Annotated in this window: 34 protein-coding genes and 1 pseudogene; 17 read left to right on the top strand and 18 right to left on the bottom strand. The window is 67.5% G+C overall.

Going from position 1 to position 41,247, the window contains the following annotated elements; genetic code table 11:
- Positions 1-795, top strand: a pseudogene (locus tag NS6_RS35325) (hypothetical protein); the annotation flags it as partial.
- A gap of 133 nt (positions 796-928) precedes the next feature.
- Here NS6_RS35325 and NS6_RS31015 read toward each other — a convergent pair.
- Positions 929-2,128 (bottom strand): glycosyltransferase family 4 protein, encoded by a 1,200-nt coding sequence (locus NS6_RS31015; protein ID WP_068049504.1) that lies wholly within the window; start codon positions 2,126-2,128, stop codon positions 929-931.
- A 250-nt stretch (positions 2,129-2,378) separates the two neighbouring features.
- Here NS6_RS31015 and NS6_RS31010 point away from each other — a divergent pair, with 250 nt between their 5' ends.
- Positions 2,379-3,275, top strand: coding sequence for a class I SAM-dependent methyltransferase (locus NS6_RS31010; RefSeq protein WP_245669584.1), 897 nt, complete (start codon positions 2,379-2,381; stop codon positions 3,273-3,275).
- Here NS6_RS31010 and NS6_RS31005 read toward each other — a convergent pair.
- From NS6_RS31005 to NS6_RS30985, 5 genes are all read right to left on the bottom strand, one after another.
- A complete protein-coding gene (locus tag NS6_RS31005) occupies positions 3,272-3,586 on the bottom strand; it encodes a hypothetical protein (protein ID WP_068049503.1) in 315 nt (104 codons plus the stop codon). The two genes, NS6_RS31010 and NS6_RS31005, sit on opposite strands and share 4 nt — an antisense overlap.
- 320 nt (positions 3,587-3,906) lie before the next feature.
- Entirely contained in the window at positions 3,907-4,089 is a 183-nt protein-coding gene (locus NS6_RS31000) for a hypothetical protein (protein WP_068049501.1), read from the bottom strand.
- 584 nt (positions 4,090-4,673) lie between these two features.
- The gene (locus NS6_RS30995) at positions 4,674-6,506 is read right to left on the bottom strand and encodes a phosphoenolpyruvate carboxykinase (GTP) (protein ID WP_068049516.1); all 1,833 of its coding nucleotides are present in this window, start codon (positions 6,504-6,506) and stop codon (positions 4,674-4,676) included.
- 243 nt (positions 6,507-6,749) lie between these two features.
- The gene (locus NS6_RS30990) at positions 6,750-8,300 is read right to left on the bottom strand and encodes a coiled-coil domain-containing protein (RefSeq protein ID WP_068049498.1); all 1,551 of its coding nucleotides are present in this window, start codon (positions 8,298-8,300) and stop codon (positions 6,750-6,752) included.
- Positions 8,287-9,408 (bottom strand): tRNA modification GTPase, encoded by a 1,122-nt coding sequence (locus NS6_RS30985; protein WP_245669583.1) that lies wholly within the window; start codon positions 9,406-9,408, stop codon positions 8,287-8,289. The genes NS6_RS30990 and NS6_RS30985 overlap by 14 nt, the downstream gene beginning before the upstream one ends.
- Positions 9,409-9,599: 191 nt before the next feature.
- Here NS6_RS30985 and trmB point away from each other — a divergent pair, with 191 nt between their 5' ends.
- Genes trmB through NS6_RS36395 form a run of 3 tightly spaced genes read left to right on the top strand, consistent with a single transcriptional unit; the run spans position 9,600 to position 14,948 of the window.
- A complete protein-coding gene (trmB, locus tag NS6_RS30980) occupies positions 9,600-10,415 on the top strand; it encodes a tRNA (guanosine(46)-N7)-methyltransferase TrmB (RefSeq protein ID WP_068049494.1) in 816 nt (271 codons plus the stop codon).
- Positions 10,415-11,143, top strand: a complete 729-nt coding sequence (locus NS6_RS30975) for an NYN domain-containing protein (RefSeq protein WP_068049492.1) — start codon at positions 10,415-10,417, stop codon at positions 11,141-11,143. Before trmB ends, NS6_RS30975 begins: the two co-directional genes overlap by 1 nt.
- 1 nt (position 11,144) lies before the next feature.
- Positions 11,145-14,948, top strand: coding sequence for an MMPL family transporter (locus NS6_RS36395; protein WP_084471568.1), 3,804 nt, complete (start codon positions 11,145-11,147; stop codon positions 14,946-14,948).
- Between the two features lie 53 nt (positions 14,949-15,001).
- Here the strand turns inward: NS6_RS36395 and NS6_RS30965 are convergent, their stop codons facing one another.
- Together NS6_RS30965 and NS6_RS30960 are read right to left on the bottom strand one after the other, a co-directional pair.
- Entirely contained in the window at positions 15,002-15,652 is a 651-nt protein-coding gene (locus NS6_RS30965; protein ID WP_157113040.1) for a DUF1707 SHOCT-like domain-containing protein, read from the bottom strand.
- A 148-nt stretch (positions 15,653-15,800) separates the two neighbouring features.
- Positions 15,801-17,168, bottom strand: coding sequence for an AI-2E family transporter (locus NS6_RS30960; RefSeq protein ID WP_084471567.1), 1,368 nt, complete (start codon positions 17,166-17,168; stop codon positions 15,801-15,803).
- Positions 17,169-17,336: 168 nt separating this feature from the next.
- Here NS6_RS30960 and NS6_RS30955 point away from each other — a divergent pair, with 168 nt between their 5' ends.
- The 3 genes from NS6_RS30955 (at position 17,337) to NS6_RS30945 (ending at position 20,500) form a co-directional block, all read left to right on the top strand.
- A complete protein-coding gene (locus NS6_RS30955) occupies positions 17,337-18,884 on the top strand; it encodes an adenylate/guanylate cyclase domain-containing protein (RefSeq protein ID WP_068049514.1) in 1,548 nt (515 codons plus the stop codon).
- Between the two features lie 68 nt (positions 18,885-18,952).
- On the top strand, positions 18,953-20,056 hold the full coding sequence (locus tag NS6_RS30950; RefSeq protein WP_068049489.1) for a lysylphosphatidylglycerol synthase transmembrane domain-containing protein: 1,104 nt from the start codon (positions 18,953-18,955) through the stop codon (positions 20,054-20,056).
- A gap of 75 nt (positions 20,057-20,131) precedes the next feature.
- Complete coding sequence (locus NS6_RS30945) at positions 20,132-20,500, top strand: DUF3054 domain-containing protein (protein ID WP_245669582.1); 369 nt, start codon at positions 20,132-20,134, stop codon at positions 20,498-20,500.
- A gap of 13 nt (positions 20,501-20,513) precedes the next feature.
- On the opposite strand, the gene NS6_RS30940 is transcribed toward NS6_RS30945, so the two are convergent.
- Positions 20,514-22,187 carry an NTF2-like N-terminal transpeptidase domain-containing protein gene (locus tag NS6_RS30940; protein WP_068049485.1) on the bottom strand — a complete coding sequence of 558 codons (1,674 nt, stop codon included), beginning with the start codon at positions 22,185-22,187 and terminating at the stop codon, positions 20,514-20,516.
- A 310-nt stretch (positions 22,188-22,497) separates the two neighbouring features.
- Here NS6_RS30940 and aroQ point away from each other — a divergent pair, with 310 nt between their 5' ends.
- Positions 22,498-22,971 (top strand): type II 3-dehydroquinate dehydratase, encoded by a 474-nt coding sequence (gene aroQ / locus NS6_RS30935; protein ID WP_068049482.1) that lies wholly within the window; start codon positions 22,498-22,500, stop codon positions 22,969-22,971.
- On the opposite strand, the gene NS6_RS30930 is transcribed toward aroQ, so the two are convergent.
- Positions 22,972-23,427 carry a nitroreductase/quinone reductase family protein gene (locus NS6_RS30930; protein ID WP_068049479.1) on the bottom strand — a complete coding sequence of 152 codons (456 nt, stop codon included), beginning with the start codon at positions 23,425-23,427 and terminating at the stop codon, positions 22,972-22,974.
- Positions 23,428-23,809: 382 nt separating this feature from the next.
- Between NS6_RS30930 and NS6_RS30925 the strand changes: the two genes are divergently transcribed.
- Positions 23,810-24,907, top strand: coding sequence for a zinc-binding dehydrogenase (locus tag NS6_RS30925; protein ID WP_068049477.1), 1,098 nt, complete (start codon positions 23,810-23,812; stop codon positions 24,905-24,907).
- Between the two features lie 73 nt (positions 24,908-24,980).
- On the top strand, positions 24,981-25,292 hold the full coding sequence (locus tag NS6_RS30920) for a GNAT family N-acetyltransferase (protein WP_068049475.1): 312 nt from the start codon (positions 24,981-24,983) through the stop codon (positions 25,290-25,292).
- Between the two features lie 5 nt (positions 25,293-25,297).
- Here the strand turns inward: NS6_RS30920 and NS6_RS30915 are convergent, their stop codons facing one another.
- Entirely contained in the window at positions 25,298-26,059 is a 762-nt protein-coding gene (locus tag NS6_RS30915) for a lysophospholipid acyltransferase family protein (RefSeq protein ID WP_068049472.1), read from the bottom strand.
- A 240-nt stretch (positions 26,060-26,299) separates the two neighbouring features.
- On the opposite strand from NS6_RS30915, the gene NS6_RS30910 reads away from it, so the two are divergent.
- Complete coding sequence (locus NS6_RS30910) at positions 26,300-26,959, top strand: YqgE/AlgH family protein (RefSeq protein WP_084471569.1); 660 nt, start codon at positions 26,300-26,302, stop codon at positions 26,957-26,959.
- 53 nt (positions 26,960-27,012) lie between these two features.
- Here NS6_RS30910 and NS6_RS30905 read toward each other — a convergent pair whose 3' ends face one another.
- From NS6_RS30905 to NS6_RS30895, 3 genes are all read right to left on the bottom strand, one after another.
- Complete coding sequence (locus NS6_RS30905) at positions 27,013-27,801, bottom strand: ABC transporter permease (protein WP_068049470.1); 789 nt, start codon at positions 27,799-27,801, stop codon at positions 27,013-27,015.
- A complete protein-coding gene (locus tag NS6_RS30900; protein ID WP_068049468.1) occupies positions 27,798-28,760 on the bottom strand; it encodes an ATP-binding cassette domain-containing protein in 963 nt (320 codons plus the stop codon). Before NS6_RS30900 ends, NS6_RS30905 begins: the two co-directional genes overlap by 4 nt.
- A 122-nt stretch (positions 28,761-28,882) precedes the next feature.
- Positions 28,883-29,395 carry an EXLDI protein gene (locus tag NS6_RS30895; protein ID WP_068049466.1) on the bottom strand — a complete coding sequence of 171 codons (513 nt, stop codon included), beginning with the start codon at positions 29,393-29,395 and terminating at the stop codon, positions 28,883-28,885.
- A gap of 327 nt (positions 29,396-29,722) precedes the next feature.
- Here NS6_RS30895 and NS6_RS30890 point away from each other — a divergent pair, with 327 nt between their 5' ends.
- Both NS6_RS30890 and NS6_RS30885 read left to right on the top strand, forming a co-directional pair.
- Positions 29,723-30,478 carry an SDR family oxidoreductase gene (locus NS6_RS30890; RefSeq protein ID WP_068049464.1) on the top strand — a complete coding sequence of 252 codons (756 nt, stop codon included), beginning with the start codon at positions 29,723-29,725 and terminating at the stop codon, positions 30,476-30,478.
- Positions 30,479-30,594: 116 nt separating this feature from the next.
- On the top strand, positions 30,595-31,440 hold the full coding sequence (locus tag NS6_RS30885) for a glycoside hydrolase family 25 protein (RefSeq protein ID WP_084471566.1): 846 nt from the start codon (positions 30,595-30,597) through the stop codon (positions 31,438-31,440).
- A gap of 132 nt (positions 31,441-31,572) precedes the next feature.
- Here NS6_RS30885 and NS6_RS30880 read toward each other — a convergent pair whose 3' ends face one another.
- Positions 31,573-31,971 carry a winged helix-turn-helix transcriptional regulator gene (locus tag NS6_RS30880; RefSeq protein ID WP_068049463.1) on the bottom strand — a complete coding sequence of 133 codons (399 nt, stop codon included), beginning with the start codon at positions 31,969-31,971 and terminating at the stop codon, positions 31,573-31,575.
- A 63-nt stretch (positions 31,972-32,034) separates the two neighbouring features.
- Between NS6_RS30880 and NS6_RS30875 the strand changes: the two genes are divergently transcribed.
- Complete coding sequence (locus NS6_RS30875; RefSeq protein WP_068049461.1) at positions 32,035-32,874, top strand: NAD(P)H-binding protein; 840 nt, start codon at positions 32,035-32,037, stop codon at positions 32,872-32,874.
- A gap of 115 nt (positions 32,875-32,989) precedes the next feature.
- On the opposite strand, the gene NS6_RS30870 is transcribed toward NS6_RS30875, so the two are convergent.
- Both NS6_RS30870 and leuS read right to left on the bottom strand, forming a co-directional pair.
- A complete protein-coding gene (locus tag NS6_RS30870) occupies positions 32,990-35,032 on the bottom strand; it encodes a PhoX family protein (RefSeq protein ID WP_157113036.1) in 2,043 nt (680 codons plus the stop codon).
- A gap of 207 nt (positions 35,033-35,239) precedes the next feature.
- The gene (gene leuS / locus NS6_RS30865; RefSeq protein WP_068049457.1) at positions 35,240-38,131 is read right to left on the bottom strand and encodes a leucine--tRNA ligase; all 2,892 of its coding nucleotides are present in this window, start codon (positions 38,129-38,131) and stop codon (positions 35,240-35,242) included.
- A 181-nt stretch (positions 38,132-38,312) separates the two neighbouring features.
- On the opposite strand from leuS, the gene NS6_RS30860 reads away from it, so the two are divergent.
- Positions 38,313-38,735: an SdpI family protein gene (locus tag NS6_RS30860; protein ID WP_068049505.1), complete on the top strand. Its 423-nt coding sequence runs from the start codon at positions 38,313-38,315 to the stop codon at positions 38,733-38,735.
- Between the two features lie 4 nt (positions 38,736-38,739).
- Here NS6_RS30860 and ggh read toward each other — a convergent pair whose 3' ends face one another.
- On the bottom strand, positions 38,740-40,080 hold the full coding sequence (gene ggh, locus NS6_RS30855; protein WP_068049454.1) for a glucosylglycerate hydrolase: 1,341 nt from the start codon (positions 40,078-40,080) through the stop codon (positions 38,740-38,742).
- Between the two features lie 89 nt (positions 40,081-40,169).
- Between ggh and NS6_RS30850 the strand changes: the two genes are divergently transcribed.
- Positions 40,170-40,871 carry an SDR family oxidoreductase gene (locus NS6_RS30850; protein ID WP_068049451.1) on the top strand — a complete coding sequence of 234 codons (702 nt, stop codon included), beginning with the start codon at positions 40,170-40,172 and terminating at the stop codon, positions 40,869-40,871.
- Positions 40,872-41,247 lie beyond the last annotated feature (376 nt).

Below are 41,247 nucleotides of genomic sequence, written 5' to 3'. Positions count from 1 at the left end.
GGCGCCGGGCTGCTCCGCGATACACAGAAGTTCGTAGCCCTCGCCGTCCCCGGATACGCACTGTGCGCCGCGGCCGCCTGCTCGGTCCCGACCGGCGCGCCGGCGGCCGCCGCGAACGTTTCCGTACCGACCCGGGGTGCACAGTCCGCAGACCGGCCCGCGCCGATGCATGCATCGTCTGCCCTGGCCGTGCTCCTTATCGGAATACTCCTGCTGCCCCTACCCGACCTGGGCTGGGGTGTGGGCGGGCAGATACGTGCCGTCCAGTACCCGGACTCCTGGGCCGAGGTGGCCGAACGAATCGACGGCCCCGGTGATATCGCGGTTCTACCCGGCGGGATGTTCCGGCGCTTCCCCTACTCCGGTACGGCGCCGGTGCTGGATCCGGCCCCGCGAACGCTGCCGCGCGATGTCCTGCAGACCGGCGCGCTGCCGGTCCGTGGCGAGACTGTGACCGGGGAGGGGGCGCGCGCACAGACCGTGGAAAACCTGCTGCTCGCCGGCGGCGAGGCCGCCGAACTCGCGCAACTGGGTGTCGGCTGGGTCCTGGTCGAGCGTGATTCGCCGGGCCCGGTGGGCGAATCCGCCACCACCCTCGCTCAGCTGAATCGGGTGTTCGACAGCGACGAACTGCGTCTCTACCAGGTTCCGGACGTGGCGCCCCGGCCCGCGCCGCAACACCGCGCGCTGCTGATCGGCGCACATAACCTGTGGGCGCTGCTCTTGATGGCACCACTGCTCACGACGCTGCTCCCGCATATCTCGCGCAGAGCGGCGCCCCGAACGCCCGGCTGAGACCACCGCCCAGCCCCGAGCGAGTGGTTCCGAACGGTCTATCGTGCCTGGACCGCCGCCCACCCGCAGCTACCGGCGCAACACGCCGCCGAACCGCTCCGGTGCCGGGCGTGGAAACCGTTCGCCCCGCAGCTCAGGCACCCACCTCGGTGATCTGCGCCGCGCGGTCGTCTCCCGGCGAGATCAGTCCACTGATCCGCCGGCCCGTGGCGGCCGCCGCCAGTACTTCGTACACGCCCGCGGCCGTATGTTCCCAGGAGAATTCCCGGGCCCGGGAACGGGCTTTCTCGCCCATGAGGGTGCGGGCGGACGCATCGTCGAGCAGTTCGCCGACAATGGCCGCCAGCTGGCCGGCGTCGTCGGCCAGCAGTCCGGTCACCCCGTCGATGACGGAATCGGTGAGACCACGGGAGGAGCGGTAGCCGACCGTGGGCACCCCGTGCTGCGCGGCTTCGATCACCGCCAGCCCCCAGCCTTCCTTGCGGGACGGCAGTACATGCACCCACGCCCGGGACAGCAATTCGTGTTTGCGGCGTTCGCCGACATGTCCGTGGAAGGTCACCGCGTCGGCGATTCCGAGTGCCGCGGCCTGATCCTTCAGCTTGTCCGCCCACCAGCCACCGCCGATCACATCGAGATGCAGGGCGGGGATCCGGCCGCGCAGCCGCGCGACGGCAGTGAGCGCGTCCTCGATCTGTTTGTGCGGCACGAGCCGCGACAGCACCACCACCCGCGGTTCGGGCGTGCGCACCACCGCAGTTCCGGTGGCGACCCCGGCGGGGACGGGTTCGGCACCGTTGCGGACGACAGCGATCCGGGACCGGTCCACGCCCAGCGTCGCCAGCTCTTCGGCGGAGGGCAGCGAAACCGTCAGGTACTGGTCGTCGCGATGGATCCGCGGCGACAGCGACGATTCGATCCACCAGCCGATCCGCCCCACCAGCTTGCCGGCGACCGGCCACTGTTCGCGGTGCCCGTGATGCACCAGCACCACCGATGGCGCCCCCGAAACCAGCCGGGCGAAGAACGGGATGCCGTTCTGGGTATCGATCACTGCGTCCGGCCGCACACCTTTCAGCGGGCCCAGGCCGAGCCGTCCGAACAGGATCGCGGCCAGTGCCCGGGGATATACCGTGAACCGCCCCCCGCCGCGGCTGATATCGATACCGTCCAGCCGCTCACGTTTCGCCGCCCCGGGATAGCGGGCTGTCCGCAGGGTCACCCGCACCCCGAGGGCAGCCAGGTGGGCACCGACCTGTTCCAGGTACCGTTCGCTGCCGCCGCCCTGCGGATGCCCGGTATCACGCCAGCAGAGTAGGAGTACTTCGCGCACGTCGGGGCTTCTCCGGTTGGTTCGGGTCCCGCGGGACGGGACTGTTGCAGTGGTCCCGCGGACGGGACAAGGCATCGCGCTATACCCTAGCGCGCAGTTCACCCCGGCAGGTCGCCCCACCTGCATGTCTCATGCTTTTGCCAATGTCGGGCCGCCGGTCCGGGCACAGCGCAGAAGAATCGTGACCGGAGGCCCGGCCTCTCGCCGCCGGATACCCTGTGGCCTGTCACAATATGCGAGACTCGGCATCGTGCTCGACGCCGAGGAATCCTCCATGGTCCGGATACCGCCCGCGGCGGCAGACCCCGCCCCCGCAACCGCTGGTGTTCCCCGCTCCCGAACGGCGGAACCGGTCGTGGCGCGCCGGCCACGGAAACGGTTCCGGTTCGCCCGGCGCGCAACCCTGGGCCGCTCGGTAGCACTCCTGCGCAGTTTCCGATTCGAGCAGACCGACCCCGCCCGCTTCTACGGCGGTATCGCCACCGACAGCGTGCATCTGCTCGGTGATTTCCACGCCGATCTCACAGGCCGTGATCTCGCCGGAACCACGGTGCTGGACGTGGGCGGTGGTCCCGGCTACTTCGCCGACGAATTCGCCCGGGCCGGTGCCTGGTATATCCCGGTCGAGCCCGATCCCTCCGAGATGCATGCCGCGGATATCACGGTGCCGGCGGCGGTGCGCGGCTCCGGGATGGCACTACCGTTTCGTGACAATGCCGTCGATATCTGTTTCTCGTCGAATGTGGCCGAACATATCCCGGACCCGTGGCGAATGGCCGACGAAATGGTGCGGGTGACCAAACCCGGCGGGATCATCGTGCTGTCCTACACCGTGTGGCTGGGGCCGTTCGGCGGTCACGAGACCGGGCCCTGGCACTACTTCGGTGGCGAGTATGCCGCCCACCGGTACCGCCGGAAGACCGGACAGGAGCCGAAAAACCGTTTCGGAGTGTCACTGTTCGCGCTGCCCGCGCGCGCCGGCGTGCGCTGGTCGAAGCGCACCTCCGCGACCGTGCATGCGGTGTTCCCGCGCTATCACCCGCGCTGGGCCTGGTGGCTGGTACGGATTCCCGGGCTGCGGGAGCTACTCGTCAGCAATCTGGTGGTGGTCGCCGAAAAGCCCAGCGGGCCACCGCAGCACGACTAGAGCGCGAGCTGCGGGCGACCCCGGCCGATCCGGTCGCGCCAGCCGTTGCGGACCACGGGTTCGGCCCGGGTCCATGGCGATTCCTGAATGGCCAGCCCCACGGTTTCGAGTGTCGTGAGCCCGACCAGATCGGCCAACCCCCCGACCACCGCTACCGCTTCGGCCGCCTGCATAGCAGCCATTGCCTGTTCGGTGGTCAGGGTCCGTCCCGGTAGGAACGAGACGACCCAGCCGCCGCTGCCAACGCTTTTCGCTTGATGGTCGGTCTGGTCGCTGGACATCAACGCCCGGCCGATCACTTGCACCGCCATGAACGCACTCCCGATTGTGGGTCTTCGGTTCGATGAATGGAGCGAGCTGATACCTGGCTAACATCATGCGCGATCCAGCAACATATCGCAATAGTGCGTTCGATGAAATACGAACCGAGAGGGAAGAATTCGGCGAACGGCCGGCCGCCGGTCAGTGTGCAGCGCACACAAACAGGCACGGACCAGCACCGAAAGCTACACGAGTCCGGCTGCCGCGCAGCACAAACCCTGCCACATTCGAACAGCCGCTAACCCGGAATACGTGAAATAGCCCCCACGACAGAACATCCCGGAACCCCCGGAAAGCCCTGGCGAGAAAACTATTCGGAAACCGGCAGAGCGCGCAGAATCTGGCCACTGTCCGGCGCCCCGTCGGCCGCGCCGACCACTTCCACCTGCCACCCGGCCGGCAGCGCCGACTGCAACCGGCCGGCAGCTCGATGCAAGGGGGTGCTCACCGGAACATCATCACCGGACTGCGGCGACAGCTGCCCTTCGGCCATTTCCAACCACCTCTCGCGGAGTGATCGGCTGGGCCACGGATCGTGCGACGGGCGGGCCGATCGGGGAGTAGGACAGTCCGGCAATCAGCATTACGTGAGCATGAGATTCGATACACACCCAGAATAAGGCAAAAACGCCCAAACCACCCGCCGCCGCACCGGCCGAACCCACCTGCCGGCCCACAAGAAACCCCTGGCCTTGTGCCGCCCCCCGAACGCGGCCCCGAACCGGCCGACCCGCCCCTGAGCTCACAACGCCCCTCCACGCCTCGCCGACCGAGCGCACCCCGGCCCAACCGCACGCAAAACAGAGCCCCGAACCGGAACCCGAGCGCATACAAACCATCAACACCCAAAACCTGGATGGTGTCGAACCATCCGGATTCCCCCGCCCCTTTGCCAGACCCTACGGGTGGGGCCCGCCCGGTTCTGGAGCGACGGAGCGGGGGACGCAGGAGTGAAGAACCGGGTTGAAAGGGCCCCACCCTCGAGCCGCGGAGCGCCGCCGAAGTTACAGCGCCCCGCCCTCAGTGGAATCTTCTCCTTCGAAAGCGGGTCACCGCAACACCTGAGGCGCCACTATGTCACTTAATGCGCTGCTTCAGTGCCTCGAATTCGTCACGCACACCGGAGGGCAGTTTGTCACCGACGAATTCGAACCACTCTTCGATGAGCGGGATCTCCGTCCGCCACTCGTCGGCGTCCACCGCCAGCGCCGCATCGACATCGGCCGGGGCGACGTCCAGTCCGGCCAGATCCAGCTGGGCGGCCGTCGGCACGTTGCCGATCGGGGTGCTCTCGGCCGCGGCCGTGCCCTCGATCCGGCCGATAACCCATTCCAGGACGCGGGAGTTCTCGCCGAAGCCCGGCCACAGGAACCGGCCGTCGTCACCACGGCGGAACCAGTTCACGTAGAAGATCTTCGGCAGTTTGGCAGCGTCGGCGTTCTTACCGACGTTGATCCAGTGCGCCATGTAGTCGCCGACGTGGTAGCCCATGAACGGCAGCATGGCCATCGGGTCGCGGCGCACGGTGCCGACCTTGCCCTCGGCGGCCGCGGTCTGCTCGGAAGACAGGGTGGCACCCATGAACACGCCGTGCTGCCAGTCGAAGGATTCGGTGACCAGCGGGACCGTGGTCTTGCGGCGCCCGCCGAACAGGATCGCCGAAATCGGCACACCCTGCGGGTCGTCCCATTCGGCTGCCAGGGTCGGGCACTGCGACATCGGGGTGCAGTACCGCGAGTTCGGGTGCGCGGCCAACGTTTCGGTTTCCCGCAGGTACCAGTCGTTGCCCTTCCAGTCGATCAGGTGATCGGGCTCGCCCTCGAGACCTTCCCACCACACATCGTTGTCGTCGGTGTGCGCGACGTTGGTGTAGACGGTGTTACCGGCTTCCAGCGTCTCGATCGCGTTCGGGTTGGAGGAGCGGTTGGTGCCCGGGGCGACGCCGAAGAAACCGAACTCCGGGTTCACCGCGTACAGCCGGCCGTCCTTGCCGAACCGCATCCAGGCGATATCGTCGCCCAGGGTTTCGGCACGCCAGCCGGGCACAGTCGGCTGGATCATCGCGAGGTTGGTCTTACCGCAGGCGCTCGGGAACGCGGCGGCCACGTAGTACGCCTTGTCTTCGGGCGAGATCAGCTTGAGGATGAGCATATGCTCGGCCAGCCAGCCCTCGTCGTGGGCCATGGCCGAGGCGATACGCAGCGAGTAGCACTTCTTGCCGAGCAGCGCGTTACCGCCGTAGCCGGAGCCGTAGCTCCAGATCTCACGATCCTCGGGGAAGTGGGTGATGTATTTGGTGTCGTTGCACGGCCACGGGACATCGGCCTGGCCCGCGGCCAGCGGCGCGCCCACCGAATGCAGTGCTTTCACGAACGGCCGATCTGTGCCCAGCAGATCGAGCGCCGCCTGACCCATGCGGGTCATCACTCGCATGGAGACCACGACATATTCCGAATCGGTGATCTCGACACCCAGTTTGGGGTCCTCGGCACCGAGCGGGCCCATGCAGAACGGCACCACATACATGGTGCGGCCTTTCATCGAGCCCCGGTACAGCTCGGTCATGGTGGCGCGCATCTCGGTGGGGTCGACCCAGTTGTTGGTCGGGCCGGCGTCCGATTCGGATTTGGAACAGATGTAGGTGCGCGATTCGACCCGGGCCACGTCCGACGGGTCGGATAACGCGAGGAACGAGTTCGGCTTCTTCTTCTCGTCCAGCTTCTTGAAGGTGCCCGCCTCGACGAGCGCCGTGGTGAGCCGGTCCCATTCGGCGTCGGAACCGTCCGCCCACACGACTCGCTCCGGCTGAGTCAGTTCGGCGACCTCCTGAACCCAGGCGAGCAGTTCGCTGTGTTCGGTCGGCGCGGTGCCGTCGGATCCACGAAGACCGGGAATGGTCGCTGAGGTCATGAAAACTCTCCTGAAATGGGCGGCGATATCTGCTTCCGCCTGGCCCCTCGGGCCCGTGACCAGCGCGAAAACACCTAGCGCCACCATTGGCGGGTAAGACGCCCGCTACGGCCCGCTGTACCCACCACCAGGTCTCCGGGGGTGTGTATCAGGACCAAGCGGACGCCCAGGTTCCTGTCTAGAGGTTAACGCGGTATTGCGACCCCTATCGAAGCGGGTTGCCTATCAATAGGGGTGGACAAACTAATTTCCGGAATCCGGTGCCCATTGCTCGAGTATCCGCCTGTCACGCGCACAAGCGGCGAGCCGGCCGGGCTGTCCGGAGGTGGCGCGGCGCAGCGCCGTTTCGAGCTCGGCGACGCGCCGGTCCACGGCCAGCATCCGGTCCGCCGCGGACCGGACCATTTCGTCGGACAGTTCCGTTTCGGCCTCCACCAGGGCCGTCACGGCACGCTGCTCGAGCTGGGCCTTCACATTCGCAACGGCGTCCACGACCCATTGCCGCAGGTGATCGCGGTCGGCGAGCTGGCGGCGCGCGCGCACCACCCAGGCCGCCGCACCGGCCCCGAGCAGCAAGGTCACCGGGATCGTGGCCGCGTCCAGGGTGGGCACCAGCGCCAGCGGCGAGACGAGCAGGCGTCCCAGACCGACCCCGGCCGACGCACCGACAACGATCATGAGGTGATCTTCGACACCCCGGCCGCGGGGTTGCAGATCGGGGCCGAGTGTGGGCAGTGGATCGTGCCGGTAACCCGGGACCTGGTCCGGCACTCCGGGCCGCCCGGCGGCGACCGCGCGCGCCCGCAACTCGGTGAGCCGGGCAGCGATATCGCGGTCGACCGTATCGGTCAGCGCAGCCACCGCGGAGCGCAGCCGCTCCGGGAAACTGGCCCGCCCCGCACGGTCCAGGCGGTCGAGTTCGGTGCGGGCTTCAGCGTGCAGCGCGCGAACCCGGTGCCCCACCTGGGTCAGCAGATCCATCCGCGCCAAGTTGAGCTGGGCGCGCAGCGTGGATACCGCGACCGCCCGCCCGCCGTCACGTTCGGCGAGCAGCCGCGCGCGTTCGGCACGCAGCATTTCGGCTTCACTCCCGGCGGCGAGTAGCGCCTCCTCCTGCGCGATCCGGTCGAGGGTTTGGGTCACCACCTGCGCGGCCGCGGCGACGCGGCGGGTGTCCACGGTGGCGGTATCGGTGGTGAGCGCGGTCAGCCGGGCATGCAGCGCGGCGAGGCCGGACCGGTCCAGCAGCGCCGAATCCGCGGCCGTCCGCGCGGCGAGCGCCAGCCGGGCGGATACCGGCACGATCTCACAGTCCAGCCCGGCGGCGGTGAGGAGTTCGGCGCTCCGGTCGCGGACCAGCTGCCAGTCGAGATGGGCGTGGGTGCCGTTCAGTACCAGCAGTACCCGGCTGCCGGCCGTGCTCAGCCGGCGGACGAGATCGAGTTCGGTGGCACCGATCACGACACCGGCATCCAGGACCAGCACGGTGACCGAGCCCGAGGCAGCACCGGCGGAGTCGGCCGGCGGTGCGCTCAGTTCTATCCGGGGTTCGAAACGGGCGAGTTCGGCGCGCAGGAGGGTGGTATTCACGTCATCGGGGCCCAGCAGCCGGACCTCCGAGCTGTTCCCGGCGACGGTCATCGTGTCGAGCAGCGCCATTCCCTGGGGGTTCCAGCGACGCACCACGGCGGCGACCGGTTCGGGGAACGTCGCACCGTGCGAAGCGGGAGCCGCGGCGGTCGAGCCGGCTCCCGGACCGAGGTCGGTGTCCGACCCCCGGTCAGAGTCCGACACTGCTCATCCGTTCCCATACCCGTACATAGCCGTTGTGTACGCGTACCGCGGCTCGCCGGGCGGCCGGTGACAGATCGCTGGCGACGACCGCCCGCCACCGGATGGCGCGAGCCAGGGCGTCGTCGGCGTCCTCGGGTTCGAAACGGGGATAGCCGGCCGCCAGATGCGATACCGCGGGATCGACCAGCCCGCCGCACAGGCCCAGCCATCTCGCCTCGTCGGTATCCAGGTATTCGGTGATCAGCGCACGCGCCCGGCTGGTGCCCTGCGGGACAGCTCGCGCCGCCAGCCGGGTCAGTTCGTCGACCAACCCCCCGGCTCTCCGGGATATCGCCTGCTGATAGCGCAGCCCGAGCAGCCGGGCCACGGGTTCGATTCCGCTCACCGTGTTCAGGATCTGCAGCACCGTCTGCGGTGCGAGGTCCGGCTCGCGTTCGAGCGCTGCCAGTGCACAGGCGGCCCCGTACAGATCCCAGCGTTCGAGCAGGTCCGCCCGCTCATCGGTATCGGGGCCCGCGGCCGGGGAGACGAACGCCTCGGCGGATACGGCCGACAGGGAACGGTTACCGGCGTGCCGGCGCAGCAGCGCCAGGTCGGTCTCGCGCAGCGCACCCGCGACCGTTCGCGCGGCCAGGCTTCCGACGATCGGGAAGGCCGGCAGCCCGAACGCCCGGGAAAACTGTTCCGCGGCCGCCACCGCATCGGCCCAGCCGGTGCCTATCGCGTCGGATTTGTTGACGACCACGAGCGTGCGCTCCGGCGGTAGCGATCCCAGAATCTGCCGGTCTCCCGGCGATGGGGCACTGCCCAGGACATAGACGATGATGTCGGCGTCGAGCACAGGGTCCGGGAAACCGGGTTCGTCGACCGGCGCGGTCTCTGCGCCGTGCTGTAACCCCAGCGCCTCGGCCACCGTGGTGCGCCCCGACCGGGCGCGACCCGCCACCTGCGCCCGCGGTAGCGACCGCCAGCGCTGGACCGCCGCCTCGATCCCGTTCGCGACACCGGTGTCCACGCCATCGCCCATTCGCAATGTCGAGATCATCCGCTCGAGCGGATCCGCTGCCCCCGCCTCCCGCATGTACCTGTCCGATCTTTCGACTGTCACCGTTCACACCCCCTGTTCCGGTGCGCATTCTGTCAGAAGAGCGCCCACAGCGCGCTGGGCGTGGGCCGACAGCATCCCCGGGACGGCACTGCGAGTCACCGATCCGGCGTGGACAGGATCCGGGCGCGCAGGAAAGCGTCGACTACCCGCGAGTAGCGCCGCGCTCGGTCCGGTTCGGACGATCCCGGACCATGTTGGACAATAGGGACGTGAACGACGCCGTCCGCCCCGCCGACCCGACTTCGCCCGTATCGTCCAGCACGACGGACGGGACCGGGTCCCGAGCGCGACCGCGCACCGGATCGCGGCTCTACCCGCGGGTCACCAGTTTCCGGTCCCGGCGCGGCGCGCTCACCCCCAACCAGCAGCAATCCTGGGATCACACCTGGCCGTTGATCGGCCGCGAAGTGGCCGACGAACCGCTCGACGCCGACGCCTGGTTCGGGCGTCCGGCGCCGCTGGTCATCGAGATCGGCTGCGGAACCGGCACCGCGACCGCCGAGATGGCACAGGCCGAACCGCAGCTCAACCTGATCGGTATCGAGGTCTACCGGCCGGGCTTGGCGCAGCTCGTCCAGCGGATCGAACGCGACGAAATCGGTAATATCCGGCTGCTGCGCGGCGATGCGGTAGATGTGCTGGAGAACATGATTGCTCCCGGATCGCTGACCGGGGCGCGGGTGTTCTTCCCGGACCCGTGGCCGAAGGCGCGCCACCACAAACGCCGGCTGTTGCAGCCGGCGACCGTCGCCCTCATCGCCGACCGGCTGCGGCCGGGCGGAGTACTGCACGTGGCGACCGACCACGCCGATTACGCCGAGCACATTGCGGCGGTCGGCGCGGCAGAACCCCTGCTCGTCGGCTTGAACGAGGCCACCGGCGGGGTGAGCGTCCAGCATCGCGAATCGGCACCGATCGGGTTCGAACGTCCCGTCACCAAGTTCGAGAGCAAGGCACATCGGGCCGGAAGTGCGATCAACGAGTTCATATGGGGCAAGATCGAATGATGAGCGTCAGTGAGATGGCCCCGTCCGGCGGCGAGGTTGCCGAAAGTCTGCACGAACCCGCTGCCGAGGGCACCGGGCCTGATCCGGACAGACTCCGGCGCGTGCTGCTGGTCTGGGACGCACCCAACCTGGACATGGGTCTGGGCGCGATTCTCGGTGGCCGTCCCACCGCCGCCTACCGCCCGAGGTTCGACGCGCTGGGCCGCTGGCTGCTCGCCCGTACCACCGAGTTGTCCGCCGGTGAGAAACAACGGGTGGAGCCCGAAGCGACGGTGTTCACCAATATCGCCCCCGGCACCGCCGACGTGGTGCGACCCTGGGTGGAGGCGTTACGCAACGTCGGTTACGCCGTCTTCGCCAAACCCAAGATCGACGAAGATTCCGACGTCGACTCCGATATGCTCGGCCATATCGCGCAACGCACCCGCGGCGCCGGCCTGGCCGGAATCATCGTGGCCTCGGCAGACGGGCAGGCATTCCGCGAACCACTCGAACAACTCGCTGCCGACGGGATCCCGGTTCAGGTACTCGGCTTCCGCGAGCACGCGAGTTGGGCCGTAACATCCGATACTCTCGAATTCGTCGACCTCGAGGACATCCCGGGAGTGTTCCGTGAACCGCTCCCGCGGGTAAGCCTCGACTCGTTGCCCGACGAGGGTGCCTGGCTGCAGCCGTTCCGGCCGCTGTCGGCGCTGCTCACCTCTCGCCCCGCACAAGGAGTCGCTTAAAGTGTTCACCCGCTGGGGCGATCTGGTCTACCGTCTGCGTTTCGCCGTTATCGGTGTCGTTGTCGCAGGGATGCTGGGGCTGGGTGCCTACGGTCTCGGGCTGGCAGATCACCTGACCTCCAGCGGTTTGTTCGATCCGAATTCGGAGTCGGTGGAGGCCGCCGAGATCTCCGATGAAGCCTTCGGTCGCGATCACAACGCCGATGTACTGGTGCTCTACACCGCGCCCGAGGGCCGAACCGTCGATTCCGACCCCGCGTTCCGGGACAAGATCGTCGACAGTCTCAACCGGCTGCCGCGCGAACACCCCGACCAGATCGCGAAGGTCAACGGCGCCTACTGGAAGACCGAGACCGGTGAGGCCCAGCCTTCGGTCTTCGGCTCCAAGGACAAGACCAAAACCTTCGCCTCCGTCGCGATCGTCGGCAACAACGACGACGAGATGGTCCGCAACTACCGCGCCGTCCAGGATGCTTTCTTCATCGACGGGGTCGACGTGCAGGTCGCCGGCCTGCAACCGGTGGCGGGAACACTCAACGACACCATGGCGCACGATACGAAGCGGATGGAGCTTCTCGCCATCCCGGCGGTCGGCGTCCTGCTGTTCTTCATCTTCGGTGGCGTGGTTGCCGCCGCGCTCCCGCTGATCATCGGCGGTCTGACCATTATCGCCGCGAACGGCATCCTCACCGCGGTGGCGCAGGTCACCGACGTGAACACTTTCGTCGGTGCCGTGGTCTCGATGATCGGCCTGGGCCTCGCCATCGACTACGGGTTGTTCATCGTCAGTAGATTCCGGGAAGAACTGGCCGAGGGGTACGACACCCCGGCCGCTGTCCGGCGTTCGGTGATGACCGCCGGGCGGACGGTCGTGTTCTCCGCGACCATGATCATCGCCAGCCTCGGCGGACTCCTGCTGTTCCCCCAGGGGTTCCTGAAATCGATGGCCTACGGCACCATCGCCACCGTCGCCTTGGCCGCACTCGGCTCCATCACCCTGCTCCCCGCCATGCTCGGCGTGCTGGGGCGACGGGTGGACATGCTGAGCTTCAAGAAGATGCGCAAGACCAAATCCGCGGAAGAGGTCGAGGCGAGCCTCTGGGGCCGGGCCACCACCTGGGTCATGCAGCATCCCCTCAAGATCGCCATCCCGATCTGCATCGGACTGTTGCTGCTGATCATTCCGGTGAAAAACCTCGCGTTCGGCGGGATGAGCGAGAAGTATCTGCCGCCGGACAACGATGTGCGGCTCGCGCAAGAGGAGTTCGACCAGACCTTCCCGCTGCGCCAATCCGACCCGATCCAGCTGATCTTCATCAGCGATAACACCTCTTCCATCGGAAAACTGCTGAAAGAGGCCGACAAAGCGCCCGGCCTGGCCGATGCCGCCGGTTTCGCCGTACCATCGCAATCCCGGGAACAGCCGAATGTGTTCCGCACAGATGCGACACTTCTCGACTCCGACAACTACCGGCCGACCGTGGAGTATCTGCGAGCGATCGACGTTCCCGACGATGTGACGATGCTGGTCGGCGGGCAGCCGACACTCCAGGGCGACAGTATCGACACCCTGGTGGACCGGATCCCCCTGATGATCGCCGTGGTGCTGTTGGTCACGACGGTCCTGATGTTCTTGACCTTCGGCTCGTTGGTGCTGCCCATCAAGGCGGCATTGATGAGCGTGCTCGGTCTCGGCTCCACGCTGGGGATCCTGACCTGGATATTCGTCGACGGCCACGGTGCGGATCTGCTGAACTTCACCCCACAGCCGATCATGTCGCCGGTGCTGGTGCTGATCATCGCGATCATCTACGGCCTATCCACCGACTACGAGGTGTTCCTGCTGTCACGGATGGTCGAAGCCCGTGCCCAGGGCGCCTCGACCACCGAAGCCGTACGTATCGGCACCGCGCACACCGGACGCATCATCACCGCCGCCGCCCTCATCCTGCTGGTGGTGACCGGCGCGTTCGCCTTCTCCGATCTGGTGATGATGCAGTACATCGCCTACGGCATGATCGCCGCGCTGATCATCGACGCGACCGTCCTGCGCATGCTGCTGGTCCCCGCGACCATGAAACTGCTCGGCGACGACTGCTGGTGGGCACCGGCGTGGATGAAACGGATCCAGCGCAAAATCGGCCTCGGCGAGCCGATCCTGGACGACGAACGCCCAGGTTCGGGCGAGGTGGTGGACCTGGTCAAGACGACCCCGGTCACCGATCCCGTCACCATGCAGATGCCCGCGCTCGCGTCGGAGACGCAGCGTAAGACGCCGGTGCTCAAACGCAGCCGCGAGGAGATCGAGGCAGCGGCACCGACCGCGCATATGAGCGCGGTTCCCAAGGGCCCGCGCAAGGGTGCCGATAAGGAGGCACCGGCCGGTGCCACACCGACCGCGTCGAAACAATCGATGCCCACCCCGCCCGACCCCACCCGGCCACGCGCTACCCCGCCGGCCGACGGGGAGCCGGGTCGCGGCGGATCGGAAGACAATCCCACGACGACGGGCCGGCACACTCGCCCGGCAACCGAAGGGCCCCGGACGCCGGCACCGCACGGCCCCCGGCCGCCGGCGGACGCCTCCTCCGCGCCCGCCGGCGGTTCGCGAGCCGTCGGACCCGACCGCGGCGCCACCGACTCCGCGGCGCCGCGGCAGGGCGTTCCCGGGGCAGTCCCCGGCCGTGCACCGGAACCCGGTCGCTCCCCTGGCGCTCCGGGCCCCGGCAACCGCAACGATTCGCATCCAGCGCCCCCGGGGCCGGGCCGCGATCCAGGGGCCGGCCGGCCGGGTGGTTCAGGCGGCAACCAATCAGGCCCGGCACGTCCCGCCAACCAGCCCGGTTCGGCGCGCCCCGGTAACCAGTCGAGTCCACCCCGGCCCGGCAACCAACCCGGTGCAGGCCGGCCGGAGAATCCACCCCGCCCGGACCAGCCGGGACACCAGGCAGGTCAGCAGACACCGCCGGGGAGTGGTGCGCCCGGTCGCCCGAATGCCGGACCGCAGCCGGGCCGATCCGGTTTCGCGACCCCGACTCTGCGCGGGCTGTTCGCCTCCGAACCGGTCGAGGACGCCGAGACCCGCGAGGTGTCCGGCCGAACGGTCTACCCGACCGCCGCGGACGCCCCGCCGCTACCCCCGACACCGCAGCAGGCGCGGATAAACAACGATCCGGCAGCGCCCCGGCAGGACAGCTCCCTACGGCTCCCCGGTGCACCCGGCCGTCCCGCCGGATCTGCCCGGCCCCCCGCCCCGCCCCGCCCGGCCGGTGGTCCACAGCCGTCCGGCGCCCGGCCCAACCCCAACCCCGAACCCGGTCCCGGCCGGCCGCCGGCCCCACCGCGTCCGATACAGAACCAGCGCCGGCCCGGCTACCCGGACTCGGGTTCCGCACCTGACCAAGGCTCGCAACCGCGCCCGATGCCCCGCATCTCCAACCCGGGCGGCGGAGCTGCGGCCGCGCCCCAATCCGGCCTGCCGGAACTGCCTCGCCGCGTGCCCCGTGGCCTGCCACCGGAAATGCCCGCGCAGTCCCGTAATCCGGAACCGCCGGCACGGCCCTCCCCGCCGGCCCCGCCGCGGACGGACAGCCTCGCCGAACAATCCGCCGGATCGGCCGGCCCGCAACAGAATCCGGATCCTCGGGAACGCAACAGCATCGAGTCCTGGATGGCAGGTCTGCGATCGGCGCGCCGGCAGCAGGCCGGGACGCCGCCCAGCGACGAGGAGACAGGCAGGCACCACGGCGAAGGGCGTTCGGTCAGCGTGAACGAATTGCTGCGCCGCCGCGAGGATCCGGAGTAGCGTCCGCCCCGCAGATCGTGTGCCACGGCGACACCGCGAATCTCATGCGCAGTTCAGTGGCCGAGCAGGCGACGCCAGTGAGCCATGAACGGCTGTTTGGCGGTAACGGATCCGAACCGGACCCGGCCGTGCACCAGGAGATGCAACGGACCGATCGGTGGACCGCTGCGCACCTTGTTGTTCACACTGGACCCGATCAGTTCCAGACCGTCCAGGTCGACCGTCGCCTCCTGCGGCACAATCAGGGTGAGCGAACTGGCGTAGTCGTCCACCTGGATCTCCACCACCTGGGTGGTCATCACCGCCTGGGTGAAATCCAGGGTTACGCCGGAGAGCCAGCTGTTGACGCGTAACACCGACGCCACCTGCCAGTCGCCACGGCGAGTGACCCCCGACATCCGCGGGCGGATGATCCCGCCCTGCACCACACCCGACAGCGGCGCCCGCGCGGCATCGCCGGGCTGCGGCAGCGGTGCGGGTTTGCTCGGGCCCGGCTGTGACGCGGTGGGTTCGCCGATCAACCGCACGCCCGGCAGATCGACGAGCACGGAATTCAGCTCACCCCGGGTCTTGGCGGCAAGCGCGGTATCCATCCGTTCGGTGAACTCGCCCAGCGACAGCATGCCCATACCCACCGCACGTTGTAGCAACTCGCCGACGTGATCCCGTTCGGCATCGGAAACACGCAGGTCCCGGTTGCCCACCTGGCTACCGGGACCCGCACCGTCGAATACCGGATCGGGGCCGTTCATAGTTTCGAGATTACCCAGCGCCGGCCCGGTCCCGCATCAGGGCATTCCCGGATACGGTGGGCCTTCGCCGCCGGATCAGACCTTATGACCTCCCGTTTCGTCAGCCCTGCGCCGTACCGGCCGGCGGAGTCACCTCGGGGTGTCCCTCCGGCGAGCCGGGGTCCCCGGCGCTGGCACGCTCCGCGCCGGCGGCGCGGACCGGCGCTGATCCTGATGCCGGCGGGTCCAGGGGTTCGGCGTCGGCCGGCCGGGGCAGGATCAGCCTGCGCTGTGCTTCGGCGAGCAGTGCGGCGATAGCGAACCGTCCCGTCCCCTCCGGGCCACCGCCCGTGGCGTGTTCGGGTGAATCGGGTTCAGCCGCATAGATACCCTTACGGTCTGCGGCCAATTCCGCGATCAGTTCTTCGGGGTCCTCGGCGAGCAGCGAGCGGATCGCGGTGTTCAGTACCGCCACCAGCGGCACCGCCAGCAGACCGCCCGCGATTCCGCCCAGTACCAGGCCCGCGGCGATCGCCAGCACCACCGCGAGCGGATGGATACGCACCGCGCGGCCGAGCAGCAGCGGTTGCAGGACATGGCCTTCCACCTGCATCACCGCGACGATGATGGCCAGCACGATCAACGCGGTGACGAGACCCTTGGTCACCAGGGCGATGAACACCGCCACGAAACCGGCCAGGAACGCGCCGATGATCGGGATGAACGCGCTGATGAACACCAGCGAGGCCAGCGGTAGCGCCAGCGGCACCCCCAGTAGTGCCAGGCCGGCGCCGATACCGATCGCGTCCACGGCCGCGACGGCGACGGTGGCCCGCACGAAGCCCACCAGCGACCCGAAGCCGAGTTCCCCCGCGGTCCGCACCCGTTCGCGATGTACACGCGGCACGATGCGAGTGACGAACTCCCAGATCTGGTAACCGCTGTAGAGAAAGAAAATGAGGATGAACAGCGTGAGGAAGGTGCCGGTGAGGATGTGGCCGATCATCGTCGCGGTGGTCAGTGCACCGCTGGTGAGGGTGTCCTGATTGGACTCGATGGTCCGTACTGCTGCATCGCCGGCCGAACGTATCTGATCGTCACTCAGGTGCATGGGTCCGTTGATGAGCCAGTCCTGCACCTTGTGGATGCTGCCGGTGAACTCGCCGGACAGTTGCGGCACACCCACCACGAACTGTTCCACCACAAACGTGACGACCCCTGCCACCAGGCCGAGCGAACCGACCAGGGCGACCACGACCCCGAGCCCTCGCGGCACCCCGCGGCGCTGCATCCAATCCACCAGCGGAGCCAGCAACGCGGCCGCCAGCAACGCGATGGCCAGCGGAATCACCACGGTATCGAGTCTTCGCACGGCCGCCGCGAACACCGCCACCAGGGCGAAGATCACCAGTAGTCGCCAGGCCCATTCGGCGGTCTGCCGCACGATCGGGTGAACGGCGTCTGCGGCAGTCGGTTTCGGCTCGGTCACCCGGCCGAGCCTAACGAGGGCGACGGCGGCGAGCCCGGCGGCGGGCCGCGCCCGCCGGCGGGGATCGGGTGAAGACCGAGGTGGGCCCAACCCGGGAGCACCGGGGCACCGGGGCCGGACGCTAGATTAGTACATGTGTCAGCGCCATTGGAAGCGGTCAAACAGACCATGCATACGCGCTGGCCGCTGTACCTCACCTCGATGTTGCTCGCGAACGCTTTCGGTGCGGTGCTGGTGTGGGCGTTCATCCAATACGGTCTGCCGGTGCCGGAGGGCGAGCAACCCGGAACCCGCCAGATCGGGTTACTCGTGCCCGCGGTGGTGTTCGTCACCGGCGGGGTGCTCAGTGTGGCCGCCTCGGCGCTGATGCTGCGGCCGGTGATGCGCTGGCAGGTACGCGGCGGACCACCCAGCCGGCAGGAGATGATGGCGACCCTGCACGCGCCGCTACGGCAGGCGATCCTGCATCTGGCGCTGTGGATTCTCGGTGGCGCCGTCCTGGCCACCGCCATAATCTCCGACACTCCCGCGCTGGCCGGCACCGTGATCATCACCGAATGTATGGCCGCGACCATCGTGTTCGGTTTCACCTACATGCTGGGCGAGCGAATTCTGCGCCCGGTCGCCGCCGAAGCCCTCAGCGCGGGCCGTTTCGACCACACCCTGACCCCCGGTGTCGGTACCCGGATGGCGATGACCTGGGGTATGGGAACCTTCGCCCCCACCATCGCGATCGTGCTGTTGTGCGTGACCCAGATCTCGTCGGACGTCAAATTCTCGGCGCAGTCGCTGGCCGTTTCGATCCTGCTGTTGTGCGGGGTGGTGATCATGCAGGCGCTGGCGCTGTCCATGCTGACGGCGTCGAGTATCTCCGACCCGGTCCGTCAGCTCAGTCAGGCCATCGACCAGGTGCAGAACGGTTCCCGCGATGTGCAGGTCGAGGTTTTCGACGGGAGCGAGATCGGGCTGCTGCAGGTCGGTTTCAACCGGATGATGGAGGAGGCCGCGAGCCGGCAGCGTCTCCAGGAACTCTTCGGCCAGCATGTCGGCGCCGAAGTTGCGCAGCGGGCCCTGGATTACGGTACCGAGCTCGGCGGGGAGACCCGGTTCGTGGCGGTGCTGTTCGTCGATATGGTCGGTTCCACTGCCACTGCCGCCGAACATCCGCCGACCGAGGTAGTGAATCTGCTCAACGAATTCTTCCGCGTGGTGGTCGATGTGATCGACCACCATCACGGATTCGTGAACAAGTTCGTCGGAGATGCGGCCCTGGCGATATTCGGTGCCCCGCTGGACCGTCCGGACGCGCCGACGGCGGCGCTGGCCGCGGCCCGGGACCTCCGCGCAGCATTGCGGTCGATTTCCGGGCTGGATATCGGTATCGGAGTTTCGGCCGGTTTGGCAGTGGCAGGCAATATCGGTGCGGCCAACCGATTCGAATACACGGTGATCGGTGATCCGGTGAACGAGGCTTCACGGCTCACCGAACTCGCGAAGGATCATCCGGGCCGGACACTGGCCTCGGGATCGGCGCTGTATTTCGCCGAAGCCGGCGAACAGCGGAATTGGACCGCCGGCGAGGAGGTGCAGTTGCGCGGGCGCCGCCGGAAGACGAGATTGTCCTGGCCCAGCGATTCCGTGGACACGACCGGCATAATGCCCGCCGCGCCCGCCGGCGGATCGGAACCCTCCACCGACGAGGTGGAACGCACCTAGCACGCGCTCCCATGAGCCCCGGCTGCGGGGCCGGGTCGCGGGCCGGCGACGTCCATTAGGCTGGGCTCGTGAGTGCCAACGGTGATACAGCGGATACGTCTGCTGTGTCCCGGGCAGGCGAAACGACGGAGAATCCGAAACCCGCCCGGCGATTCCGGTGGCTCAAATGGCTGGCCGTTTCCGTGCTGCTCTTGTTGTTGATCGGCGAAGGCGTTTACCTCTATCCACGGTTGCACGAGTCGTGGCAGAAACTGACCGAAATCCATTGGGGCTGGGTTGCGGCGTGTATCGCTTTGCAAATGCTGTCGATGTCCGGTTTCGGCCGAGTACAGAAACAGTTGTTACGGGCAGGCGGCGTCGAGGTCAGACAGCATAAATCGGTGGCCGTGGTGTACGGCGCCACAGCCATGTCGGTCACGCTGCCGGCCGGGCAGGTCTTCTCCACCGCGTTCACCTACCGCCAGACCAGGCGCTGGGGCGCCAGCCCGGTCGTGGCCTCGTGGCAGCTCGTCTTCTCCGGAGTCGTATCGGCCGCCGGACTCGCCCTGCTGGGTGTGCTGGGCACGGTGCTGGCCGGTGGGCGGATCGGCCCGGTCAACCTCATCGTGTCTGTCGCCGCCGTGGTGGCACTGGTCTGGGCGGGGAACTACGCCTCCCGCCATCCGGGCACCCTCGAAGGGGTGTTCCGGCGCGGTTCGGCCCTGGTCAATCGGGTTCGCAAACGCCCTGCGGACGCCGGGCGCGAGAAGATCCGGGAAATGCTGGCCCAGGTCGAATCGGTGGATATGGGCACCCGCGACGGTGCCTGGGTCACCGGTTGGGCGGTGGTGCATCGCGTTGCCGATGTCGCATGCCTCGGTGCCGCCTGCTACGCCATCGGCGGTGACCCGCGGTGGGCGGGTCTGCTGATCGCGTTCGCGGCCGGTAAGGCGGTGGGATCCATCCCCTTCGCCCCCGGCGGCATCGTCTACGTCGACGCGACGCTGATCTACGGTCTCACCGCGGCCGCCGGCCTGCCGGCGCCCCAGGCCGTGGCCGCCGCCTTCGTCTACCGGCTGGTGAGTTTCGTCTTGATCGCCGTCATCGGCTGGATCGTGTTCGCGTTCCTGTTCCGCAATCGCAATGCCGAGGACGACGAATACGAGCAGGAGTTCACCCGGCGCAACGTGTGAACCGCGGTGCGGAGGACCCCGGGGGCAGGTCCGCGGACGGAGTTCGCCGGATTGCGACCCATTATGCTGCGCAGTGTGAGATGGCTGGGACCGATCGTTGTCGATGTGCTGCTGGTGGTGCTGTTCTGCGTTATCGGGCGCCGCAGCCATGAGGAGGCGATCCTCGCCGGTCTGCTCCATACGGCGTGGCCGTTCGCGACGGGGCTCGCCGTCGGCTGGGTCGCCGCCTACCTGCTGTCCCGCCGGCGTCCCGAAACCGAACCGTTCAACGGTATGCGCCTGCGGCCGACCGGCCTGGTGATCTGGTCGAGCACACTGGTCGTCGGCATGGCGCTGCGGGTGGTCAGCGGCCAGGGCACGGCGGTCAGTTTCATCATCGTGGCGGCGTCGGTGCTGGCCTTGTTCCTGCTCGGCTGGCGGGCGGCGGTCCGGGCGATCAACTAGGAGACGCCGGACCTCACTCGTCGGGTTCGGCGAACGACGCGAGCATCCGCTCACCCATCCGCACGACCATATCGCCGCTGTCGACATCGGCGATATGAATGGCGAAAGCCAGGTCACCCATGGTGGCGATGAGCCAGCCGTCGTCACCGGCCGTGGCGGAATACCCGGCAACATCGCGGAACCCGCGCAAGCGCGCCATATGCGGCGCCTTCATCCCGTCACTCAGCACTCGGCGCGCCGCATCGGTGACCGGCCCGGGTAGCGGTCCCGTCGGGGCATCGGTTCCGCTCGGGCGGCCCCGTTCGATCATCGGCGGCCGCAAAGTACCGTCGCCGACGGCCGCCGCCGCGATTGCCATCCCGAAGGGACTGGCAAGCAGCGCATCCGAACCGCCGCCCTGGCGGACGGGTTCCGCGTCGCCCGCCCCCGCCGGGCGGCCGGTGACCTCCTCCAAGCCGGGCACCCGGAAGTCCACGCCCACACCGAGCGCGGCCGCGGCTTCCACCGCCTCGGAATCGGAAACGTCCTTCGCGGACTTTCCCTCGGACGCTGCGGCAACTGCCCGGAACAGTTCCATCATGCCGCCCGCCGGGTACAACCCGGTGAAGGCGACCGGCCCTTGGGCACTGGAATAGTTGTTCTGGGCCACGGCGACCACGGCGCCGGTGGACGGCTGGGTGACCACGATCGAGGCCGGTGAACCCACGCTGACCACCGCATCCTCGGCGGCACGTTGCAGCCGCTGGTCCAGCGTGCCGGCGATATCCGGGCCGGCCGGGCCCTGGTGGCCGGCCAATTGTTTGACGAATTGCCCGTTCTCGAACAGTTGAACCGCCCAGCCGGAGTGTTTGTCCTGGCTGTCCTCGAAGACATTGGTCATAGCGTCGAGCATCGGCGAGAAGATCCGGCGATCGGAGACGATCAGCCGCGGCTCCTTTTTCATCACGACACCGGGAATCGGGGCCATCTCCGGTTCCAGGATCGCGAAATCGCCTTCGCGCAGGCTCACCGCTGTTACGGGTTTACCGCCGGACGCGGCCAGCTTCTCCCGCAACGCCGCACCGGTGATCAGCGGGGCGACCGGTTCGATGGCGCGGGAGAGCGCATCGGTGGAGGCGACCTGGTCGGATATCCGCGCGGGATCGAGCTGGATGACGTTGATGGTCTGCTCGGTCATCAGCGGTTTGCCGATATTGTCCACCACACGCGGCGCCGGATCGGGCGTCGTCCGCACCAGCTGGACGGTGCGATCATGCGCGAGCTGCGGCATCACCACGGCCGGGTCCCAGGAGATCTTCCATCCGTCGGAGAGCTTGCGGATAGTGCCTTCGAGGCCGTAGGACCAGTCTTTGCGCTCGCCGAAGTTCCAGTGCACATCCAGGCTGAAGATGCCGGTTTCGGCGTCCAGTCCGATGAATTGCGTTTTCTCGTAGTCGACGTGGCCGGTTTCGAGCCCGTTGAACATTTGCTCCAGAGTTGCCGAGGCGGCGGACGGGTAGGAAGTCAGTTCGGCTGCCGCGGCATGATCACCCTCGTCGAGCAGTTCGGTGAATTGGTCGACGACCGATTCGGGGCCGGCCTGCTCGGTGCCGGACCCGCACGATCCCATTGCGATTGCCAGCGCCGCCACCCCCGTCAGGGCCACTGCGCCCCGGAAGCGAAAGCGGCGGGATCCCCACACATCCATGTCGCCCACTCTTCACTCTTGCCACTCCGGTAACAAGACCACCGTACCTGAAAAATGCCTGCTTGCGAGTGCCCGCAAACCCGAAACCATAGATTGTTCCACCGTGTGTAGTTGTGGCCGTACCCAACTCGTCGCCGAACCGGCCATGATCATTTACCGGACCGCCGGAGGACACCCGGCTTCGCTACGCTACCGATCGCCCCACGGCGCTGTGGTGTTACCCCGCAAGTCCGCTTCCACTGCAGAGATACCCCGTAACGGTAGCCCAGAACCCTCGGCGCGCATCTGGGGTGTCGGTAGGGTTGCTGTCATGCCCGACACCTCCTTCCCGCAAACCTCGAGCAGTCCGATCCTCGTTCTCAATGGACCCAATCTGAATATGCTCGGTATTCGCCAGCCCGAGGTGTACGGCACGGAAACCCTCGAGGATGTAATCGAATTGTGCCGTCGGGCCGCCGCCGCGCGGGGCCGGGAGATCGCGCATTTCCAATCCAATTCCGAAGGCGATCTGATCGACCGCATTCACGGCGCGCGCGGCACAGCGTCCGGAATCGTGATCAACCCGGGCGGGTGGACCCACACTTCGGTAGCACTGCGGGACGCACTGGTCATACCCGAGGTGCCGATCGTCGAGGTGCACATCAGCAATGTGCACGCACGTGAGGAGTTCCGCCGCCACTCCTACATCTCGCCCATCGCCGATGCGGTGGTGGCGGGGATGGGCAGCCACGGCTATGTCGCCGCCATCGAGTTCCTGCTGACCCGCACGGTGACGCCCCGCTGATCACCGCGCCGGATCCAGCCGGAAAACCGGGAAACCCGGTGCGATTTCGGCCAGTTGCGCGTCGGTGGCGTTCTTGGTGACGCCCTCGAAGAACCGGTCGACCTCCCAGCCCCACCGCTCGAGGTAGTGGCGCAGGAGCGGGATCTTGTCGGCATCGGCGACCTCGGCCGCGCCGAACGTTTCAACCTTGCGGCCCAGTCGCAACTCGCCCGTACCGGCGACCCGAAGGTTACGAACCCATTGGGTGTGTCCGCGCGGCGCGACGAGGTAGCGCTCACCATCGGCTGCGGTCATCACATTGACCATAGTGGTCCGCCACTCGCCGGATTTGCGGCCGCGTACCGCCAGCAACCGGGAGCCGGCGATGCTGATGCCCAGCTTGGGCAGCAGGTTGACGATGCGGTTGAAGATCGGGTCGAAACCGGTGGGGGCGAGGTAGCGGGTGGTCGTGGACATCTAATTCTCCTTTGCGAGCACTGCTCTCTGTTGTGAACAACGATCGCATTGCGCTGCCGATAAGTCAAGAGCAGTGCTCTCTGAAATATCGCGGGCGCTCGCCGCCTCGCAGGTGGGGGCCTGGTGACCCCGATTTCGAGATAGACGATCCACTGAGGGTGGTGCTGAAATTCGGGGCCGCTCCGCGACATAGAGGTGGGCCGGAACGCACGTCTACTGCGCAAAATGGCACATCAGCACGGCGCGTGGAGCGGGGGTGGGCGGCGGGGGTCGTCGGGGATTTCGCCGAAGTCCGTCCCGGCGGCGGGTGGTTCTGAGACGGTGATCGGGTCTCCAGCGGCGAGTGCGGGGACAACGAGTGAGTCGGTGGAGGAGGAGTGCTGTGCAGGCCGCAGTTTTCTACGGAGGCGAACCCCGGCTGGTCGTCGAGGACATCCCGGTACCACGACCCCAGCGGGGCGAGGTACTACTGCGGGTGACCGCCTGCGGGGTCTGCCACACCGACCTGCACGTCCTCCGGTCCGAGGTGAAGTTCCCGGCACCCGCGGTTCTGGGCCACGAGGTTTCCGGCGTCGTCGAACAACTCGGCGAAGGCGTGGCGAATATCGCGGTGGGCGATAACGTGGTGTGCAGCTTCATCATGCCGTGCGGGGACTGCCGGCACTGCGTCCGCGGAGCCGAGGACCTGTGCGAGAAATTCTTCGCACACAACCGCCTCAACGGCACTCTCTACGACGGTACGAGCAGACTCGCCCGTGCCGACGGGACACCACTGGCCATGTACTCGATGGGCGGCCTCGCCGAATACTGTGTCGTGCCTGCCTCCGACGTCTTCGCCGTGCCCGCGGAGGTGGGCCTGGACGCGGTCTCGATTCTCGGTTGCAGCTCGTTCACCGCGCTCGGCGCGATACACACCGCCGAACTCGGCCTCGGTGACCGGATCGCGGTTGTCGCGGCAGGTGGTGTCGGCTCCTCGATCGTGCAATTCGCAGCGGCCGCGGGGGTCGCCCAGATCATCGCCGTCGATATCAGCGACGAAAAGCTGTCCGCCGTCGCGAAACTCGGCGCAACCCATACGGTGAACTCCCGCGCCGAGGATGCCGCCGCCCGCGTCCGGGAACTCACCGGCGGCCACGGCGTGGACGTGGCCTTCGAAGCGCTCGGCAGTCCCGCCACCTTCACCACGGCGCTGGACATCCTCGACGACGGCGGCCGTGCGGTGGTGGTGGGTATCGCACCCGCGGGCTCCGCCGGCAGTGTCGACCTGGCTCGGCTGGTCCGGCGCAAACTCCGAATACTGGGCTCCTACGGCGCGAAAGCCCGTACCGATATGCCGACCCTGCTGCGGATGGTCGCCGCGGACACGGTGCGGCCGCAGGAGGTCATCACCCGCCGCTATCCACTCGCGCAGGCCGACGAGGCGTACCGGGCACTCGCCCGCGGGGAGATCGTGGGGCGAGCGATCATCGAAATGTCCTGACACCGGAGGCGACTCGCCGCGCGCGCTACCCGATCGAGGCGAATTTTCGCGGTCGAACGAGTAGCGTCGAGCCATGCCGACGGACGTCCGCAACAACACCGCACTGGAACGCTTCGAGATCACCGTCGACGGCGAGGTCGCGGGCTATATCGAATATCAGGACACCGCCGGTGAACGGGCGTTCGTCCATACCGAGATCGACCCGCGGTTCGACGGGCAGGGTTATGCCCGCGATCTGGTCGAAGCGGCATTGCACGCGACCGGCGCCGAAGGGCTCGGCGCGCTGCCGATGTGCCGGGTGGTCGGGCATTTCATCGAAACCCGGCCGCAGTACCTCTCGATGGTCCCGCACTGGGCCCGCGACCGGCTCGGGTTGCCGCAATAATCCGCTCAGTACCCGGCGACCGCTCCGTCCAGCGCCTGCTGCAGATCGGTGCGGACCAGCCGGGCGATCTCGGCGGGGCGGGCCGGTAGCTCGGTGCGGGGGACGGTGAAATGGAAGCTCGCCGATTTCGCTTCTTCCTTGGTCGGCTCCACGGTGGGGTCGGCGCGCGGGCCGTAACTCAGCCCGAGGCACAGCAGTGCGGGGTGGACGCCGTGCTTGACGGCCCGGAACGCGATATGCCCGATCCCGGTGCCGACCGGCTGAACCTGCGCCGGGTTCACATAGTTGCAGGTGCCCTCCGGGAAAACGGCCAGGCTGTCGCCCTCGGCCAGGCGTTCGGCGCAGATATCCATCATGCGCTGCCCGGCGGCGTTCACCGCCCGCAAGCCGTGATCGGTGCCGCGGAACACGGGGATCCCACCCATCATGTCGATCCTGCGCCGCAGTTTCTCCTCGACGAACAGTTCATCCTTGGCGAGCACCCGGGTACGCCCGATAACGGGCCGCAACTCGCTGCGCCACGCGGCCGCCGCCAGCGTGTAGGGATCCAGCCGGGAGAGGTGATTGACCGCGATCAGCAGCGGGGTGCGGGCGCGAACCAGGTCGCGGATGGCGGTGCGGGCACCGTCGGCGTAGCTGACCCGCGGCCGGTAGCGCCGCCCGAGCAGGGCATAGGCCCCCATCGCCTGGAACCGGTTCTGCCGGTGCGCACGGTAGAAGTCGTACACGTCGTCACTGTTGCCGAGAAGCACCTCAGGGGGTCGCATACGGCTGACTTTACGAGCACGGGGCAGTCACGTCAGGCCGGGGAGGTGGCAGGGCAGGGCGCCCACGCACATGCTTCGCGGAGCGAACGAGGAGCCGCGGTGGGCGCTGCCCGCACCACCTGGAAACGGGCATGCTCGAGTATGGCCGGATAGCCCGGAACCGACGCCCATCCGAACACTGCGTGAAGCGAACAGGTGATCGGAGGGGCGCAATCGCGCAATAACTGCGATGATGACCTGGTGGCGCAGGCAGATGACCCCGATGATCGCAAGACCCGGGGCGGCCGCGGTGGCGGGCACGAACCCGACCCTGGTCGTCGCGGTAGCCGGCAGGACGAGCAGACGGTGCGGGCCGGCTCATTACTCGTTTCCTCGACCGACCTGGCCGAGCCCACTTTCCGCCGGACGGTCGTCTACATCATCGAGCACAACGACGCGGGAACCCTGGGTGTGGTGCTGAACCGCCCCAGCGAAACCGCGGTGCACGATGTGCTGCCGCAGTGGAGCGAGGTCTGCGCGCAGCCGCGTACGTTGTTCGTCGGTGGCCCGGTCAAACGCGATGCCGCGCTGTGCCTGGGCACCGTCCGGGTGGGTGCGTCCATCGACGGCGTGCCCGGCGTGCGGCGGGTCGACGGCCGGGTGGTGCTGGTAGATCTGGACACCGCCCCGGAGCGGATCGGGGCACTGATCGAAGGTGCCCGCATTTTTGCCGGGTACGCCGGCTGGACCTTCGGTCAGCTGGACAGCGAACTGGACAACGACGATTGGATCGTGGTGTCGGCGCTGCCCACCGATCCGATCACCAGCGGACGCACCGATCTGTGGGCCGAGGTGCTGCGCCGGCAGCCGTTGCCGCTGTCGTTGCTGGCCACCCACCCGATCGAGGTCGAACGCAACTAGACGCCGAGATCCCCGCCGATGGACGGCGGGGATCGGGTTGTCCGGCAGTGGCCTCAGCGGCCTTGCCGCCGGAACACCGTCGTCGACCAGAAAAAGCCGCCGAGACCGAGGACCAGGCACCAGCCCAGCGAGATCAGCGCGTTGTTGCCGATCTCCGAACCCATCAACAGGCCGCGCAGGGTCTCGGTGAACGGCGTGAACGGCTGGTAGTCGGCGAACCAGCGCATCACTGTCGGCATGGTGTCGGTCGGCACCATGCCGGACCCGAGGAACGGCAGCATCATGATCGGGAACGGCAGATTGCTGGCGCTCTCCGGGTTCGGCGCGATCAGGCCGAACGCGACCGACAGCCAGGTCAGTGAGAACACCACGAGCAGCAGGAAACCGATCGCGAGGACCCATTCCACCGGGGTCGCCGACGGACGGAAACCCATCAGCAGGGAAACCCCCAGCATGGCGACGACGGCCAGGAAGGCTTGGATCAGCACACCCAGTACATGTCCGGTGAGCAGCGCGGACTGCGCTATGGCCATGGTCCGGAACCGGTTGACGATGCCCTTGGTGACATCGCTGCACACCGAGACCGCCACCGACGCAGTCAGGTAGGCCGGGAGCATCAGCAGCATCCCGGGCACCAGATAGTCGATGTATGCACCGCCGAGGCCGGGTTCCAGGGCGCCACCGAAAACGTAGTTGAAGATGGCCAGCAGGACGATCGGCATGACGGTGACGGAGATGGTCATACTCGGATAGCGCCGCGCCTGTAGGAGGTTGCGGCGCAGCATAGTCCAGGAATCGGACAGTGGGGCGGCCGCGCGCGGCGCATGGGTCGAGGTGGTCATCGCACGGGTTCCTTGTCTGCGGTGGGGGTTCCGGTGAGGGTGAGGAATACGTCGTCGAGGTCGGGCGTGTGCACGGAGAGGCCTTCGGCGGGTAGTCCGTGGGAATCGATCCGGTCGAGCACCGCCCGTAGTGAGCCGAGGCCGCCGTCACCGGGGACGGCCAGGGTGAGTTCGTCGGTGAGCGGTCGCGCGGCCGCGCCGAAGACGCCGGCCGCGGCCCGGAGCCCGGCGGCGTCGGCGAACTGCACCCGGATATGACCACCCGGTACGAGCCGTTTCAACTCCGCCGATGTGCCTTCGGCGACGATTCGGCCCTGGTCCAGTACGGCGATCCGGTCGGCCAGCCGGTCGGCTTCTTCCAGGTACTGGGTGGTGAGAAAAACGGTGACACCGTAGTCGTGGACCAGGCCGCCGATGATGTCCCACATGGTGCGCCGGCTGCGCGGGTCGAGCCCGGTGGTGGGTTCGTCGAGGAAGATGATGCGCGGATCGCCGACCAGGGTCATCGCCAGGTCGAGCCGGCGGGTCATACCGCCGGAGTAGGTCGAGGCCGGTTTGTCGCCGGCGTCGGTGAGTTCGAAACGGGCCAGTAGCTCCTGGGCGAGTTCTCGGGTGCGGCGCCGAGGCAGGTGGTGCAGGTCCCCCATCAGGTGCAGGTTCTCCCGGCCGGTCAGCAGTTCGTCGACGGCCGCGAACTGCCCCGTTACCCCGATAACCGAACGCACAGCATCGGGTTCTGCGGCCGGATCGTATCCGCCGACGCGGATCTCGCCGCCGTCCGCGGCGATGAGGGTGCTCAGGATCTGCACCGTGGTGGTCTTCCCGGCCCCGTTGGGGCCGAGCAGCGAGAAGATCGTCGCCTCCGGGACAGCGATATCGACCCCGTCGAGCACGATCTTGTCCCCGTAGGACTTCCGCAGGCCGGTAGCGCGGATAGCGGGACTTCGCCCGTTGTTCATGATGTTTCCTTCCGTGACAATACATATTCAAATGCGAATAAAGACATGTGTTACCGACACCGCTCCCCAGGTCGCGGTGTTGGAGTCAGCCGGTCAGCGGTGCGCGCCGCATTCGGAAAAAGTCAGATATCGAGCTCTTCCACCTGGGGCCGATCGGCGATATCGGCGACTCGCCGGTACAGCTCGTCCGGAATTTTCCCCTTCAATTCACTCAGTGTGTCGGTGACGGTGAGCTGATAATCGCCCCAGTCCTGCTCGATCCCGAGCATCCGCCGCCAGTTCTTCAGATCGCGCACCCAGTTCTGCGATTCGGGATAGTCCGCCCAATTCGAATACTGCGCATGCAGCGCGAACTTACCTTTCCGGCCACGGAACACCCGGAGATGTTCCATTCGTTCCTCGCCGACGTCGCGGTATTCACCGAGCAGCGCACCTTGGAAACGCACCTGCCGGACGCCGTTGTGCCCGACCCGCAATACCACTTCGTCGTAGCCTTCGAGCCGGCCTTCTTCCAGTTCGATGAACCGCCGCAGCGCGGTGACCACCGCGCCGGACAGATTGCCACCCACGAGTTCCTGCGCTCGCTGGAACAGGGGCAGATCGTCATCGGCAACGTAGATGGTCTTATTCGGCATTCACTCACTATATGTAGAAGTATACGTACAAACAAGAGGACGGGCGCGATTCACCGGAAAACCCACCTCCAGCAGGGGCAACGCCACCGTCTTCGACGGCGGGAACCGCTGCTGGATGCGGGAATCCGACCAACCTCACCCGAGCCGGGTGATCCCCTACCCGGGGCCGCTCCTGGTTTCCTTGGACCCGCAGTGCGGTGACCGGCAACCCGGCCACCGCGGCACGGCGGGACAGATCCCGCCCTGTGCGCAACACCGGACACCAGAGCAATCGACTTCCGTGAAATCCCCCGGCACGACCGGGGCCGTGCCGTGAAAGGCGGGAGAATGAAACACGTAGTCGTAGGCGGTACCGGGCGAATCGGCTCACAGGTGGTGCAGAAACTGGCGGCAGCCGGCCACGAGGCCGTCCCCGCGGCACCGTCCACCGGCGTCGACGTCATCACCGGGGAGGGTTTGGAAGAGGTGCTGGCCGGCGCCGATGTGGTGACCAATGTGGCGAACTCGCCCACCTTCGGCGAAGCATCCCTGGATTTCTTCCGCACATCGATGGACAACCTGCTCGCCGCGGGCGAGCACGCGGGAGTGAAACACCAGGTCGTGCTCTCGATCGTCGGCGTGGACAAGGTACCGCAACTGGACTACTACCGCGCCAAAGCGCGGCAGGAGCAGATGGTGAAGTGGGGTCCCACGCCGTACTCCATCCTCCGCGCCACCCAGTTCTTCGAGTTCATCGATTCGGTACTGTCCTGGACCGCCGACGGAAATACCGTCCGCCTGCCCGGCACCCGCCTGCAACCCATGGCGGCCGCCGACGTCGTCGACGCGGTGGTCGAAGTCGCCACCCGCGCCCCACTACAGGGGATCCGCAATATCGCCGGGCCGGAGGTCTTCGCATTGGACGAACTCGGTCGGATCACCCTGGCGGCGCAGCACGACGACCGTCTCGTCGTCACCGACGAATCGGCCGGTATGTTCGCTGCCGTCCCCGACGACGCCCTCCTCGCGAGCCCGGACACCCCACTGGCCGGTACGCACTACCGCGATTGGCTCCACAACCGGTCCCGGGCCGAGGCCGGGTGAACGCCGATACCTGAGCCCGGCACCGGGACCGCCGACGCAGCCGCGACGATATCGGTGCTGATTCACGGCGCGGTCTTACCAGGTAGCCGTCCTACAGGTGCATAAGGTCGGTGAGCATGAAACCTGTCCGCTGGAGACCGACTGCACCGTTGCGCCGCCTCCTGCGGCGCGGGCCCGGAGCCCTGCCCGGCAACCCTCTGCCCACACATCCCCACAGTCGGGCCGCGGCGGCCCACCGCCTGCTACAGAAGGCCGCCGTGGGTGGGGTGCTGGTGTGCGCAGCAGGTTTTGCCGGGACCCCGGCGGCGACCGCACAACCGACCGGCCCCGACGTGTCCTCCTGGCAGCACGACGCCGGACGCCCCATCGACTGGTTCGCGGTGCGCGCCGCAGGTCACCGTTTCGCCATGGTCAAGGCTACCGAGGGCCTGAACTATCTCAACCCGTATTTCGTCCAGGACAGCCTGCACATGCGGGTCGCCGGGATGGCCCGCGGCACCTACCACTACGCGCATCCGAACCTCCCGCCCGAACCGCAGGCGGCGCTTTACGCCGCGGTCGTACTGGGCCAGAACGGCCCGCTGGATCTGCCGCCGGTGCTGGATATCGAGCATTCCGGCGGACTCCCGCCCGCCGCACTGATCGACTGGACTCATCGCTATCTCAACACGGTCCAGGCGCTGACCGGCCGCGTCCCGATCATCTACACCTATCCGACCTTCTGGAAGACCGCGATGGCCGACAGCGACCAGTTCCACCGCTACCCACTGTGGATTGCCGACTACCGCGATCGCCCGCAACCGGAGGTCCCCGGCCGCTGGCCGGCGTGGACGTTCTGGCAGCAGACCGATTCCGGTTCGATCCCCGGTATCCACGGCGCTACCGATGTGAACGTATACAGCGGTGCCCAAGGGGATTTCAACCGGTTCGCCCGGATGGGCGGTCTCACCGGCAGCGGATAGAACTACCCCGCGCCCGGTTGTCCACTGTCGGACATCTCCGTGGCCGTCCTCGGCGTATTTGCGGCCGCGGGCCCCGGCCTGCCACTCGCGCCGGCGGGGCATGAACTCGATTCACCGGCGCCGGCCGGGGACTCACCCCTGTTGCCCGTCGTGCCGTTCCTGGGCGTCGACGACTTCCGCCGCATGCGCCCGGATCCAGTCGAGCAGCTGCCCCAGCGATTGGACCAGACCCTGCCCCAACGGCGTGAGTTCGTAGCTCACTCGTGGCGGTGTGGTGGGTTCTACGGTCCGCCCGACGAGGCCGTCGCGCACGAGGGTCCGCAACGTCTGCGACAGCATCTTCTCGCTGATTCCGCCGATCATCACGGCCAGTCCGGAGAAACGCAGCGGCCCGGAACCGAGCGCGGCCAGGATCAGAACGCCCCAGCGGCTCGTGATGTGGTCGAGCACCTCACGCGCCGGGCAGTCACTGTTGAATGCGTCACCCGAATCCACGCCGGCGCGGATGGGTGCCTGGGAACCTACCGACATGAAAGCACCTTACCTACAGGTATGCCCTTTCCTGTAGTTAGCATGCTGCTTAAGCTCCCGGCCATGGTCACAGTAGTTTTCGGAGCCCGCGGTAATGTCGCCCGTCACGTCGCGGCGGGATTGGCTGCGCGAGGCGAGCAGGTGCGTCCGACGAGCAGAGCCGCCGATGCAGAAAGCCCTGTTCCGGGGACGGCAATGGTCGCGGCAGACCTGGAGCGCCCCGAAACATTGCCCGCGGCACTCGACGGCGCCGAACGCGTTTTCCTCTACGCAAAACCGGACGGAATCGACGGATTCGTCGCGGCGGCACAGGCCGCAGGGGTACGGCACGTCGTCCTGCTGTCTTCCGGGGCGGTCCTGAGCGACGCTTCGGACCACAATCCGATCGGCCGAATGCACAGCGCGGTCGAATCGGCCCTGGTCGAATCCGGTATCGAATGGACCTTCCTCCGGCCGGGCATGTTCGCCACCAACGCCCTCTGGTGGTGGCAACATTGCATCCGCACCCAGGGCGTCGCCTACGCGACGGATCCCGAATCCCGAACCGCACCGGTACACGAGAAGGACCTGGCGGCCCTGGCGGTCACAGCGCTCACCGAACCGGGGCACCACGGGCGGGCCTACCCGGTATGGGGCGTCGAGGCACTGACGCTGCGACAGCAGGTGGACCGTATCGCCGAAGCCATCGGTCGCGAGATCGCCTTCGAGGCGGTAACCGCCGACGAAGCCCGCGCCAGATTGAGCGAGACGATGCCGGCCTACGGAATCGAACCCGTGCTGGCGGGCTGGGCGGCCGGTACCACTCATCCGCCGGACGTCTCGGCGATCGTCGAGGAGGTCACCGGGCAACCCGGGCGGTCCTTCACCCAATGGGCAATAGACCACGCGGACGACTTCCGCTGAGCCGATGCACCGGAGCCTCCGGTTTCCCACTGGTACCTGTGACACTCCTGGTGGCGGACCCAGCGCGTTCCGGCCGGACCCACTCGGCCCAGCCGGAACCGTGGCAGCGCAACGGTTACTCGACGCCGATCCGGCCGCCACCGGCCTTCCAGACCGCCACCACGGCCGGGCGCGGTTGCGAGGTGCCGCCATCCGGCCAGTGCGATGCCGGGGCCTCCACCGACGCGTCGTCGGTTTCGCCGGGATGCTGGACGCAGACGACGACCCGGTCCTCGGTGATGACCGGGCCGCAGGTCTCGCCGCCGACGGGGACCGACAGGAACTGTTTGGTCTCGCCGCGGCGGTCGCCGTCGAGGACCACCGCGAACAGTCCGTCGTTGGCGTCCAGGGCATTACCGTCGGTGCTGATCCAGAGGTTGCCGTACGGGTCGAAGGCGAGATTGTCCGGGCAGGAGATCGGGCTGACCTTCATCTTGTCGTAGCCGGCGAAGTAGGTGTCGGCGGCCGCCGGATCACCGCACACCAGCAGCAGCGACCAGATGAATTCGGTGCCCGCATGGTCGTCGGTGAGCTCGAGGATCTGGCCGTTCTTGTTCTCGTTGCGTGGATTGGCTTCGTCGGCGGCGGCCTCGCCGTCGGTGCCGCGTTTGCTGTTGTTGGTCAGCGCCACGTACACCTTGCCGGTTGCCGGGCTGGCCTCGAAATCCTCGGGGCGGTCCATCTTGGTGGCGCCCACCTTATCGCCGGCGAGGCGGGTGAACACCGCGACCTCTTCCGCGGTCATCCCATCCACCAGCGATTCTCCGCGACCGTCCGCGCCGGTACGCAGGATCGGGATCCACCGGCCCTTACCGGTGAAGCCCTGGTCCGAGGGGACGGTGCCCGAACCGTCGATCCGGTCGGGGTGATCGCCGGTGAGTTTCGCGACGTAGAGGGTTCCGGCGTCGAGGATGGTGCGGTTGTGGCGGCGGCTCGCGGCACCGGTGCCGGGTTCGATCTTGCGGGTGGAGACGAATTTGTACATGTAGTCGAAGCGTTCGTCGTCGCCGCTGTAGGCGACCACGGTGCCGTCGGCGGTGACATGGACAGTCGCGGCCTCGTGCTTGAACCGGCCCAGCGCTGTGTGCTTGACCGGCGTGGACTGCGGATCCCACGGATCCACCTCGACCACCCAGCCGAAACGGTTGGGCTCGTTGGGTTCGGCCGCGATATCGAAACGTTTGTCGAACTTCTCCCAGAAGTGCGGGGAATCGGATTCGCCGATGCCGTATCGGTCCAGCCGTTCGGCGGTCGCAGGATCGGCGGCCTTGCCGATGAAATAGGCGTTGAAGTTCTCTTCCCCGGAAAGCACGGTGCCCCAGGGAGTGACACCGCCGGCACAGTTGCTGATCGTGCCCAGGACCTTCGTGCCGGTGGGGTCGGCGGTGGTTTTCAGCAGCGCGCTACCCGCGGCAGGGCCGGTCAGCTCGAACTCCGTTGTCGCGGTGATGCGCCGGTTGTACTTGCCGAAAACGGGTTTCAGCCGCCCGGTTCCGGGCTCACCGTGCACCTCGACCACCGACAGGCCGTGCGCGGCCATGGCGATTTCGACCTGCTCCTTGCTGATGGCCTCGGGCTTGTACCCGGGGAACATGAACACCTCGGTGGAGTATTCGTGGTTCACCACCAGCAGGTATTTGCCGGGCTGTCCCTCGATCGGTAGTAGTCCCGCGAAATCGTTGTTGTAACCGAACTGCCTGGCCTGGGCGGCGGGAGTCTGGTTGTAGAAATCGAATTCGGGCGCGTCCTCGAACAGCGGGTCGCCCCAGCGGATCACCACACCCTGTTCGTAGCCGTCCGGGATGACAACTGCATCTTTGGTGTTCGGCGCGACCGGCGCGAACCCGGTCCCCATCCCCTGCCCACTCTCCGCGCTCCCGGCCCCGGCGTCGTCACCGCAGGCCGCGAGGGTGCCGACGGCGCCGATCGCGACCACCGCGGCCGCACCACCTTGCAGCACCCGGCGCCGGGAGATCCCGGCCACGATATCCCCGAAGTAGGTGTTCGACGAGGTGTTGGGCACCTCGTGAAAGCAGGCGTTACCGCATTTGTACTGGCAGGTCACGCGCGACCGGGATCCGGCCGGTTGGTGTGCGACGAAGAGCGCAAGAGGTTTCACAGTGGACTCCTGTTCCGGGCTGAACGGCACGCACGCTAGCCGACGCAGGCAAGTCCGAGGAGTCTCGCAGATTAACTACCGGCCAACACGGTAGCCCGGGAATTGCCGGGCCACCGTGCCGGCCGATCGAAAGCCACGCTGTGTCGATTGCCTCCGAGCGGGGCGCTATGTGGACACGGTTTCGCTCCCGCCCCGGACCCGGTCCGCTCAGGCGACGATATTCACCAGCCGGCCCGGCACCACGATCAGCTTGCGCGGGGCCTTCCCGTCCAGCAACGCGGCGATCTTCTCGTCGGCCAGCGCGGCCGCCTCGATCGCGGCCTGATCGGCCTCCGGATCCACCTGGATACGGCTGCGGACCTTACCGTTCACCTGAATCGGGTACTCCACGGTTTCCGCCGTGAGCAACGCGGGATCGGCAACCGGGAACGGACCGTGCGCCAGCGAATCGGTGTGCCCCAGTCGTTCCCACAGTTCTTCGGCTATATGCGGGGCCAGTGGTGCCAGCATCAGCACCACCGGTTCCACAGCCGAACGGGGCGCGCCCGACGGGTAGGCCTTGGTCAGGTGATTGGTCAGCTCGATCAGTTTGGCGCCGGCGGTGTTGTCGCGCATGGCCGCCAGATCCTCGTCGACCCCGGCGATGGTCCGGTGCAGCAACCGCAGCGTCTCATCGGACGGATTGTCCCCGGTGACCCGGGTCGCGCCGGTCTCCTCGTCCACCACCAGCCGCCACACCCGCTGTAGGAAACGGTGCGCACCGACAACATCCTTGGTGGCCCACGGCCGCGACGTATCCAGCGGCCCCATCGACATCTCGTAGAACCGGAACGTATCGGCCCCGTACAGCTCGAAGATCTCGTCGGGGGCGATGGCGTTCTTCAGCGATTTGCCGATCTTGCCGTATTCCTGATTCACCTCGATATCGGTGCCGGTGGTGTCGGTCCAGTAGAACTTGCCGTCCCGTTCGACCACCTCTGCCGCCGGCACATAGACCCCGCGTGCGTCGGTGTAGGCGAATCCCTGGACGTAGCCCTGGTTGAACAGGCGCCGGTACGGTTCGCTACCGCTCACCTCGCCCAGGTCGAACAGCACCTTCTGCCAGAAACGGGTGTACAGCAGATGCAGCACGGCATGCTCGATACCGCCCACGTACAGATCGACGCCACCCGGATCGTCCGCACCGTGCTCGGCCGGCCGCGGGCCCAGCCAGTAGCTCTCGTTCTCCTTCGCGCAGAACACCGCGGAATTGCTGGGATCGGCGTAGCGCAGCTGATACCACGAACTGCCCGCCCACTGGGGCATGACGTTGGTATCGCGGCGGTAGGTGCGCGGCCCGTCACCCAGATCCAGTTCCACCTCCACCCAGTCGGTGGCCTTTGCCAGCGGCGGGGAAGGCTCGGAATCCGCGTCGTCCGGGTCGAAGGTGACCGGGGCGAAATCGTCCAGTTCGGGCAGCCGCACCGGCAGCATCGATTCCGGCAGAGCGTGCGGGGCACCGGATTCGTCGTAGACGATCGGGAACGGTTCACCCCAGTACCGCTGCCGCGCGAACAGCCAGTCCCGCAACTTGTACTGCACGGTGCCGGCACCTCGGCCGTCGGCTTCCAGCCGGGCGATCACGGTGGCCTTGGCGTCGGCGATGGTCAGCCCGTTCAGGTAATCGGAGTTGATCGCCGGGCCGTCCCCGGTGTACGCGGCACCGTCGAAATCTTGCGGCGGCTGCACGGTCCGGATGATCGGCAGGCCGAATGCGGTCGCGAAATCCCAGTCGCGCTGATCCTGCCCCGGCACGGCCATGATCGCGCCCGTCCCGTACCCGCTCAGCACATAGTCGGCGATGAACACCGGGACCGGTGCGCCGTTCACCGGGTTGGTGGCGAAGGCCCCCAGGAAGACACCGGTCTTGTCCTTGTTCTCCTGCCGCTCCAGATCCGATTTCGCCGCGATGGCCTTACAGTAGGCGGCGACGGCGTCGGCCGGGGTCGCGCTGCCGCCGGTCCAGCGGGCATCGGTATCGGCCGGCCAGACGGCCGCGGTCAGCGCGTCGACCATCTCGTGCTCCGGGGCCAAAACCATGTAAGTGGCGCCGAACAGCGTGTCGGGGCGGGTCGTGAAAACCTCCACATCGCCCGCCGTCGTCGCGAACTCGACGCGGGCACCACGTGAACGCCCGATCCAGTTGCGCTGCATGGCCTTGACGTTCTCCGGCCAGTCCACATGGTCCAGATCGTCGATCAGCCGGTCGGAGTAGGCGGTGATCCGCATCATCCACTGCCACAAGCGCTTGCGGAACACCGGGAAGTTGCCGCGTTCGCTGCGGCCGTCCGAGGTGACCTCCTCGTTGGACAGCACGGTCCCCAGACCGGGGCACCAGTTCACCATCGAATCGGTTTGATACACCAGCCGGTACGAGTCGATCAGTGCCCGCCGCTCGGCGGCGGGCATACTCGCCCAATCCTTACCGCCGGGCGCCGGGCGGGCACCCGAGGCGAACTGCCGCTCCAGCTCCTCGATCGGCCGGGCCCGGTCGGCCTCCTGGTCGTACCAGGCGTTGTAGATCCGCAGGAAGATCCACTGCGTCCACTTGTAGTACTCGGGGTCCGTGGTGGAGAAGGACCGCCGCCGATCGTGCCCCAGGCCCAGCCGGTCCAGCTGCCGCTGCATGGTCGCGATATTGGCCTCGGTGGTGTCGCGGGGATGCGCGCCGGTCTGCACAGCGTACTGCTCGGCGGGCAGACCGAACGCGTCGTAGCCCAGTGCGTGCAGCACATTGCGCCCATGCATCCGGTGATACCGCGCGAACACGTCGGTGGCGATATAGCCCAGCGGATGCCCCACGTGCAGCCCCGCCCCCGACGGGTACGGGAACATGTCCTGCACGAACAGCTTGTCCGCCGGCACCTCCCCCGCCAGCGGGCCCACCGGGTTCGGCGCATGGAACGTGCCGCGCTCGATCCAGCGCTCCTGCCACCGGCGTTCGATCTCCCCCGCGAGCGCAGTGGTGTACCGATGGGCGGGCGTATCGTCGCCCCGGCCCGGGGCGCCGGTGTCTACCGAGCTCTGCCCGGCCGTCTCGGTTGCGCGGGAGTCCTGCACGGTCCTGCCTTCTCTAGCTGCTCATGGGGATAAATCCGTCGTCGAACAGCCTAAGACGTGCGCCCTGACAAGCCCAAAAAGGTGGGCATATCCGTCGCGCGCCGGTGTGACCTGGGTCTACTTCCCCGCGAGCGCCTGTCCGAGCCTCGGCCCGCCGAACCCCCTGCGGTATTCTCGGCTGGTGCTTGTCGTCGCGATTCTGCTGTTCGTCCTGGGCCTGACTGCCCTGACGACGGGCGTACTCGGCTTCTTCGGCCGCCTGCCCGGCAACCGCTACCTCGGTGTGCACACCGAAGCCGCCCTGCGCGACGAAACCGCGTTCCGCACCGCGAACCGGATCGCCGCCCCCACCTCGGTGGTTTCCGGCGCGCTACTCGCCGCGGGCGGGCTGGTCGTGCTGGCCGCGAGTACGCTCACCGGCATCCTCGTGACCGTGGGCGTACTCGTTATCGCCCTGTTCACTCTCGGCTCGGGCGCCAATGCGGGTGCGCGGGCAGCCGAGGCCATCGCCCCGCCGCCCGAGACCGGCGGCTGCGGCGGATCCTGCGGGGGGTGTTCGCTGAAGAACACCTGCGAACCGGCCGCCAGCTCACAACCGGCCTGATCCGTCAGCCCAGCCAGTCCAGCACACTGGCCGCAGTCCACGACTGCTGCATACTGCCCAGCGGCGCCCCGGTGAACGGTTCGTAATACTCCGCGAAGCTGCCGTCGCTGGCCTGGCGCAACGCTTCGGCGCGCAGCAGGAAGGAACGCTCCGCCCAGCCGCGGTGGGCGAAAACCCAGGAGAACAGCCAGCTCATCACCGGCCACACCGGGCCCCGCCAGTACTCACGGGGACGGAAATCCTTCGACACCGGCGAAGTGGAGGGCGGCAGCGCGTACCGCAGGTCGGGGTGGCCGCAGAACCGCGGGCCCTCGAAAATCCGCAGCAGGTTGCGCTCGGTGGACCGCGGCAACCCACCGCTGACCAGTGGCGCGAACATCGCCAGAGTTTCGGTGGTGATCCAACGACCCAGCCGGGTGTCGAAATCGCGGGCGGCACCGGTGCGGGCGTCGGTGGTGGCGATCACGCCGCCGCGGAACCTGTCGGCCCACGCGAAAAGCTCCCGGGTATCGGCCTTCGGCTGATGGTATTCCTCACCGATCTGCCCGAGCACTTCGCAGGCCAAAGCGAAGATCGCGGTGACGAACACATCCTCCACAGCGAAATCCATCACCGTACTCAGTTCGGCGTCGTCGTAGCGAGCGCGCCGCATCTGCTCCACCAGCCACAGGTACCGGTCGTATTCGCGGTCGGTGGGGCGCTGGGTGGGGTCATCGATGACGAGCACATCCTCGCGCCGATAAGGCGGCAGATCCGGGCCGGGCGCCACATTGGAATAGGCCCGGTCCCAGCGCGGGGAATTGTCCATCCCCGATTCCCACCCGTGGTAGAGGGTGATCCGGCCATTGCCCAGCGGATCACGGGCATGTGCCAGCCAGCGATGCCAGCGCACCAGATCGGGCCAGCGGCGGTTCAGGAACTCCTCGGCCACGGCACGCGTGCTGCGCCCGTGCCGGCGCGAATGGTCCAGGATCCGCTGCACCGCGATGGCATGTACCGGCGGCTGGGTGATCCCGGAGGTATCCGGGCCGTCGGGCGCCTGAGCCGCCAGCAACCGGCATTCCCAGCGGGCCGGACCCGGGAAATAGCCGTCCACGCCGTTGGCGAACACGATGTGCGGGATCATCCCGTTCTTCCACTGCGCCGAAAGCAGGGTGTCGAGTTCGATCACCGCGCGTTCCACGCTCAACGGCGCCAGCCCCACAGCCACGAAGGCCGCATCCCAGCTCCACATATGCGGATACAGCCGTGGGGCGGCGCTGGTCATGGTTCCCAAATCGTTGCCACGCAGCAGATACGCCGCGCGGGCAGCGAGCTGCGTGGGAGTGAAACCGGGGTGTGCCATCTCTATATCTTGCTCGCTATCCCCTCGGTGGTTCTGCTGTCGGGGCCTGTCCCGCGCAGAGCAGAACTGTGCGGGCATAGACTTCTGCTGTGCAACGTGGAGCTGAAGAGTCCGGGCAGGAGCGGCCCGTAGCACTGGTCACGGGAGCGGGGCGCGGGCTGGGCGCAGCGATCGCGCGGGAGCTGGCAGCCGACCACGAGCTGCTGTTGGGTGCCCGGACCGCCGGGAGCCTGGGATCGATTCTGACCGAGTTGCCCGGAGCGACGGGCTGGCCGGTCGAACTCACCGACTATCCGGCCGTGGCTGTCGCGGCCGCGCCGATCGAGCGGCTCGATGTCCTCGTGCACAATGCCGGAATCGCCGATCTGGGCACTGTCGCCGAATCCTCGGTACACCAGTGGCGCGAAACGCTCGAAACCAATCTGATCGCAGTGGTGGAGCTGACCAGGCTGCTGCTACCCGCCCTGCGTACGGCGCAGGGGCACGTGGTGCTGATCAACTCGGGGGCCGGGTTGCGCGCGAACGCCGGATGGTCCTCGTATGCCGCCGGCAAGTTCGGCCTGCGGGCGTTCGGGGACGCGCTGCGCCTGGAAGAGCCGTCGATCCGGGTGACCTCCGTCCATCCCGGGCGGATCGATACCGATATGCAGCGCGAGATCGTGGCCAGGGAGGGCCGGGCCTACGACCCGGCCGGGTTCCTGCGTCCGGAGACGGTCGCCCGGGCGGTCCGGACCGCGATCGACACCCCCCGCGACGGTCATCCCACCGAGATCGTTTTGCGCCCACGCTGATCCGCCCGGACCGATTCGCAGTAGATAGCTGGACATTCACCGACTCTCCGATATACAGTGCGGCCCATTGCTCCTGATACCGCGGGGTTTCCACGAAATCCCGCCACCCGGAAGCTCTTCGAAGCGTAGTGTCCCGAATGTTCGATTGTGCCGGTGAGCAGGTAATTCTCCCGGCACACTTCGGACAGCGTGCTCGTCCCGGCTGTAGACCATCCTTTGCGACAAACCATCCTTTGCGACGAAGTGATCAGATCGGACGTGTGAATTCATGAGGATCCGCAAGATTGCCGCGGCCATCGTGCCGCTGATAGCCACCGCGACCTTCGGCGCAGCCACCGCCCACGCGGCGCCGGCCACCGCACCCGATATCGGTTAC

Source organism: Nocardia speluncae NBRC 108251, from assembly GCF_001613245.1.
Lineage (GTDB): Bacteria > Actinomycetota > Actinomycetes > Mycobacteriales > Mycobacteriaceae > Nocardia > Nocardia speluncae.
This window is presented reverse-complemented; position numbering and strand designations above follow the sequence as displayed.

Bases quoted from the DNA above. Each gene is read 5' to 3' on its own strand.
- NS6_RS31005 (WP_068049503.1), bottom strand. From the start codon at position 3,586: ATGGCGGTGCAAGTGATCGGCCGGGCGTTGATGTCCAGCGACCAGACC.
- NS6_RS31000 (WP_068049501.1), bottom strand. From the start codon at position 4,089: ATGGCCGAAGGGCAGCTGTCGCCGCAGTCCGGTGATGATGTTCCGGTG.
- NS6_RS30995 (WP_068049516.1), bottom strand. From the start codon at position 6,506: ATGACCTCAGCGACCATTCCCGGTCTTCGTGGATCCGACGGCACCGCG.
- trmB (WP_068049494.1), top strand. From the start codon at position 9,600: ATGTTGGACAATAGGGACGTGAACGACGCCGTCCGCCCCGCCGACCCG.
- NS6_RS30975 (WP_068049492.1), top strand. From the start codon at position 10,415: ATGAGCGTCAGTGAGATGGCCCCGTCCGGCGGCGAGGTTGCCGAAAGT.
- NS6_RS30955 (WP_068049514.1), top strand. From the start codon at position 17,337: ATGCATACGCGCTGGCCGCTGTACCTCACCTCGATGTTGCTCGCGAAC.
- NS6_RS30940 (WP_068049485.1), bottom strand. From the start codon at position 22,187: ATGGATGTGTGGGGATCCCGCCGCTTTCGCTTCCGGGGCGCAGTGGCC.
- aroQ (WP_068049482.1), top strand. From the start codon at position 22,498: ATGCCCGACACCTCCTTCCCGCAAACCTCGAGCAGTCCGATCCTCGTT.
- NS6_RS30930 (WP_068049479.1), bottom strand. From the start codon at position 23,427: ATGTCCACGACCACCCGCTACCTCGCCCCCACCGGTTTCGACCCGATC.
- NS6_RS30920 (WP_068049475.1), top strand. From the start codon at position 24,981: ATGCCGACGGACGTCCGCAACAACACCGCACTGGAACGCTTCGAGATC.
- NS6_RS30915 (WP_068049472.1), bottom strand. From the start codon at position 26,059: ATGCGACCCCCTGAGGTGCTTCTCGGCAACAGTGACGACGTGTACGAC.
- NS6_RS30905 (WP_068049470.1), bottom strand. From the start codon at position 27,801: ATGACCACCTCGACCCATGCGCCGCGCGCGGCCGCCCCACTGTCCGAT.
- NS6_RS30900 (WP_068049468.1), bottom strand. From the start codon at position 28,760: ATGAACAACGGGCGAAGTCCCGCTATCCGCGCTACCGGCCTGCGGAAG.
- NS6_RS30895 (WP_068049466.1), bottom strand. From the start codon at position 29,395: ATGCCGAATAAGACCATCTACGTTGCCGATGACGATCTGCCCCTGTTC.
- NS6_RS30890 (WP_068049464.1), top strand. From the start codon at position 29,723: ATGAAACACGTAGTCGTAGGCGGTACCGGGCGAATCGGCTCACAGGTG.
- NS6_RS30885 (WP_084471566.1), top strand. From the start codon at position 30,595: ATGAAACCTGTCCGCTGGAGACCGACTGCACCGTTGCGCCGCCTCCTG.
- NS6_RS30880 (WP_068049463.1), bottom strand. From the start codon at position 31,971: ATGTCGGTAGGTTCCCAGGCACCCATCCGCGCCGGCGTGGATTCGGGT.
- NS6_RS30875 (WP_068049461.1), top strand. From the start codon at position 32,035: ATGGTCACAGTAGTTTTCGGAGCCCGCGGTAATGTCGCCCGTCACGTC.
- ggh (WP_068049454.1), bottom strand. From the start codon at position 40,080: ATGGCACACCCCGGTTTCACTCCCACGCAGCTCGCTGCCCGCGCGGCG.